Below are 56,616 nucleotides of genomic sequence, written 5' to 3' on the forward strand. Positions count from 1 at the left end.
CCAGCCCTCCGCCACCGATCAGCGAAATGATCACCACCATCGATAGGCACATTAGGATGGTCTGGTTCACCCCGGTCATGATCGACGGCAAGGCCAGAGGTATCTCGACATCCTTCAGCAACTGCCATTTCGAAGCCCCAAAGGCCACAGCAGCCTCTTTGATACTGTCGGGCACCCCGCGCATGCCCAGCGCGGTCAGTCGGATGACCGGCGGCATGCCAAAGATGATCGTGGCCAGAATGCCGGGCGGGTTGCCGGTGCCAAAGAAGGCGATAATCGGGATCAGATAGACGAAGGCCGGCAAAGTCTGCATCAAGTCCAGCACGGGCTCTGCCGCGCGGTAGGCACGCCTGGACTTGCCAAACCAAATGCCCAGTGGAATGCCAAAAACAACGCATAACAGCACCGCCGCACCGACCAGCGCCACGGTTTCCATCGCCACATCCCAATATCCCAGCAAGGCGATATAGGCCAATGAAGACGCCGTGAAGATCGCCACTCGGGGGCCTGCAGCCCGCCAAGCCGTCACACATATCACCAACATCACAACCGGCCAAGGCGACCCGATCAGCGCAATGGTCAGGGCATCCAGAACCGACCGAACCCCAGCGACGATCCCATCGAATACGTCCCCGCCAGCAAGAGCGGCCGCATCTATCTGCGCCTCCATCCAACTTGCAAGGTTTGAAAACAGGGTCCCGCCGCCCTCACCCAATATCAGTGCGGACACTTCTTTTTCGGGGAATGCATCCAACATGGCCATCGACGCATTGACCGTGAATTTGTAGACAATCAACGGCCCAATCGCCGCAACAAGCACAGCCCCCAGCACCATATTTCGCCTGGACTGACCACTTTCGGTACTGTCCGGATCGGTCCGCCATTTTGAATACTGTTTTTCATAGACGCGGTCGGCATAGAAGCCCTGTGCCAGTTTGAAGACCAGCAGCATCAGCAATCCGGTGATCATGATGCTCAGCGCTTCAGACTGCGCGGCCGCGGCTTTTCCAAAGCTGGTATCGGCGGCTTTCTGGATGTTCTCTGCCAGCTTGGTAAAGCGGTCGATATCGGCCTTTTCTGTCGCGTCAGCCGCCCGGGCCAACAGCTCGTCTGCGCGCGCTTGCTGACGTTCGGCACGTTCCGCCATATCAGCACCCGGGTTGCCCCAGGCACCGCGCCCGATCTGTACCCAGGCGATGATTTCAAGGATCAGGAAGGTCCAGAACATCCCCCATATCGCCCGCGATGCCGACCAAAATGGCCCCAGAACCGCAGCCCAGCGGTTGAACGTATTCGGAACCGCACTGGTTGCGTCATGGATCTTGTGAAACGCCCTGACGTAATAGTCCCCGTTCGGACCTGTGAATTCGTGGATCGAGCGATCCAGCGCCTCGTGGTCGACCTCGATATCCGAGGCGGCGGTGACTTTCACTTCGGTGGTTGCATCAGTCATTTTTGCCCCCCTGAATTCCGCGCAGCAGGCGCGGTTTGGTGACGACGCCTACGTCTTGCCCTGCATCGGTGATGATCACCGGCAGGTCCGTGTTGACGGCAAGGTCGATCAGCTGATCCAGATCGGCCCCCTCATCCGCGCGCGGCGCGCCGTCGGTCGGGCCGGAATAGCTGTCCAGCGGCTCCATGATCGAGTGTGCCTTGACCAGTTTCAGCTTGGATATGCCCTGAACAAACTCGCGCACATAGTCGTCAGCCGGATTCATCACGATGTCTTCCGGTGTGCCGATCTGAACGATGACACCATCTTTCATGATCGCAATCCGGTGGCCAATGCGGATAGCTTCGTCCAGATCATGGGTGATGAACAATGTGGTTTTCTGCAACTGGGCGACCAGCGCTTTGAACTGGTCCTGCAACTGCAGCCTGATCAGCGGATCGAGCGCAGAAAAGGGCTCGTCCATTAACAGGATTTCCGGATCAGAGGCCAGCGCGCGGGCAATTCCAACACGCTGCTGCATCCCGCCCGACAATTCTTTGGGCAGGCGATCTTCGTACCCGGTCAGGTCCACCAAACCCAGCGCATGGTCCGAGACGGCCCAGCGCTTGGATTTGGACACTTTTCGAATTTCCAAAGGATAGGCCACATTGTCTCTGACAGATCTGTGCGGCATCAGCGCCATATGCTGGAAAACCATCCCGATCTGCTGCGCGCGGATACGGCGCAGTTCAGCCTCGGATATTTTGGATACGTCTTGGCCCAGAATCTCGATCTTGCCTGAGGTCGGCTCGATCAAGCGGTTCACGTGGCGCACCAGCGTGGATTTCCCGGATCCCGAAAGACCCATAATGCAGAAGATTTCGCCGCGCGGAACTTCGAAAGACGCACCCTGTACGCCGACCACACAATTATACCTTTCAAGAACTTCAGGCTTTCCAATCCCTTCATCCCGTACTGCGGTCATGGCCTCCTCTGCCCGCGCACCGAAAATCTTCCAGACATCTGTCAGTTTAACGACTGTTTCGGTCATACTTGCCCCTTCAATGCAAAACAGGCCGCCAGGCATTCCCGGCGGCCTATCTGTAATTCAGTTCCGAGCGTTACCGATCACTCTGACATCCAGTTCAGAACCGCATCTTCGTTCGCACCGACCCATTCTTCGGCATATGCGAGCGGCTCTTTGCCATCTATGACAAGCGCATAAGTCATGGCCGAGACAGCGGCAGTATCCAGTTTCATGTTGGACAACAGCCGAGCAACCTCGGGGTACTCATCCTCAAGAGATTTGGCATAGTGAAGGTGCAGATAGGCCAAATCCCAGGCGACACCTGCTTCGGATTTCTCCAGCCAATCCGGATCATCCGTGGGCTGCAGGACATTCCATTTTGCCGCGTCATAGGCTGGCTCTTCCAGGATCTGAAGATCATGAAGTTCAAACACGTAATGCGGCGTATAGCAGAAACCCACCCAAGGCTCACCCGCTTTGATCGCGTTATCAAGGTTCGCATAGGCGACGGTTTCGTCTATCTCGGTCAGTTCCATGACCTGGTCATAGCCATATGATTTGGCCCGGATTTTCTCGACATTGGTCGACGCCCAACCGGGGGCACCGATCCATACTTCGCCCTGCCCGTCGCCATTGCTGTCGAACAGTGCCGCGATGTCGGGATTGGTCAGGTCGTCAATGGACCGGATATCATTGGCATCAGCGGTCGCCTTGTCGACACACATTCCTTGAAACGCCTCAACGCCATTGGAATTGAAGGTAACTGTACCCTTTTCGGTTACATAGGTGTCATGCAGGTTCTGCTGGTTCGGCATCCACACTTCGGGGTGTACGTGCATGGCGCCGGAATCCATCGCCTCGAACACGATCGGGTTGGTGCCATTCTGAAGCTCGACCTCTAGCCCCAGATTTTGTTCGATCGCAACCTTTAGAATGTGCGCTGTTGCATTTACCGATGGCCAGTTCGGCACACCGATCACAATGTCAGCAGCAAAAGCAGGCACAGCGACCATCATCGACGCGCCTCCCAGTAACATATTGAGTTTGTTCATATTATTTCTCCGTGTTGGACGTTCGAGGCGCTGTTCTTCTTACCCTAGGGGCAGCGGTGAGCCTGTCAAACGATATCGGGATGAGGTTCCATCCCCCTTTTCAGCCAATACCCGGGCGCGCCGGTGTGACATGAAAATTCAAACATGCCGACATATAGCCCATCAAGAGCAAGATGCCACAAATCGATTTATGCGGCTTTCTCGCAGGTTAGTTTCGGTTTATTCTGATCTTGATCGATATGACGCCTGAAACAGGTACAGCCGATTCTTGAGTGGGCTTGTCTGCCAGTAATATCTTCTACGCGGCGCCATCTCAGACGAGGGCAAAGGTTTTATCCAGTCAGTCCTCAGATCCCAGTACAAGATCCTGCTTCAGGATGAAGTCCCCAAACGCGTCCGTCAGCGTTTGAAAGCGCGAGCGTTGCGAGACATAAAGATACACCTGCCTTTGATCTTCGAGATCAGCGATAGGACGGAAGACGATAGCCTCAGGGAGAGACCGTGCAACGGTTTGCGGCAAAACCGTCACCCATTCCTCGGTGCGCACCAATGCGATCAGTGAATGGGTGTTCTGAATGGTCACACCGGCCTTCGAAATCGCCGCGTGAAACCGCGGGGACTGAACCAGATCGCACAGAGCATTGCGTATGAAGGGAACCGAAGCCACCTGTTCGATGGTTGGCATCTCCGATTGCTGTGCCAGCGGGTGAGCAGCCGTGCAAACCACCCCAAACCTGTCTTCGAACAATGGCGTGGCTGTGACCCCGTTTAGCGCAAGATACCCGGATGCAATACCGATATCCGCTTTTCCTTGCACAACCGCGTCCAGTACCTGCTGTGTATCGGTATCGCGGAGCTCGATCCTGATATCGGGGAAATGGCTATTCATGTGACTCAGCACCTTGGGAAAGGCAAGAGCCGCCACCGACGGCACAGACACGATCCGCAACAGGCCGTACTCTGCGCTGGCTATTGCCTCGATATCCTGAACTGTTTGATCGAACTGTCTGACCTGCTTCAAAGCCAAATCATGAACCTGCCGACCCACTTCTGACAGTCGATTTTTGCGCTCTCCCTCGAACAGCTTCTTACCCAGGTGCTCCTCAAGCTGCTTCAGCGTCATTGACACCGCCGATTGCGTTCGCCCAAGACGGTCGGCGGCCTCGGTCAGATTACCAGTCTGCACAACCGTGCAAAAACTGCGCAGTGTTTCAATCTTGATCGCCATACTTCAATTTTTCTGCAATTTGTTTCATTTAATTGAGTTTGACTGATGTTCGCCAAAAAATCCATCCTAGGTCAAATGAAATCGCACTGGGGCGTAACGTGACACAACTGAATCTGATTGCTGGCGAATGGCTGGCAGGTGAGTCTGAAATCGAAAACCGCAATCCTTCGGACCTGAGCGATCTGGTCGGCATGTTTGCACAGGCCAGCGCTGACCAGCTTGAGGCGACGCTGGATCAAGCCCGTGTCGCACAGGCTGAATGGGCCGCCTATGGCATCGAACGGAAGCAAGCTGTTCTGAACGCTATCGGCAATGAAATGATGGCCCGGGCCGAAGAACTGGGTACGCTCTTGGCGCGCGAAGAAGGCAAGCCGCTGGCCGAAGGCAAAGGCGAAGTGTTCCGCGCCGGGCAGTTCTTTACCTACTACGCAGCTGAATGCCTGCGTCAAATCGGTGAGAACGCGGATTCTGTGCGCCCCGATATCGAAGTAGACGTTCGCCGCGAAGCTGTCGGCGTTGTCGCCATCATCAGCCCATGGAACTTCCCTACCGCGACTGCCTCGTGGAAGATTGCTCCGGCGCTGTGTTATGGCAACGCGGTTGTGTGGAAACCCGCCAACATCACCCCGGCATCCGCTGTCGCACTGACCGAAATCATCGAACGTCAGGACATCCCCAAAGGTCTGTTCAGTCTGGTCATGGGTTCGGGGCGCAGCATCGGGCAACGCCTGGTCGAAAGCCCCAAGGTCAATGCAATTTCCTTTACCGGGTCAGTCCCGGTCGGCAAGGGTATCGCAGCAGCCGCCATCCAGAACCTGACCAAAGTTCAGATGGAAATGGGATCAAAAAACGCGCTGGCTGTGATGGACGATGCCGATCTGGATCTGGCCGTTACTCTGGCATTGGGAGGAGCGTTTGGCGGCACCGGACAGAAATGCACGGCGTCTTCGCGCCTTGTCGTGCATGCGGGTATCCATGACGCGTTTGTCGAAAAGCTGGTGGCCGGTGCGCAAGCGATGAAGGTCGGCCACGCGCTGGAGGAAGGCGTGCAGATGGGTCCCGTCGTCAGCCAACAGCAGCTGAGCGAAAACCTGGCCTATGTTGATCTGGGCAAATCCGAAGGAGCCGAGCTGGCCTGTGGTGGAACCCGGCTGGAGATGCCTCATGACGGGTTCTACATGTCGCCGGGCGTGTTTCTGAACACCAACAACGACATGCGCATCAACCGCGAAGAAATGTTCGCGCCCCTGACCTGTGTCATCAAGGTTGGCAGCTATGACGAAGCGCTGAGCGTCGTCAACGACACCAACTTTGGCCTGACCTCGGGCATCGTGACCAAATCGCTGGCCCGCGCCACGCATTTCCGTCGCAATGCGCGCACTGGTGTTGTGACTGTGAACCTGCCCACTGCAGGCACCGACTACCACGTGCCTTTTGGCGGCCGCGGCGACAGCTCTTACGGGCCACGCGAACAGGGTAAGGCTGCGGCCGAGTTCTATACCACGGTCAAAACCGCCTATATCAGCGCGGGCCCCGTGTGATGCGGATCGACGGGCTACAATATGCCAACTGGTCGGAAAAGATTTTCCGCCAACTGCGTGACGGGGGCGTGGACGCGATCCACGTCACCATCTCGTACCACGAGAACTTTCGCGAAACGGTTCTGAATTTCGAGAAATGGAACCGCTGGTTCGAACAATACCCGGACCTGATCATGAAAGGGCGCTGGGCCAGCGATATCGATACGGCTCGTAAAACGGGCCGGACGGCTGTGTTCTTTGGCTTTCAGAACCCCTCGCCCATCGAAGACGATATCGGGCTAGTCGAAATCCTGCACGATCTTGGCGCCCGTTTCATGCAGCTGACCTATAACAACCAGTCCTTGCTGGCGACCGGCTGTTATGAGGCCGAAGACACAGGCATCACCCGTATGGGCAAGCAGGTGATCAAAGAGATGAACCGCGTAGGTCTTGTAGTGGACATGAGCCATTCGGCGGACCGTTCCACCATCGAGGCCGCAGAATGGTCCGAGCGTCCCATAGCCATCACTCACGCGAACCCGTATGATTGGTCGCCCGCGCTGCGTAACAAGCGTGACGATGTCATTCGTGCTGTGACGGAAAATGGCGGGATGCTTGGCTTTTCGGTTTATCCCCACCATCTGAAAGATAAATCCGACTGCACGCTGGACAGTTTTTGCGAGATGATCGCACGCGCCGCCGACAAATACGGCGCGCAGCATCTGGGGATCGGTACAGACCTGTGTCAGGATCAACCCGACAGCATTGTGGAATGGATGCGGGTTGGCCGCTGGACCAAGGAAATCGACTATGGCGAGGGATCCGCTTCGGCACCAGGCTTTCCGCCCATGCCGGGCTGGTTTCAGGACAACCGAGATTTTGGGAACATCGAACAAGGGTTACGCGCGACCGGCCTGAACGATGACGAAGTGGCCGGGATCATGGGCAGGAACTGGTATCAGTTCTTTGCCGAGAACTTCGTCCCACAAGGGTAACACTATGAATACACGCGTGCAGACTGAAAATGTCAGACGTGATCCCGCGATGGTCATGCGGCTGTCGCGGCTGGGCTCGCTGCATCAATGCCGTCTCAGCTTCATGCGGCAACTGACCCGCCGTATGGCGCAGGAAAACTGGAGTTTTTCCCGCCCTGCGTTCGAGATTGACGAACACGGCGTTGGCCATGCGGTCTATACCGCGCAAGGCCCTGATCACGCATATTCTCTTGTGGCGTTTGCCCATGATCTGCCGCCCGAAAAACGCTCGGACCGGGTCATCGCCGAGGCCTGGGATGCCACCTTCGCGCTATTTGACGGCATTCCGACGGCGGATGATATTCACCGCCTGTCGCAAAACGTACCAGTGCAAGAGGCCGGTCGCGTCAGCGAGTCAGAACTGTCATTGTCGCGCGCCAACCGGTCAGTCCGCCTGTGGGCACATGTGGTCGACCGTCTGGCCGCTGGTCAACAACCCGATCTGGAACAGATTTATCAGGTTGGCTACCTGATGCGGACAACCGCCGTGTATGGTTCCGGCAAGTTTGGGGCTGCAGATCGCGAGAAAACAGCCAGTCGCCCCGAGGTCAACGGCCCGTTCCAGACCGAGATGTTGTCGGTCTACCTGACCCGGACCTTTGTGCGCGATCTGGTGCAGCATATGGCCCAAGTGAAGGGCGGCGATCAAACCGCGCAGTTAGATCCTCAGATCGCCAGTTGGCTCGGCATTGGCAATTCCACAGGTCTGGGCATGGCACCGTTCATCGTCAACCATCCGATCTTGTTCAACAACTGGATCATGGCGCGAGAGGAAGCCATCGCCCGCGTACGGTCGCTCTTGACCGCCTCGGAAGATGAGGCCCGTCAATTCCGTGGCATCTATGATCGTAGCAAACTCTCAATGTCCTGGTGGCAGTCTGAGCATCCGGTCCAGCGCGATAAGCTGGCGGCGCTCAACAACGATCTGCAGGCAATCTCTGGGTATCTGGACAGGGATGATCTGACGCAGAACCAACCCTGGGATCGGTTGATCCTGTGGTCGCAATCCGCGCTGAGCGAGGAGGGCCAGGAACTGCTCGCCTCGCTTATCCTTGAGCCCTATAGCGAATTGGTCGATGGGCTGAGCTGTTGTATGGCCGACAGCAATTCAAGTGCCCATGTGATTGATGGATCAATGTCGGTAGGCGCTGCGCGCGATCTGATCAGTAACAGTTTTGGCTGGGCCTTGGATCTGGATTGGAACGCAGCGGAAAACTGTGCGCGGGCCTGGTATGTCTCCGAGGAGAAGCTGGAGCCGCGACTGGGTGAGCGCTTTGAGGAACCGATAGCCGGTTACGAACAGCCCCTTGCCCCGGCCCGTGACGCCGCGATGGCGTATAAGGCGCTTGCCGAATGGGATACTCGCTCCTCCGTTGCAGAGTTTCTGCTGCGCCATCCTGAACATCGTCACACCCTGCGCCGCGCTCAAATGAGCCGAGTAGCCCCCTATGGTGAAATCCACGACAATACGATCAGCGCCACTGTCCTGCCTATCGACATGCTGCGGGCCAAGCTGTCGTTTTTTGGGGCAACGCATTTTGACCCCCGGTCGGACCGCTGGGTGCGGATCTGCATGTATTCCGGCGCACCATATCCTGATGAGCTAACGCCGGAAAATGCCGATCTGTGGGTTTATCCGGAGTTGCCGCAATGACCTATTCACTGAACGAGATCGAAGCCACCTCTAAACGCGCTGCCCGAGGGGCCGGGTATGCCTGGGGTCTGGCAGAAGAGGCCGCCAAGGCCACACGCTGGTTGTGCGGGCATGGGCTGGACGGGACGGCAGAGCTGGCCCACCTGCTGGACTTGGGTTTGGCTGCGGCGCCGGCAGATCACAGACCAGATGCGATGCAGGGCCCATGGCAGGGCAAGGGCGCTTTGTGCCCTCTGGCCACTGGCACCTTGCTGTCGGATTGTGCCGAACAGCTGCGCGCCGGACCGGTTGAGATGGCCAACATTGCAATCCCTGCCCTGTTACTGCCCTTTGCTGCCTATGCGGCACGTGAACTCAAGGGCTGTGTGGTGCTTGATTGTGATGGGCATCTGGCGGCATGTGATGGGTATTCGGTGTCGACCCCAGATACTTTACCCGCCCAGGCGCGCAGGGTGGTGGTTTCGCTGGGGGAACAGCGCACAGGCCCCCGCCCACATCAGACCCGCGCCGCCCCGACTGATCAGGCTTGGGCAACGCTGAATCGCTTTGCCCACCGCACCTATGCCCCCGCAACCGAGGAATCCCGCCTGCTGGGTGCAGGGGCCGGGCTTTCTGATAATGACTGATGAGGTACTGATTTGACCGAGACCCGGACCCTTACTCTGAACGAAATCGAAGACCTGTCGTTTCGCGCGCTTGTTGCTGCGGGGACTTCACCGGAAAACGCCCGCCCGCTGGCGGTTGCGACCGCGGCAACCGAGGCGGACGGCGTGGCAAGCCATGGGCTGGCCTATATCCCGATCTATTGTGAGCATGTCCAATGTGGCAAGGTCGACGGGCTTGCCAAACCGGTCATGACACGGCCCAAGCCAAGTGTAGTTACCGTAGATGCCGCAACCGGATTTGCCCATTCAGCCATCGATCTCGGGTATGAGACGCTGATCACCGCTGCGCGCGAACAGGGCGTTGCCGTGCTGAGCATCTGCAACAGCTATAACTGCGGCGTGCTGGGCTATCACACCTATCGTCTGGCACAGGCCGGGCTTGTCGGGCTTGGTTTTACCAACGCGCCAGCCTCGATCGCGCCATCGGGTGGCGCAAAGCCGGTTGTAGGGACCAACCCCTTTTCCGTTGCCGTACCCGGTACAGATGGGCAACCCGCCCTGCTGATCGATCAAAGCGCCAGTACAATCGCCAAGAGCGAGGTCATGAAACATGCCAGAGAAGGAAAGCCAATCCCCGTTGGGTGGGCATTGGACGCCGAGGGCAACCCGACCACTGATCCCAATGTGGGCCTCAAGGGCTCCATGGCACCTTCTGGTGGGTACAAGGGCGTCGGTGTGGCCCTTCTGACCGAAGTTATGGCGGCCGCTCTTACAGGGGCCACTCTGGGCATCAACGCCTCGCCCTTTTCCGGAACCGCTGGCGATCCGCCTAAGACCGGACAGTTTTTCATTGCGATCGACCCTGTGGCGACATCGTCGTCGGGTGGCTTTGCTCAGGGCATCGAGGAACTCGTCGGTGCCATTCGATCGCAAGACGATGCACATTTGCCTGGCGATGGCCGACGCGCAAAACGCGTCGCCTCGGCCACACAAGGCGTGGCTGTAAATATTGCGACCCTTGAAAAGATCGAGACCATCTTGGGATAAGCCGGTTTTCTTAGCCCGCAATCAGATTCTTTCTGGTTCGGGCACCCTTACCCAAACCTTCTGACCCAGCACCGAATTTCAGAACGGCTTCCAAGCCTTTAGCCAAAATTCAACCCGGACGCAGCAGGCTCATTTTTCGTATTTCATGCTTTAGCGCAGAAAAACGGGGTTGACTCAAATCGCACTCCATATTTAGTTCGGTAACAGAACGAATAAATGGAATCGACGTGGCAGCGCAGACGAAAATCTCTCGACGAATGTCTCAAAGTGCGGTCGTTCAGGCGATTGCGACCTATGGGCCCATTTCGCGCGCCAGCGTGTCGAAGCTGACCGGTCTTTCGAAACAGACAATCTCGGAAATTGTCGGAAACCTAGAAAGCGATGGCTGGGTGCGGACAGTCGGTCAGACCGAGGGGCATGTCGGACGCCGCGCTGTGGTATATGAAATCGCTCCGGATGCGGCAACGGTCGCCAGCGTCGATCTGGGTGGAACAAAGATCAGGGTCGCACTATGCGATCTGACCGGTCGCGTTCTGGCCGAGCGCGTAGAGCCGACAGAACAAAGCGGCGGCAGACAAGTGGTCGATCAGGTTGCCCGTATGGTTCGCGCAACCGCAGACGACCCCCAATGCCCGTCAGGCGAATTGAAAATAGCTGTCGTCGGTGTCCCAGGCGTGCCGGACAGCAGGACCGGCGCGGTCCTGATGGCGCCTAACATAACCGGGCTGGATCAGATTGATCTTGCTGGCACTTTGAACGAACGGCTTGGGATAGAAATCCTTGTCGAAAATGACGTGAACCTTGCCGCTCTGGGCGAGCATTGGATGGATCATCGAAGCGACCAGGATGACCTGGTCTTCGTTTCCGTCGGAACCGGAATTGGTGCAGGAATCGTCGTCGGAGGTATTTTGTTGCGCGGCGCATCTGGTGCAGCTGGCGAAATAGGTTTTCTTCCCTTTGGTGCCGATCCCATTGCAAAGGAAAGCCATAAAATAGGCGCGCTGGAACGCGTAACCGCCACTGATGCAATCATTGGCGGATACAGGACGCTCACGGGCAAAACTTGCTCAGTTCCTGCGATCTTTGAGGCTGCCAACAACGGCGACAAAGCAGCCGAGCAAACGCTGGACAATGTCGCTTATCAGATCGCGCGGGCTTCGGCGTCGATTGTAGCGGTCCTTGATCCGTCCCTTATCGTGATGGGGGGCTCTATCGGCGCGCGTGACGAGTTGATGCACCGGATCAGACGCTTTGCCGCCCAGTGCTACCCCCGTGAAATAGAGATCCAGCCCTCAAAGCTGGGTCCGCATGCTGCCCTTGCCGGAGGTGTGTCTATAGCCCTGTCGCACCTACATATTTCTCTTTTCGCCGAGGGTCAGAAAGGTGCCGAGATCAACGTACCACCTCCAGCGCTCGATACCTTCAAGGCAAGTATGTCATGACCGCTAAGGCTCTTTCAGAACGCTTGCGTCAAGAACAGGATGCTGATGCAGACCTGACTCTGTTGCGCGATGCCCTGTCCATCGAAAGCGTGACGGGCAATGAAACACGTTTTGCGCGTTTTCTGGACCAGCAACTTATGGCCCTGGGGCTGAATACCGGACGGGGCTGTTTCGCGGGTGAACGCGAAAATGTCTGGGGAATTGCTTCTGTGGAGGGACCCAACCTCATGATTTTGGGCCATACGGATACGGTGCATGTCCGGGGCTGGGAGGAATACTGGGAAGACGATGCACGCAAAAATCCATTCGGCGCGACCGAAAAGGACGGGCACATCTGGTCACGTGGGGCAAGCGACCTCAAGGGTGGGATTTGCGCTGCGATTGCCGGGTATCGCCTGCTGCAAAAACTTGGCGTTATGCCTTCAGCCAATCTGACCTTTGCCTTCATCGGTGACGAAGAAAGCGGTGAACCTGGCAGCGGCGTCAGCGCCGGGGCGAAAGATCTGGTTGGACGCATCAAGTCCGCCGAAATCCCCCGTCCTGATTTCGCGATCTATGTCGAGCCAACGAGTTTGGACATTTATTCCGCCCAGATCGGGTTCTTTATCGCCGAGATCACGATAACTGGAAAAACAGCTTATTTCGGCCGACCCGAATTGGGGGTCGATGCATTGAAAGCAACGCATACACTTCTGTCGAAAATCTGGGATCATGAAAAAGAACTGAACGCGGGCCCGCGTCATGACCTTGTCGGTGCCTCTTCTGTTCTGGTGACGCATATCAATGGCGGCGGGTTTATCGCAGTGCCCGGAGAATGCAGGCTCTCGCTAATCCGGAAACTTAGACCTGGCGAAATGCTTGATGATGCAGTAGCAGCATTGGAAATAGCGCTTGGCCTGGATCGCCTACCTACAGGTATAGAGGTGTGCATCGACTACCCAGCCGGTCGTGATCATCCCAAGGGCGGCTCACCAGTTGAAAACGACCCCGATACTGAGGCGGTTCGCCTGTTGCAGAACTGTGTACAGCAAACTCTGTCCCGAAAAGTAGAAATCGGCGGCGCGCCCTACTGGTCTGAGATGCCATTTTTAACAGAACAGATCGGCTGTCCAACCGTTTACTGCGCACCGGGTGATATCGCCGTGGCGCATACTTTTAAAGAACGAATTGAGGTCGAAGAATACCTCGCCGCCGTCCGGGCCTTTGCGCTTTTCATAGCGCAGTTCGGTGCGTCGGACACGCTCGTAATGCATCCAACCTGAGGAGGACAAACATGTCACTTGTTAGAAGCACATTTGCCGCTACCGCGATGTTCGCGCTGGCGGGCAGCTTATACGCCGAAACCATCGGTCCAGCGGGGGAAAGTGCCACCCCTTCATCAATGGTTGTTGTCGCTGATGATGATGTCGAAAAGGTGAAAGAGGCTGGATATTCAGCTGCTTTGCTGTGGCATGACCAATCCGACTTTGTGAATGCGGTAACAGCAGGTGCCAGCGATGAATTTGCGCGTCTGGGGATCGAGGTCGTTGCCGTGACAAGCGCAGGATTTGATGCTGCAAAACAACGTAGCGATATCGAGACGGTCATGGCCAAATCGCCCAATATCATTCTGTCGCTTCCTCTGGACCCGGTGACCTCTGCCGCAGCATTTGCAGAGGCAAAAGAGGCCGGAGTTGCCCTAAGTTTCCTCTCGAACCTGCCGGCCGGCTACAAGCACCCGGACGACTATGCGGCAATCGTGACGGATGACCTGTTTCAGATGGGCAAACAAGCGGCGGATGCGCTTGCGGCTGCCATGGGCAATGAAAGAACAGTTGGATGGATTTATCACGACGCAGATTATTACGTAACCAATCAGCGCGACAACGCTTTCAAGACCACGATTGAGAACGACTATCCGAACATCACAATCGTTGCAGAACAAGGCATATCTGATCCTGCGCGCGCCGAAGAGATTGCCAATGCGATGCTGCTGAAAAACCCAGACCTGGGTGGAATCTACGTAACCTGGGCTGGTCCGGCAGAGGGTATTCTTGCAGCGCTGCGGACGAACGGAAACACCTCGACCAAGATCGTGACATTGGATCTGTCAGAGCCGATTGCCCTTGATATGGTTCAGGGTGGCAATGTCGCGGCGATTGTTGCCGATGAAGCCTATGAACTGGGGCGTGCAATGGCCGCCAGTGCCGTGCTCGACCTTCTGGGCGAGGACGTACCATCCTTTGTTGTAGCCCCTGCATTGACAGTGACAGCGGACAACGTTGCCGATGGATGGCAAAACTCGCTGAATATTGATGCACCAGCCAGTCTGACATCGAAGTAGAGACCTGATGGGCAGGTCGCCTCTGGCGACCTGCCGCAACCGGATATTCCCAGAGGCATCCATGGAACAGGCTTTTCAACGTATGCGCGACTTGGATCTACAGCGCTGCGTCATTTATTTCGGCTTTCTTGCGATCTTTCTGTTTTTTGGGATCACTCTCTACGATGACGGGTTTCTGACCAGTCGGAATCTGACAAATATCGTCCTTCAGACAGCCCCGGCCACGATCATGGCCATCGGATTGGTCTTTGCCCTGTCAGCGGGAGAGATCGACCTGAGTTTTGGCTCTGTCGTTGCAGTTGCAGCCCTCTCGGCAGCTGTTGCGATGCAGAACGGCCCAATGATCCTGGGTGTCGCAGCGGGGCTTGGCGCAGGCATTCTGATCGGCGCGTTCAATGGTGCATTGGTGGCCTATCTGCGGTTGCCATCATTTCTGGTGACCTTGGCCACCATGGGTTTATTTGCCGGAATTGCGCGTTCGATGACCGATCTGCGATCCATTCCTGTCGTTAACGGGACTTTCACCGGGGTCTTCGGCTCGGGCAAGCTGTTTGGTGTACCTTCACTTGTCATCTGGACCGTGATTGCAGTGCTGATTGGCCATGTCATCTACCGACACACACGTTTTGGCGCACACGTTCTGGCCGTTGGAGACAATGCCCGCGCAGCCCAAGTCTCTGGCATCAGGGTTCCCCGTATCCGGCTGATGGTTCTAACCTTGTGCGGTGCAACCGCTGGGCTGGCTGGTTTGCTCTATGCCGGGCGTATTCAAGCCGCCAAATATACAATGGGCGAAAGCGATCTGATGACGGTCATTGCCGCTGTCATCGTAGGTGGCACTGCGCTTAATGGCGGCAAGGGATCCATAATAGGTGCGCTTTTGGGCTCGCTCATGATGGGAATGCTGAATAACGGGCTGATCCTGATGGGGCTTCAGGTCTCGGACCAGATGATCGTACGCGGGCTGATCATACTGATCGCCGTAGCAATTTCACTCCGCGAAATCCGCCGATAGACACCGGAGCAACCCAATGTTTCTTGATCTTCTCATACGCCGCAACCCCAAGTTCATCGAGGCCGCCATGGCCTTGCATCAACAAGGGAAGATCCCCGCAAACGCCTATGTGCTTGACCTGGATGCCGTCGAACGCAACGCGCGCCTTTTCTCTGATGTGGCCCGTGGGCATGGCCTTACAACTTTTGCCATGACCAAACAGGTGGGCCGCCATTCCGGCTTTTGTCAGGCGGTCATGCGCGGTGGCATCAGCCGGTCCGTCGCCGTGGATATGGCCTGTGCCTTGGCATGTGACCGCGCTGGCTTAAGGACAGGTCATTTGGGTCACCTTGTACAGGTGCCCCGCCAAGAAGCTTTCTTCGCCGCGGCCAAACTACGCCCGGACTATTGGACGGTATTCTCGGACAACAAGGCAAAAGAGGCGGCAGACGCCTCTGCTCAGGCCGAGAGAGAACAGGCACTGATGGCGCGCATCCAGACCGAAGGGGATACGTTTTATCGTGGCCACGAGGGGGGATTTGACGCGAATGATATCCTGGCGGTGGCCGACCGTTTGGATGCGCTGCAGGGCGGGCGCTTTGCAGGCATTACAACCTTTCCCGCCCTGCTTTTCGACCAGGATGCCCGCAAGGTTGTGCCGACCCCAAACCTCCACACGCTCAACATGGCTGCAGAAGCTCTGGCGCGTGCTGGGCGTACGGAGATCGAAATCAATGCCCCCGGAACGACATCTTCAGCTGTTCTTCCAGCATTAGCCGAAGCCGGGGCCACGCAGGTTGAACCGGGCAATGGCCTACATGGCACGACGCCTCTCCATGCGGTAGAAGACCTTCCTGAGGATCCCGCCGTACTTTACCTTTCCGAGGTCTCGCACCATCACGGCGGGAAAACCTATTGCTTTGGCGGCGGGCTCTATATCGATCCGGTTTTCCCGAAATACCAGGTTCGGGCGCTGGTCGGCAACAGCCCGACAATCCGCCGGTCAGCCCTGCGAAATGTCGAAATTCCTGATTATTCCGCAATAGATTACTACGCCATGATCGACAGCGACAGCGATCAAAACCCCGCACCAGGCGACACGGTTGTCTTCGGTTTTCGTGGGCAGGCCTTTGTGACCCGCGCTTTGGTTGCCGGGATAAAAGGCGTAGACAGCGGAATGCCAGAGCTTACCTCAATCGAAAACGGCTTTGGCGACCACGTCAGCTGGCCGGGAGCATTTGCGCAATGACTCCGGTTCTTTCCCTCAAGCAAATCCACAAATCTTTTGGCGGAGTGGTCGCGATCCAGAATTTTTCACTGGACCTCTACCCCGGTGAAATCGTGGCTTTGGTCGGTGATAATGGCGCGGGTAAATCCACGCTCGTCAAGATCATCTCTGGCGTGCATCGACCAACCAGCGGCGAGATCGCGCTCGACGGCGAAGAAGTCGGTTTTTCGGATGCAAGCGCGGCTCGATCACATGGTATTGAAGTGGTCTATCAGGACCTCGCATTGGCTGACGAACAGCCGGTTTATATGAACATGTTTCTGGGCCGCGAACTGACGCGCAAACCTTTTGGACTGCTCGATAAAGCACGCATGCGTGCCGAAACCCAAAGCCTTGTTGATCAGCTTGACGTGCGCATCCCCTCTGAGCGCGCAGCCATACGTGATTTGAGCGGAGGCCAAAGACAGGGCATTGCTATCGCGCGAGCAACCCATTGGGCCAGCAAATTGATCCTTCTGGATGAACCCACTGCAGCACTTGGCGTTGCAGAGACTGCGAAGGTTGAGGACCTCGTCGCGTCACTTAAGGATCGCAATCTGGCAATCTTGATCATCAGCCATTCCCTGGATCAGGTTTTTCGTCTTGCCGACCGCATCTGTATTTTACGCCGGGGTGAACAGATAGGCGTCAGGACAACTGCCGAGACCGACAAGAACGAAATTGTCGCCATGATCACCGGTGTTCATAGATGATGGCGCAAAGCGCAGCCGTGTCCCCATCTTTACGAAGGGGCCCTTTGGCTCGATCGGATATGACACCTATCGCTGCCCGATGATTTCGAAAGTATAATCTCGTCTCACCCCTGCCGGAGGTGGCGGGAAGGGTGCAGCCGCTTTCACCTGGGCAAGGGCGATCTGATCCAACCGCTTTGATCCCGAACTACGTACTATTCCAACCGTCTGCAATGTCCCGTTCTCAGCTATTCGAAAGGCCACCAACGCGGCACCTCGAATATTGGCGCTCTTTCTCCGGGCGCGGATAATCTTGCGTTTAATCTGTCCGGCATAGTTGCTGGCGTCAGCATTGCCGGATACGGTCAGCGCTGACGTGGATGTAGCAACATTTGCCGCGCCTTTCGTGGTTTTCCCGGTGGCGTCGCCTTTTTTCCCCGATTGTTTCGCGTTGCCATGCGCGGTGGCAGTTTGATTGCTTGCCTGTTTCTTCGGTTCCGGCGGCTTGGCATCCTCGGTCGGCGACACCGAAGCAGCATCACCCTGTCTGTTCGGTGTTTCAGCGTCCTGAGGCCTGAGAGGGCTTGGCGCAACAGCGGTCGCGGCCGTAGCGCTGCTCACAACCGGGCTGAGAGTTTGCGGCGACGTTGTGCGCTGCTGCTTGACAGGGCGGGCCTTGGGTTGCAACCGATGAGGTGCTGCCGGTTTCTTGCGCGTGCTGGCCGGTGCTGGTGCATTTGTTCCGGCGACGAAGTCCTTGAATACAGATCCCAGCGCGGCGGCCCTCTCCTCTCCGCCACCTTCGACCTGCACCTGTTCGGCGGTCGAAAAATCCAAAAGCGCAAGGCCATGTATCGCTACGGCCAATGCGACAGAAATCACAACCACCGCGCGGGATTTGGTTATCACCGTAATCCCCTTTCGGTCACGACATAAACCTGACTTGCACCCAACCCGCGCAAGTCATCGCTGATCTGTTTGAGCGCAACCGCAGGCAAGGATCGATCCGGCACGATCCGAACCGCATCAAGGGGCAGATCAACAGCCGCCCGCTCGACATAGGCCGCAGCATTGGTCAGCTCTGCCCCGCGATATTCAAGTGTGCCATCCGCACGGATAACCAATGCATCAGGTGGCTCGCGCCCCTCCAGATCCATCGTTTCGACAAGCTGAACCGATCCGTTGAGCGGCGGCGTAAGGGTGCCCGCGATCATGAAGAATATAAGCATCAGGAACACGACATTGATCAGCGCGATGGTTGGCTCTCGGCTTTGTCTGGGCTTCGATTTCAACTGCATCAGCCCAAAACCTGAGTGCGCAAGTTTTCGACAGGTGCCAGCACGATGAGCAGATCAATCAGCTGCTGAGAGGTCGCTTTTGGTCCGAGGCTGATGAGCGCGATTTGGGATTTGGCGTCGAGCAGCATTGGGGCCACCTGCGCCAATGGTACAGGCGCACCATCGACCAGAATTCGGTCTGCATCCAGTTTAATAAACCGGATGGCTTGGCCTGGCTCCGCGCCGCCGACTGAGGCCGTCGAAAACTGAATCTCGGAAAATTTTGAGAACGTGGATGTCAGCATGAAAAACAACAGCAGCAAAAAGATGACATCTATAAGCGACGTCATTGACAGGCGTTTGCGCCGCTTTCTTTGCACATTAAGCGCCATGTACCAGCGCCGTAATTGACGCCCCTGCCGTTTGCTCGGTCTCCTCGGCATGGCCTGGGGCAAAGATTGTTCTGAGCGCACGGTTGGTAAAGACGCGTTCTCGGTTCACGCGGGCCTCAAACCAGGTCAGGATCAGTGACGTCGGCATGGCCACAGCCAGCCCCGCCGCCGTTGTCATCAGTGCGACCCAGATCCCTCCGGCCAGCAGCGAGGGATCAACAGCGTTGCCTGCCCCCTGCAGGGTCTGGAAGGCTTCGATCATGCCCAGCACTGTGCCGAACAATCCAAGCAGGGGCGCAAGTTGCGAGACGATATCCAGCACGTTGAGACCCTGTTCCAGTTTTGCAAATCGCGTCTCAGCCTCGGCATCGACCCGTTCGGACAAGGTGCGATCATTCCCGGACAATGCCATTGCGATCACCGGCGCCAGGTAACTACGGCTTTTGTTCAGGTATATTCTGGCGGCCGTGGGGTCTTCTCGGTCCCATGCGTCGATCGCCCTGGACAATTCGACGTGACGGCCGACCCCCGCCGCTTTGTATTGCCAGATTTTGTAAAAGACCAAGGCGAGGGTCGCGATTGAGGCTGCAATCAGAATCGCCACCACCGGGCCCCCTAATTGCAGGATTTCCATCAGTTTTTGCAGCATTTCGGACATAGCTTTATCCTATCACCTCAGTTTCAAGGCGGCTTTTTAGACTGAGGCCATTCATACAGGCATCTTTGTTACCGCTCTGGGTCATGCATTCCTGCACGCCGTTGAACAGAATCCGGCTGATCTGGTCACAGGCCATGTCGGTGAATTGAAACTGCCTGACCCGTGGGCGGCCTGCGGGCAGTTCTTCGAAATCCAGCAGGGTAATTAACGCGACCGCACCGTTTTTGCCAAACAGGACGGTTTCATAGACCGCACCGTTGATGTCGACCTCATTCATATTTTCGGCGACAAAGCTGAGCAGACAGTTTTGCCCCCTTGCTTCGGCAGAGCTGAGTTCGATTGATACGCCGCCAGTCTTGGGCACGTCTTCTGCGCTGGCAATCCCTGCCCCCAAGACTGAGAGCAGGGTCGACAGGACAGCGCTGGCTTTGGTTGCTGCCGCACTTCGCATAACGGGTCCTTTCCTCGGGATCAGAAGGTTTTGGCCAGGCCGAGCTTGAAGGTCCGGCCCGTCGAATTGCGGGTCGACAGGTTCGGGCGGTAGTCCTTATCAAGGATGTTCTCGATACTGGCGCGCAGCTCAAAGCCTTCAAACACACCATCTTGCGGCATGTAGGTCGCACGCAGAGAGTTTACTCCGTATCCCGCGGTCGCTTCTCCGCTCGAGTCCGTACCGGCCCGGGCACCGAAGATTTCCCAGCTGACGTCCAACGTCTGACCGAACCGCTTGCCCAATGTCAGGCGCGCGGAATCCGACGGCTCATTCCGCCAACGCGAGTCATCGCCGGTGGCGCTGGTTTCCGTACCCGTCACGATGTTCGAGTTGAAATCGACGTATAACCCACCCGCATTGGCATAAGAGGCTTCGATCTCGGCGCCTCTTGTTTCCACTTCGGACAGGGGTTGAGACGGGGTGCCAGAAACGTAGGAGGTGATATCCCACAGGGTCGTTTGATAGAAATTGACCTTGGCGCGGATCACGTCGCCCTCGGCAAACACGTCACCGCGATCATAGGAAAAACCAGCTTCCCACGTGCGGGATCTCTCGGGTTGCGTCATGTAAAGCGGCGTGCCCAGATCATCGATGATCGGCAGGCTTTCCGTGTAGGCCGCACCACCAAAGATCGCGAAACCGCTGTTGAACGCGTACCGCGCCGACAACCCGCCCATAAGCGCGTTGTTGTCATAGCTTTCGTTGAACGGGGCCGCGGCGTCATCATCACCGTCGATGTCCTGCATCTCATATCGCACCGCGGGGGTAATCGTCAGATTGTCACCGATCTGCACATCGTCCACAGCAAACAGGGCAAATCGACGGTCAGTTCCACCCGGGGCCGAGGCCGCGTCCAACCGTTCGCGGTTGATAAACTCGATCCCGGCCCGCAGATCATGCGAGGCGATGCCGGTCTGGAAATACGACGTGTTCTTGATCGTCAGCTTTGTTGTTTCATAGTTATGCGTGGCATCCGCCAGGGCCTGAATGCCGGGGAAGAATGGCGTGCCTTCAAGGCTGGAAGACCCGGGAACATAGCTGCTTTCGATCGCCTGCTCAGAATAGCTGAGGTTCACATCCAGATCGACCAGATCATTTCCAACGGGTTGATATTGATACCGCAGGATTCCGATCTTTGTTTCGATATCACGGTCTACATTACCAAAGGCATCCGACGTGGTGCCAAACGAGTCATAAGGGACGTCGCGCTCTTCAGATGTGGACTGGTTGTAGGATGCGGTGAACGAATGTTCGAGATCGTTGCCGAAGCTGTATTTGCCCTTAGCCAGAAGCGACGGCAGCGTGAACGCGCTGTTGCCGATCGTATTGCCGTTTCCATCCTCCTGATCGTCCTGATCCCGATAGGCGTAGTTGAACAGAAATTCCGTTTGGGTATTCGGCTGCCAAGCCAGGATAGAGGACGAGGCAAATCCGTTACCGTTGGAATACCCTTCAAAGGTTTGACGGAAACGGAAACCCGGCTCTCCACCGGTGAAATCTGACGCGTCCTTGGTTTCCAGCTGAACGACACCACCAACAACCCCGGACCCATATTCGAATGACCCGACAGTGCCCCGAATGACCGAGACGCTTTTGTAAAGCTGGGGGTCAGTAAAAAGCTGGTTGCCGATCCGATACAGCTCTTCCGCGCCCGTTGTAGCGCCATCGACCAGGATCAGTACCTTCTGGTCGGTTCCGAACGTGCCGTTTGCACCATAGCCGCGAATATTGATGCCCGATCCCTGAGGGGTCGAGCCGTTCACCAGGCTTACCCCAGGAACCGAGTCGATCAGCTCTGCAACCGTATTGGCCTGCCGGTCGTTGATCTCTTCCTGATCAATATTTGTGACCGGCACGGCAGTGTCTGTCTGAATCTCTCGTTTGCTTTCCCCAAGTATCAGGGTGCCAAGGAAACCATCGTCTTGTTCTTGCGCCATAGCGCCAGCCGCAATCATGCTGAGGCACGAAGCCGTTCCCAGCAAAGCTATCTTCCGTATTTGCACACGCATCTCTGTCCCTTCGAAACAGTGGGAGGACCTGAAATGCTTGCGCCATGCTGGCTTTGGTCAGTCTGTTCTATTGTTTTTTGGAGCCGCCTTTTTTTGGCGACTTGTGCTCGTTAATAAAGGTTACTAAAACAGTCAACAATAAATCGTCGTCGCATCGCCGACTCTCGCCAGCGGGCACCCGAACAATTCGGCTGCCGGGCCAGCGCCTCTGAAAATCAACTCGAAGATGGGAAAACCCATGACGGAACAGGTGCCTAACACCCCGGCTCAAATTCGTGCAGCCTATGCGCAAAACAGCGGCAAACGTGACCGTGATCTGGCGGAATCGATCGGACTTACCGAAAGCCAGTTGGTCGCTGCCTTCGCCGGGAACGACGTTACACGGCTGACAGCAAAACTTGATGACCTTTTTCCAAGGCTTAACGGTTTGGGAGAGGTTATGGCTTTGACGCGCAATACCTCATGCGTGATCGAAAAGGTCGGACAATACGACAATTACCATTCGGGCGCGCATGCCTCGTTGGTTCTAACGGATGAGATTGATTTGCGCATGTTTCCCAGCCATTGGGTCCATGCCTTTGCGATCGAACGCAAAACCGACAGCGGCGTGAAAAGGTCCCTGCAGATTTTTGATGCCGCAGGCGACGCAGTGCATAAGATTTTCCTGCGCAAGGGTTCGGACCTGGATCATTGGAACCAGCTTGTCAGTACCCTGGCGTCTGAAGACCAATCGCAAACTCTTGATCTAGAACCGCGCCGACCGACCGAAGCGCCCAAAGCCAACCCCGAAAAGACGGAAATCCTACGTGCGGAATGGGCCAAGATGACGGACACCCACCAGTTCATGCGCTTGACCTCAAAGCTCAAGATGAACCGCTTGGGGGCCTATCGCATCGCCGGCCAACCGCTCGTCAGGGAACTGACGCCGTCGGTAATATCACCAATGTTCGAACAAGTGTGCGACAATGAAATTGAGGTGATGATCTTTGTTGGCAATCGTGGATGTATCGAAATTCACGGTGGCCGTATCGGAACGATCAAGCAGATGGGACCCTGGTTCAATGTGCTTGACCCGCGTTTCAATTTGCATCTGAGGACGGACCATATTGCAGAGGTTTGGGCTGTCACCAAACCGACTCAGCGCGGCCCTGCCGTCTCGGTTGAGGCCTTCGATGCCGAAGGTGGGCTGATCTTCCAGATTTTTGGCCGCCGCGCCGGCGAATCCGACCATCGCCCAATCTGGAATGAGTTAGTTGCCGCACTTGAACCCCAACCCGAGGCCGCGCTGACATGAACAGGATGCGAGTGATCTGGCCTGCCTTGGCTATGCTGCTAAGTACACAGGTCGCGCAGGCTGCGGACGACGAACCAAAGCGGATCATCGCGATCGGCAGTTCCATCACTGAAATCGTCTACGCTCTGGGTCAGCAAGACAGGCTTGTTGGTCGCGACCGAACATCAACCTACCCGACAGAAGCGATGAACCTGCCCGATATCGGATACCGACGCGCGCTGTCGCCCGAAGGCGTTTTGTCGGTAGAACCAGACTTGGTCCTGGCGCTTGAAGGTTCAGGACCACCAGAGGCGATTGCGGTTCTGCAGGAAGCGGGCGTGCAATACGTCACGATCAAGGATGAGTTCTCTCTGGAAGGCGTGGTCGAAAAAATCCAAACCGTTGGGGCCGTGCTGGGCGCTGACGTTGCTGCCGAGGGATTGGCAGCGCAAACCATACGCCAGATCAATCAGGCGGAATTGGCGGCTAGTAGTGCCGCAGGATCCAACCCGAAACGGGTTCTGTTTGTTCTGTCGGTGCAGGATAACCGGATCACAGTGGGAGGTGTGGATACCCAAGCAGACAGCATCATTCGATTGGCTGGCGGTGTAAATGCCGCCGCCAAAGTGTCAGGTTACAAGCCAATGACGCCCGAAGCGCTGGTGTCGGCTGCGCCTGATGTCATCCTTATGATGGATCGGCGGGGTGATCATAATACCGAGGATGCCGCGCTCTTTTCACTGCCCGCAGTCAAGCTGACCCCGGCGGGCCAGAACAAGATGCTGATCCGCATGCAGGGTGCATATCTGCTTGGGTTTGGCCCTCGAACCGCCAGTGCCATTTCTGATCTGTCAGCAGCCCTGCAGGATGAAGGTGGCTCATGACGCTGGCGTTGGATCATATGAGCGCCGAGGCACCCAGGTACAATCGGCGAGCAACCGCACGGCGGGTTACTTTGGCCTTACTGGTTTTGCTTGGCCTGACCAGCGCCGCAAGCATTTCAGTCGGTGCTTCGGATGCGTCGTTAAACATGGCGGTGATTGACCTAATCAATGGGCGGTCCCTGACTGACCTGAATCGGATTGTCCTTTGGGACATACGGTTGCCCCGGCTTGCAATGGGGATACTGGTCGGTGCCGCACTGGCTGTTTCAGGGGTGGTCATGCAAGGGCTTTTCCGAAATCCGTTGGCGGACCCCGGAATTGTCGGCGTCAGCGCGGGCGCAGGTCTGGGCGCAATTTCAGCCATCATCCTTGGCAGCCACTTGCCAGTGTCGATTTTGGTCTGGACCGGAAACGGGTTAGTGGCCATTGCTGCTTTTCTTGGTGGCTGGGTGTCTGTTCTGATCCTATACCGTGTCTCGACCAGCGGAGGGCAGACATCGGTCGCAACCATGCTACTGGCCGGCATTGCATTGGGTGCCTTATCCGGCGCCGCATCGGGTGTTCTGGTCTACATGGCCGATGATCAGCAATTACGCGACCTGACGTTCTGGGGAATGGGATCGTTAGCTGGGGCAACCTGGACCAAAATCGCCTCGGCTGCGCCAATCATTTTGGTTGCCCTTGCAAGCACACAATTTCTGGCTCGCGCGCTTAACGGTCTGGCGATGGGAGAGGCGGTGGCCCATCACATGGGCATCCCGGTTCAGCGCAGCAAGAACATCGCCATTCTTGCAGTTTCCGGTGCAACAGGGGCCGCTGTTGCCGTGTCCGGCGGCATCGGATTCATCGGAATTGTGGTCCCCCATTTGCTACGTCTGGCAACGGGGCCGGACCACCACAGGCTTTTGATGAATTCCGCCCTGCTGGGTGCCAGTCTGCTGCTATGCGCCGACATGATCAGCCGGGTCGTGGTGGCCCCGGCGGAACTGCCAATCGGGATCGTCACGGCAATTCTCGGCGCACCGGTCTTTCTTTGGATCCTCCTGCGCCGCCACGGCATTATGGGAATGTAAATCATGCAAGGTAAGAATATCTGCGTCAGTCTGGGCCGAAAGAACATCCTGCACGACGTGAATTTCAAGGCCGATCCCGGTCAGGTCACCGCAATCATCGGGCCCAACGGATCGGGCAAGTCGACCTTACTAAAGGCATTGGCCGGAGAGATTGCCTCGACCGGAACCGTCACCCTGAACGGCCACGACATCTCAGAGTTAAAGCCCTGGCAACTGGCCGCGAAACGGGGCGTGCTGCCACAATCGACCAGCGTGGCCTTTCCTTTCAAAGTGCACGAGATTGTCAGACTGGGGCTGGCAAACGGGTTGGCCGCGCAAGATGACAGTTCGGTCACTACCGCCCTGGCACATGTCGACTTAGCCGGGTTCGAGCAGAGGTCTTACCAGACCCTGTCCGGGGGTGAGCAGCAGCGCGTACAGTTAGCCCGTGTTTTGACGCAGGTCTGGCAGGCACAACGGGCCGATCATCCCAGTTGGCTTTTACTGGACGAACCGGTTGCCAGCCTGGATATCGCGCATCAATTTACGGTCCTTGGTATCGCAAGCGATTTTGCCGCCCAAGGTGGAGGTGTGGTGGTGGTGATGCACGATCTGAACCTCACCGCGCTATTTGCGGACTGTGTTTACGTGATGTCACAGGGCACTGTCTGGGGCTCTGGCACACCTTCAAATACCCTCACCGATGACCTGATGCAGCAAGTTTACGGCATCAACCTACCGATCGGCATGGTGCCGACCGGCCCGCTTCCTTTTGTACTGCCTCAGGCAATGCACAAATGCATTGAGGCTTGATGTAGTGCAAACAGATACGTTGCCTCAGACAGCGCGGGTCAATCCCCCGTCAACGCGCAAGTTTTGACCCGTCATATAGCCACCGCCTTCAGACGCCAGCCATGAGACAAGCGAAGAGACCTCCGCAGCATGACCGTAACGCCCCATCGGAATCCGGGCTTTCCGGTCTTCTGTTTCGGGCAGGCTGTCGATGAAACCCGGCAGGATGTTATTCATGCGAATATTCTCTGCGGCATATTTATCGGAATAGAGTTTGGTAAAGGCGGCCAATCCTGCCCGGAAGACGCCTGATGTTGGAAACAGCGGATCGGGCTCGAACGCCGCGAAAGTAGAGATGTTGATAATCACCCCCCTGCCCTGTTGCTGCATCAAGGGTGTCACCAGCCGTGTTGGGCGGATCACATTCATCAGATAGACCTCCATCCCTTGATGCCAGTCATCGTCACCGATCTCTAATACGGGCCCTTTCGGGCCATGACCGGCGGAATTGACCAAGACATCGACGCGGCCCCAACGCTCCGTCGCGCCCCTGACCAAAGCAGTCAGATCGTCACCACTGAGGTTAGAACCAGTGACGCCAAAACCACCCAGCTCGGCGCCGAGTGCTTCGCCTTTACCCGAAGAAGAGAGAATGCCGACTTTGAAGCCATCTTTGGCAAGCCGGCGCGCCGCGTCAGCCCCCATGCCACTCCCGCCCGCGGTAATCAAAGCTACTTTTTCTACTGCCATCTGACGATTCCCCTTATGTATTCTGCGAAAATATCCTGTTTCGATGCGTCGTTCGATTGAGATTTGATGTTTCATTACAGTAGAAATACTATTGTCTCATGGCTGATCTTCCTCCCCTCAACGGTTTACGGGCATTCGAAGTCGCTGGGCGCCGCCTCAGTTTCCGCGCTGCTGCCGATGAGTTGGGCGTAACACAAGGGGCGGTGGCGCAGCAGGTGCGACTCCTGGAAGCTCACCTAGAAGTCACATTGTTCGAAAGGGTGCCCAAAGGATTGGAGTTCACCTCGGTTGGCCGTAGCTATCACGCACGTATATCGGTTGCCTTTGCGAGCCTTAGATCTGCAACCGCCGAGCTAATGCCGGAACCGGACAAGGTTATAATAAGCGTCACCCCGACTTTTGCTGCCAGATGGTTGATCCCGAATCTGCCGGACTTTGCAGAGAGCCATCCGGAAATCGACTTGCGGATCATGGCCACTGAAAAAGTCTCCAGCTTTCACAGCGACGGGATCGACCTTGCCGTCCGGCAGGGATCGCCGCCGTTTGGCGCCGCGCTTCGGGCGGCGCTTATTTTCAGACAAGAGGTGATTGCCGTAGCCGCACCCGAGTTTATCAGCGAAGCATTCGGTTCGTTAACACCAGATGACCTTGCACGCCTGCCCAAAATTCATGACACGCATGACCTTTGGCCGCGATACCTTGCAGACCTAGGGGTTCGTGACAAATCGCAACGCGGCCTTCGATTAAGCCAGACAGCGCTTGCGGTTGACGCTGCGATCGCGCGGCAGGGTGTGGCCCTTGTCAGCCGTTTCATGGTTTCCCGAGATCTTAAGGCAGGACGCCTGGTAGAGGTTGGTGCGGCAAGAGACATCGGTGGTAGCGATTTTTACCTCCTCATAGAGCGTTCGGCCGCAAACCAACACGCGGTGATGCAAGTCGTAAACTGGCTAAAATCGCGGTCGGCGAAAGAAACGTGATCGGCTTTCGATTCCTGCAAAGCGCACGCATGCGCGTCTGAAATGAATGGTTGCTTAGGTTTCCCAACGCTTCCCAATTCAGGGTCTTAGTACTCTCGAACCGGCGGGCAAACACCTCGGGCCGCTGGCGTAGTCGAACACAGCGTCCGGGGCAAAATAATTCGTATCGGCATCCGGATCGTGTGCGTTAGAGGCGTTACCGACGGCATTCACATTTGTTCAGTTGCTTCAGGTCAGTTTCGTCCGACCAACCTGAGCAAGTGCACTGGACAACTCTTCGCTGAGGATATTCCACAGTCTATGCAAACCTTCTTCGCCGGCCGCGGCGATGGCAAATTGCAATATGCGGCCAAAAAACACGTAATTTGCACTCTGATCGAGGGCTTTCAGAACGTCTTCGCCAGATCGTAAGCCACTGTCGTAAAATAGCGGAAAATCCGCACCAACGCTGTCTCGTATCCGGCCCAGCGCGTGAACGGCAGCGGGTGCGCTTTCAAGTTGCCGTGCGCCATGATTTGACACTTGAATGGCGTCAACACCTTCGGATTTCAGCTGCAGCGCATCCTCGGCGTTGGTCACGCCTTTTACTACCAGGTTGCCTTTCCACAAATCGCGCAGAGCCTTCAATGTTGTCCAAGTCGCCCTCGCGCGGCTTTCAGTGCGGTCGAACTCAAAGCCCGGCATCTCGAAATTTGCCATCTGCGGACGACCTGCGGCAAGTGACATAAGCGACCATTGCGGGTGCAGGGCAAAGTCCAGAAATTGGCGGGGTCCGATACGGAATGGCATGGTAAAACCATGGCGCAACTCACGCGGTCGGCGACCAACCTCGGGCACGTCAACCGTGACGATCAGGGTGTCGTAACCGGCATCTTGCGCACGCTTTGCCAGTTTGAACGACCCCGTCCCGTCTCCGCTGAAATAGAGCTGGAACCACGCGTGCCCTTCGGCAACCTCGATCATTTTTTCCAGCGGGGTTGAGGCCACGGTCGAGACCCCCAAAGGCACGGATTCGCGCGCGGCCAACCGCGCTAGCATCAGATCGGCACCAGGTCTGGACAGGTTGCACATCCCCATCGGCGCAATGCCAAAGGGCCGCTTGGCAATCTTGCCAAACAGCGGCATGTCCAAAGACCGATGGCTGACATCTTTCAGTATCCGGGGTTCAAGGCAAATGTCATCCAGAGCAGCGTGGTTACGCGCAGCCCCCGTTTCTGACCCTGCCGCCCCATCGATATAGTCAAACACCATCCAAGGCAGACGTGCCTTGGCCAAACGCCGCGCATCCTCACTGGAATGAATTCGCGCGGCGCGGTTCATCAACCAGCCACCGCTTTCATAAAGCGATCCTTGATGATCACCGGGTCCATCGTGATGACCGGCATCTTGGCATTTCCACTGTCGCACTTCACGATCATGACGGTGCCAACCTGCGCGTCCATCGCCTCTTGCAATGCTTTGCCGGTATCAACATCCTGCACTTCAACGACATTGTCACATCCGGCCGCGCGCGCCATGCCCGCCAGATCGGTCTTGCGCCCGGTATAAGTCGGCTGATCACCGGTTGATCCATATGATCCGTTGTCGATAACCATCAGGATGAAATTCGGGGGCATATTGTTCCCAATGGTTGGCAAGGTGCCCAGATTGGTCAACACCGACCCGTCCCCATCGATAGAGATCACGGTTTTTGGCTGCGCCAGCGCCAGACCCAAGCCGATAGACGAAGCGAGGCCCATCGTGCCGAGCATGTAGAAATTCGTTGGTTGATCGTCGATGGCATGCAGTTCTTGGCTGGGGATGCCAATGTTGCAGACCACCAGCTGAACGCGGAGTTGAGGTGCAATTTCCTTGAGAATTTCGGAACGGATCATTGGTCGCCATAGCCTCCCCAGAAATTGGCATCGGTCAGGATTGCCACGGGTTTGTTGCACATAAAGGTATACTTCAGGATCATATCCAGCTCTTCCACATCCTTCTGGTGATGGAAGTGGTAGGTGGGGATATTCATCTGTGCCAACAGCGCCTTGGTATGCACAGCCATTTCCACCTGGCACGCCACGGGCTCACGCAGCTCTCCGCGGTAGCTGATCAACATCGGCAGCGGCATCCGGTAATACTGGATCAACGTCGCAAGAGTGTTGATCGTCACCCCAATGGCTGTGTTCTGCATGATGATCGCAGGGCGTTTTCCACCCATCCACGCACCGGCACACAGGCCCATGCCCTCGTCTTCCTTGTTCGACGGAATATGGAAGATATCGGGGTGTTGGTCTATTTCCTCGATAACGCCCGCAAGCTGTTTGCAGGGCACCGTGGTCACGAATGAGATGTCATTCGCGACAAGATCATCGGTGATCTTCTTGTCTATGTTCATGTTGCAGAAGGGCCTTTCTTGAAAGAGGTGGAGAGCGTCATCAAGCGGACGCGCGATGCACATGGACGGCACAGCCAGCGTGCCGCACAACGCGGGCAGCTGTGGAGCCAAGGAAATAGTCTCTGAGGCCGGGCTTGTGGGATCCAATCACGATGCAGTCGATGCCATGCGCCTCGGAATAGTCGATGATAGTGCGGGCCGAATGTCCTTTTACAATCACAGGCGTGACACCGGGATGTCCAGACAATTTGCCCTCAAGATCAGCACGCGCTTTTTCAAACCCGGCGGCAACCATCTCTTCGTCCAGATACGCACTGACAGAGCCTTGGGGCGCCTCATGAACGTGAAGGGCGAAGATCTGGGCATCCTTTGCACGCAGCGCGTTGGCTATCTCAAGTGTATGAGTCGACACGCCATGGTCCAGCGCCATGGGGACGAGGATTTTATGGTACATGAAGTGTCTCCATTTGGTTGGTGATCATAAGTGTCAGGCCCACGGGTCGAGGATGATCTTGGGGGCTGCAACCACTCCCGATCGTAGATCGGCAAATGCCTGCGGTCCATCATTCAGGCTGCGATGTTCTGCCCAGTCTAGCGGGCCAAGCGCACCATCGAAAAGCGCGGTGCAGGTATCCCGGAAGTCCTCCGGTGTGTAGGTATAGGTTCCGATGAACGTCACCTCTTGCAAGGTCATCCGCCGGATATCGAGGCCACCCGTGTCTTCGCCCAGGCCGATGTGGACAATGACACCCCCCGGTTCAGCCATGGCAGAAGCTGCCGCGCGTGTTGCCGCGTATCCGACGGCGTCGACCACGATGCCGTACTGCCCTGCCCCTGCGGGTACAGATTTCACTAGGCATTGATCTTCCAGGAATGTGCGTCGCTTGTCGCTTGGTTCAGCAACGGTTACGTCATCGACCCCTTGTGCCTTGAGGGCAAGGGCCGCGGCAAGACCAATAGCCCCGCCACCCAGCACAAGCGCCGTGCGGCTGGCACCCGGATCAAGCGCCATCAGCCCCAACCGTATGGAATGCCAACTGACGGCCAGAGGTTCGGCCAGCGCAGCCTTTTGCAACGAAACATGATCCGGCACCGCGATAAGATTGCTGCCTTGCATTGCCACATATTGGGCAAAAGCCCCTTCGCGCGGCGGCATGGAAATGATCATACGGTCCGGGCACAGATTATCGCGGCCCGACTGACACGCGGGACAGGTGCCACAACTGACCAGCGGGTTGATCGTGACCCGTTCGCCGTCACGGGCGCCGCCTTCAATCACACCTGCGGCCTCATGGCCAAGGATCAGGGGCGCAGGGCGCCTGTCGTCATGCCCGAGATACGCGTGCATGTCCGACCCGCAGATGCCCGAGGCTTCGATACGAACCAGCGACTGGCCCTGACCGACTGTCGGGTTGGGTACTTCGCGCACACCAAGCGTTTCGACGCCTTCATAGACCAACGCTTTCATTTTGCTGTGAACCCTCCGTCGACCATCAAGGTTTGTCCGGTCACGTAACCGGACGCGTCCGAGCAGAGAAACAGCATGGGGCCGTCCATGTCATCCAAACGGCCATTGCGTCCGATGCAGGTCTGGGCGGCATTGCGCGTGGCTCGGTTCGGATCGGCAAAGACGGCCTCGGTCAGCTCTGTCGGAAAAAACCCAGGCCCAATCGCATTGGCTGTGATGCCATAGGTCGACCAGGCCTCGGCCATAGCGCGGGTCAGTTGGGCAATGCCCGCCTTGGTCGTCCCATAGGCGATGCCACCGGGAAAAGCGCGCGTGGTTTGGAGCGATGCAAAATTTACGATCCGCCCCCACCCCTTGGCCTTCATCGCGGGCACCAACGCCTGGCTCAGGAAAAACGGAGCCGAGATGTTTAGTGCCACGGTCTGATCCCAACCTTCTGGTGTCACGTCATCCGCCGTCTGACGGATGTTGATGCCAGCGGCGTGCACAATGATGTCTGGCGCTCCGAACGGTGCGCTGACCGCTTCTACCAAGTGTGAGAGTGCATCACGGTCGGCGACATCCGCTGCAACGTAGTCCACATCTTTGCCGACCTCGTTTTGCAAGCGCTGCAGTGCGTCTTCGCGACGGGCTACGCCCACCACGCGGGCCCCGGCGCTTGCCAGTGCGATGACCGCACGCCGCCCGAGGCCGGAGCTGGCGCCGGTTACACAGGCCACACGGCCAGTCAGGTCAAACAGAGATCGTGGATCAGCCATTTGCAGTCAGGTCGAACGCTTCATCCGGGAAATACTTGGCCAGACGAACATCCGCAGCACGGGCGTGCCCTTCCATCCCCTCAAGGCGGGAAATGCGCGCTGTGGCTTCGGCCACCTGCTTGGCACCTTCGCGTGTGGCGCGCTGCCAAGTGACGATCTTCATGTATTTATGGACCGACAAACCGCCGGTATAATTCGCGGCCCCTGACGTTGGCAGCACATGGTTGGTGCCCGTTGCCTTGTCGCCATAGGAAACGGTTGTCTCTTCCCCAAGGAACAGCGAGCCGTAACAGGTGAGCCGATCAAGCCACCAATCCAGATCTTCGGCCTGTACCGTCAGATGTTCGGGCGCGTAATCATCGGAGCACGCGGCCATTTCCTCGCGGTCTGGACATACGATCACTTCGGCATAGTCGCGCCAGGCGGCAAAGGCGTTGTCGCGGTTCACTTCGGGCAGATCATCGATCAGGGCAGGCACAAGCTCCATCACCTTTTCGGCCAACACCCGGTCATCTGTGACCAGCCAAACAGGTGAGTTATAGCCATGCTCGGCCTGGCTGACCAAATCCGTTGCCACGATATGTGGATCAGCGGTCGCATCTGCCAGGATCAAACTGTCCGTTGGGCCCGCGATCATGTCGATCCCTACGCGGCCAAAGAGAATACGCTTGGCTTCTGCGACAAACTGATTGCCCGGCCCCACAAGGATGTTGGCCTTGGGCAGGCCAAACAGTCCGAACGTCATTGCGGCCACGCCCTGAACGCCACCCAGCGCCATGATCTTGTCCGCACCACACAGGTGCGCCGCATAGATGATGGCCGGGGCAACACCCACACCCGGACGGGGGGGCGAGCAAGCGGTGATGTGACCACAGCCTGCAACTTTGGCCGTTGTCACCGTCATGATGGCTGACGCAATGTGGCTATAGCGACCACCGGGCACATAACAGCCCGCCGCATCAACCGGGATCGCCTTTTGCCCCGCAACCATGCCCGGTACGATCTCAACCTCGACATCGGATACCGTGGCCTTTTGCGCCTCGGCAAACCGTTTGACGTTGTCATGTGCAAACCGGATGTCCGCTTTCAGCTTTTCCGGCACGAGCGCGGCTGCAGCCTCGATTTCCTCGGCGGTCAATAGGACATTGCCATCGTAACGGTCGAACTTGGCTGCGTATTCCAGAGCCTTTGCATCTCCGCCCGTTTCGATATCGGCCAGAATTGTCCTGACCGTCTCGTGGACTTCGGAAGCATCCGATTTAGCGGTTAGGGTCGCTTTTTTCAGGTATTCACGTTTCATCTTAGCGAGGTCCTACTTGTAGATTTCGGGCAAGAACGTAGTCGAAATCGCTGGCATATAAGCAATCAGCAACACAACCAAGAACATACAAAGAACAAAGGGAACGGCACGGGCGGCAATCTTGAGGATGGATTCCCCGGTTATGCCAGACACCACGAACAGGTTGAGCCCCAATGGCGGCGTGATGAAGCCTACGCCAAGAGCTGTGATCATCATGATGCAGAACTGTATCTCGTTCATGCCGATGTTGTCCGCGAGTGGTTTCAGGATAGGCGCAAGGATCACGATATTCGGCGTGGTTTCCATAACGCAACCGGCGGCGATCAGGATTCCGATCATCAGCAGGATCAGTAACCATGGTTCATCCGTCAGCCCGGTCACCGATGTCACAAAACCTTGCGGAACGCCCATGATGGCCAGCGCTTCGGCCAGCGGAGCCGAGAAAGCGATTATGGGAAGGATGACGCCGTTCACCTTTGCCGAACTGACCAGCATGGCGGGAAAATCCGCAAGGGACAGCGTCCGCAGAATAAAGCCCATGATGATTGTCACGACGACGGCCGTTGCACCCGCTTCTGTTGGTGTCAGGCGGCCCGAGAATATGCCGTAAAAGATGATGCCCGGCACGATAAACGCATACCAACCGGATTTTAGAGCACGGCCCAAATTACCCAACCATTCGGCCATCGTCATCTGTCCACCACCTTCATAGGCGTAGATGCGGTTCACGATCAGGTTCGTGATCAGGATCGACAACAGGATCGCGATCCCCGGGATCAAGGCCGCAAGGAACAAGGTCGATGCGGATATCCCCAGAACAAGGCCGATGATGATATAGGCGATCGACGGTGGGATCAAAATGCCGGTACAGGCGCCCGCCGCCACCAGAGCGCAGGCATAGGGGCGCGGATAGCCGCTTTCGACCAAGCGTGCGATAGTCATACGTCCGACCGCGGCCGCACCAGCTGCGTCCGATCCCGAAATGGCCGCAAACATGCCACAGACAAGAACCGTGGCAGACCCGAAACCACCCTTGGTGAAACACGTCAATGCCTCGGCAACATCAAGGAATTTTCGACTGAGCCCGGTTCGGACCAGCACGTCCCCTGTCAGGATAAACAGCGGCACCGCGGTCAGCGCAAAGGCATCAATGCCGGTGAACAGCTTTTCACCAACAAGGCTCAGGGGAAGGTCGCCGGACATGACCAACATCAGGATCGCCGAGGTCCCGATGGCGGCCCAAACCGGAACAGCCAGTGCAATCAGCGAGACGAATATGATAACGGGCAGATAGAAATCCCAACCCAGCTCGACGGTTTGATCAAAGGTTTGCCAAAGCATTCAAATCATCCCTCAATCAAAGAGTGTGTCGCCCTCAAAAACGGGTTTGCCCGTTCTGAGAGAATGGATGTCGCGCAGTAGTGATTGAATCAGCCGCAATATGATCAGGCCGAACCCCAATGGAACCGCCATCAGGAACCATACTTTGGAAATACGCAGCCCGTCCGTGACCGACCCGAATTTGGCAGACACATGCACGGCTTCGTAGGACCAATAGAGGGCAATCACAGCAACACCGAACATCACCAGGTCGCCAAAGATATACAGCAAAGCCTTCGGACGCGGCCCAAGGTAGTGCATCAGCACGTCAATGCGGATATGCGCGCGCTCTTTCACTGCAGCCGCAGCACCAATCCATGCGAGATAGATGAAGGAGTACCGCACAATTTCTTCGCCCCAGATCGAGGAAAAAGAGAATATTTCCCGGCGCAGCACCTCGATCGCCATGGTGATGACAAGCATCACGTAGAAGACCAGAAGCAACCAGCGCTCGGCGTCTCTATCAATTCGGCGCAAAAAGCTCATGTGAGAACCTGCTGATTTGCCTAGCAAAACGCACCGCGCTGACGCGTTTGGAATTTACTGAGGCGGGAAAGATTGGTGATCGGGCGCGCGTGGAGGCACGCCCGACCCGACAGTTAAGCGTCATGCACGTAGTACTTGCCTTGGGTACCTGCGGCTTCTTCCATCTTGGCGAAGTTGTCCATGGACCCGGCCAGATCGATCTTGAACTCGTCCCATTCGGACCGTTGGTAGCCACCAGCGGCTTTCCATTCGGCCAGTTGCTCTTCGCTGAGCGAGTGGAATTCGACACCTGCTTTGATCAGTTCGGCCATAGCGTAGGCGCGGGCCGATGGCACTTTGGCAAGGTTCTGGTGCGAGGTCATCTCGGACCCCCACATGATCCCTTCCTGCACGTCGGCGGGCATTGAGTTAAACCATTCCAGGTTGCACGAATAAACTTGGCTGTCTGGCACGGCCTGGGTGAAAGTCACATGGCTCAGGATATCTTTGAAACCAAAGACTTCGAGCGCACCCACGGACGGGTCAAGCGCGTCAGCGACGCCCTGTTTGATCGCAGACGGGGTTTCTCCCCAGGCCACAGGCGTCGGATTTGCACCAACCATGCGGTAGTATTGCTGCAGCATCTTCGAGCCGGGAACGCGGAACTTGACGCCGGACAGGTCGCCAGGTGTCAGGACCGGTCCGGGGCCACCCTTGCGGATGGCAACGACACGGGGGTCGATGTTGATATAAAACAACGCCTTGAAGCCGTTCTCCTCAACCTTCGGCTCGACCGTGTCCTTCCAGAACTGCGAGTTGACGAGGTTTGTGAAACGCTGGTTTGACCCGCACAGATACGGCATGTTGATCAGGTCAACGGTCGACGCAAACGGCGCGAAATTCGAAAGCGAATGCTGTGCTGCCTGAATTGTGCCACCCTGCACCGCCTGCACCAGCGCGCCGCCTGCACCCAGCTGCCCGCCAGGCGCGAGTTTGACATAGACCTTGCCGTTGGTCGCGTTCTGGATGTTTTCCTTCAGGTCCAGCTGCATGATTGGATAACCACGCGACGCACCGACCGGATAGGCAGTTGCCAGAACCATGATATGGTCCGCTGCAGCCTCGCGGTCGCGCTCTTCGCTGGCACTTTGCGCTGCAGCTTCAGTTGACCACAACGTCCCCGCAGCACCAGCTACCATGGCCGCTGTGAAGCCGCCTGTTGCCGTCAATTTCAGAAAATTTCGGCGTGCTGCCGACGCAAGGTCCTTGCGATCTTTGTCCATTATGTTTCCTCCCAGAAATCCTTAGCTGCCGTTCTTTTTGTTTCGGTCAGCCTCTTTTTGAAGAATGGCGACGACAAACAATATCGACGCGGCAAACAGAACCAGCATTTCGCCCACGTCCCCAAGGAATGCGCTTGCTGCAAAGGCCCCCAGAGCGACGTTGGCGAAGTAGATGACAAAGACGATCAGCGAGGCGGTAAGGAACATAAAACAGGATCCGAAAAGGTTGCAGTTCTGAGCGACACTGTAAGCGCTTACATTTGATTCGTGCAAGCGCTTACATTCGAGGCGCATTTTTTGGCGCTCTCGGCGATTGCGGACAGGAAGACCCCAAGCAGCGACCAAAGTAATACTATTTTGGTCGGATACATTCTGAAAATTCATCGTGTTAGCCAAGTCGCCGTACAACAAGAACGGTAGGCCGGGTTCCACACCGCTGCGTCAGCCGATGCGCGGGATATCAAAAGCCCCGACCGTGAACTTATGGAGAAAATCAATAAATGAGATGACCAATCTGCAGGCGGTAACGAGTATCTCGCCCCCTGCATCCCGTTATGACAATTTGATCGGAGGCGGCTTTTGCAAGCCAAAGGCAGGCCGGTATTTTGACAATCTAAGCCCGATTCCCGTCCAGCCCATTGGCCAGATCGCACGGTCTGATGCTTCAGTCGTTGAGGCCGCGCTGGACCCAGCGCATTCGGTTGCCGATACCTGAGGTTCGACCAGCGTGACCGAGCGTGCGAATGTTCTCATGCGGATAGAGCAAAAGCTGGCAGACAATCTGGAGCTGCTAGCTATTGCGTGGTTCTGAATCCGGCCAAGCAACGCCAGCGACAATCATGGTGATCTGTGAACTGATCGCGGATATCCTGCCTGCTGGCGTGTTGAATGTTGTTAACGGATTTGGCCTTGAGGCGGGTATAGGGCCCTGCGGCGTTCATTTCGCATATAATACGTTTTCTTCAATTCTGATTGAATTCTCTCAAGACACGGAAGCCTGACAGTTTTGACCGCCAATCAATGCCTAACCTGGTTACGAACCATGACGAACTCAAAGCCAAACTATATGGCAGAGCGGTTGGAGAAGGCTCATGCCATCGCCGAATTCACTGAACTGTATATGACAGAAATTGCATTGGCCTGTGGATTTGTTTCCTGTACGACGCTTTCGCAGCGATACAAGCAAAGATTTGGTAGAACGCCAGTCGATCAGCGCATGAAGCAGAGCGCATAGAGGTGCAAAATCATATGTGTCTACAAGGCGTTTTCGCTGATTGCGACGAGCAATGACAGTACATGCGATCCTCATCGTACTGTTTGCGGCTTTCCTTCATGCGCTTTGGAATGCGGTCGTAAAGGGCGCGCCTGACAAGGCCATTATGTTGGGATTAATCTCGATCGGGCATGCCATACCTGCGCTTGCCGTGCTTCCTTTTACGGGCTTTCCAGTAATGGCTGCAATTCCATACATTATTGGTTCCACCTTGATTCATTGGGGATACTACTGGTTTCTCAACACCGCCTACCGTTACGGCGATTTATCGGTGGTGTACCCCATCTCGCGCGGGATAACGCCCATATTAGTGGCGTTGGGAGCGGTCTTTCTTGCCGGTGAATTCCTTCCTCCGGGCGCGTGGATCGGTATTGTCTGCATTTCAGCCGGCATTGGTTGCCTGTCTTTTGGCGGACTTGGAAAGGGCACGAACTGGGTAGGCATCGCGGCGGCATTCGGAACTGGTTTGATGATTGCTTCCTACTCTTTGGTTGACGGTATTGGTGTGAGACTGTCAGGGAATACACTTGGATACATCACGGTATTGTTCGTGGCTGAGATCTTCGTGGCGGGGTTCATCTTCTCGACCCGATGGGAGCGCCTCATCGCACTTCCAAAGAGATATGTCTGGTCAGGTTTAGCAGGAGGAATCATTTCCGGCTTAGCCTATGGTCTGGTGCTCTATGTTAAGAGTTTCGCACCGTTGGGTGTCGTATCGGCGCTCCGAGAAAGTTCGGTCATCTTCGCTTCAGTAATAGGTGTGATGTGGTTTGGAGAGGGTCCAAAATCCAACAGGCTCCTGGCGGCGATAATCGTGGCAGTTGGAATTGTGGTCCTGGCCCTAACAAGATGACGTACAAGTTGGACTAAGACGAAGGAAGTTGCGCGATAACGAGTCCAAGGCGCAGGTCTTTAGCTTCGGATAAGGTCGCCGCACGTGTCTTATAGCCCGCGAGGCGCTTCTTGCCTGCTTCAGGGAGTTCTTTTTGGACCAGCTATAGTACAGACTCTGAGCTGTGCCTGCCCGGCAGCACAGCTCCGCAATGCTGCCTTCGCCCTTGAGCTTGTCCAGAACGATCCTGATCTTCTCCTCTGCTGAATAGCGCTTGCGGGTAGCACGACGGATATCCTTGACGATCTTTTCGCCGTGGCTCTTACGTGTTATGGATTTCTATCTCACCTCCACTCCTTGACGGGTACGATGTGCCAGAAAATCTCTCTTATCAAATCGACCTGTACTGTCCCGCAAGTGCTGACGTCAGACACTTGCGAAGGTATTTGCGAGCACTATGACCGTCATGTTCGATTGGCGGCTGTCCAGTCGACAGGTAGCAGTATGTAGCCTCGGATTTCGTAGCCCACCGCCAGTTCGATAGGCCAATGCCAAAGCGCACTGATTTGAACGGAACTCTTGGGTGACTGGCGCAGGGAGAGTTCCTATCTCATATCAATGGGGTATGACACTCAATTCCGAACGCTAGGGCAGATTGCCTTACATAGGTTTTGCTTATGATGTGGAAGGTATAATCGATTTTTCTTGATCTATTTATCTGTCACACTGCCGGGGCATGGAACTGCAAATAAGCGCTGCTCAAGAATGGCGTTCCCGAGAATAATCAACCGACAGAGGATCACGATGAAACATAAGACCAAATTTCTTGCAGCCCTGGCCGTAAGCTCCTTGACTGCTACAGTTGCGTTATCTGAAACCGAATTGACAGTTTACACAGCCGTCGAAGCTGAAGACCTGGCGCGCTACGCTGAGACGTTCAATGCGAGCAATCCGGACATCAAAATCAACTGGGTGCGGGATTCGACCGGGATCATCACCGCCAAACTGTTGGCCGAGAGGGACAACCCTCAGGCAGACGTCGTGTGGGGTCTCGCAGCCACTTCGCTGTTGTTGCTCAAGTCGGAAGGTATGCTGGAGCCTTACGCGCCTGCGGGTGTTGGCGACCTAGACGCGAAATTTGTCGATGGCGACAATCCTCCGGCGTGGGTTGGCATGGACGCTTGGGTTGCCGCAGTTTGCTACAACACCGTCGAGGCCGAGAAAGCGGGATTGACGCCGCCGACATCGTGGAAGGATCTTACAGACCCCATGTATAAGGATCAGGTGATCATGCCAAATCCGAACTCGTCGGGCACCGGTTTCCTTGATGTGTCAAGCTGGCTGCAGATGTTCGGCGAAGAAGGCGGCTGGGAGTACATGGACGGATTGCACGAGAACATCGCGCGATATACCCACTCTGGTTCAAAGCCGTGCAAACTGGCTGCTGCAGGTGAGATCCCGATTGGCATCTCTTTTGCTTTCCGTGGTGCTAAGTCGAAAGCTGATGGTGCGCCGCTTGAGATCATTGTCCCGTCAGAAGGTGTCGGCTGGGACATGGAAGCGACCGCTATTGTTGCCGGTACTGCAAATCTCGAAGCCGCGCAGAAACTGGTTGATTTCACCGTCACCAAGGAAGCCAACGAGATGTACAACACAGGGTACGCCGTTGTCGCCTATCCTGGCGTCGCAAAACCGGTCGAGCACTTCCCTGAAGGTCTTCTGGATGCGATGATCGACAACGACTTTGAATTTGCCGCCAACAACCGCGCGGCGATACTGAAAGAATGGCAGTCTCGCTATGACGGGAAGTCTGAAGCGAAGTAAACCAACCTGCAGAAGAGGTGTAAGCACCTCTTCTGCACACCACTCTATTTTTCCAAACAACGCGACCAGCGCGCCCGGCTTCAACCGGCCCAGATCGGCCGTTCCCGAGGTGCAGATATGAGGACCGCTCCCGTGCTTCAGAAAACCCCACCCGGTGAACTGTATCTAAGCATCCAGAATTTGTGGAAGGCGTTCGGCAGCTTTCTTGCACTCAAGGACATATCCCTCGAAATCAACGAAGGCGAATTTGTCTGCTTTCTGGGGCCGTCGGGTTGCGGCAAAACAACCTTGCTCCGGGCGATTGCGGGTCTCGATCTGCAAACCAAGGGCACTGTCATGCAAGACGGCAAGGATGTGTCAAATCTGCCGCCGTCAGAGCGTGATTTCGGGATTGTTTTCCAGTCCTACGCCTTGTTCCCGAACTTGACGATCGAAAAGAACATTGCTTTCGGCCTGGAAAACACTGGTCGCAGCAAATCGGATATTGCCGTTCGTGTCAGCGAACTGCTTCATTTGGTCGGGCTGCCTGAACAGGGTAAAAAGTATCCTGCACAATTGTCCGGTGGCCAGCAGCAGCGAATTGCGCTGGCCCGCGCCATTGCGACCAACCCCGGTCTCTTGTTGCTGGATGAGCCGCTTTCGGCATTGGACGCAAAGGTGCGGGTCCATCTACGTCACGAAATCAAAGAGCTGCAGCGCAAACTGGGTGTGACTACTGTGATGGTTACGCATGATCAGGAAGAAGCGCTGGCGATGGCGGACCGGATCGTGGTCATGAATCATGGGGTTATCGAGCAGGTGGGGTCACCTACAGAAATTTACCGAGAACCCGCAAACTTGTTCGTGGCAGACTTCATCGGAGAAATGAACCAGATCCAGTCTCAGGTCACCAAGGGTGGTCGACTGAGCGTCGGCGAAAAGACCTTTGCGTGCCTCAACCACACGTTCAACGACGGAATGCCAGCGATTGCGGCGATCCGACCCGAGGATATCATCCCGCATGAGGCTGGTTATCTCGATACCGGCGGCAACAGGAATTGCATCGACGTCACTCTCGATGAAATGGAATTCCTCGGTTCATTCTGGCGATGCCGCTTGAGCAACGAGCGATTTGGATCTTCGGAACTGATCGCAGATTTTTCGATCAATGCCGTGCGCCGCCTAGAACTGGAAGAGGGTAGGACCATGGTGATTGAACTGCCCGAAAACCGGCTAATGGCCTTTGATGTTCCGGAGACGGCAGCATGAGCGAGATTTCGACCAACCCGGGGACTCTTCCAGCCGGGCCTGACATCAAACCCAAGCTCAGCAGGGATGACATCCTGATGCGCGGCAGCATGTTCGTGATCGCACTCTATCTGGTCGCGACGTTGGTCCTGCCGCTTTACACGATGCTTTCCAAGTCATTCTCCACCTATCGGATGGAGTTGTCGCAATACGAGTTTCAGGTCAGTGACGAGGCGGGGCAATTTGACGGAACCATCCTGTCAGCCGACACACTGAACGAACAAATCGGGGCTTTTTCAGGCACCGATCTGTCTACCGGCTCAGACGGGCGACTATCGGTAACCGAGCTTTTTCCCGATTTCAGCTTTCGCAGTCCGGTCATGTACCAAATCCGTAACACGAGCGACACCGGGCGGTTTCTTGTCGGTTCTACGCTGCAAGACAATACGGATTGGGTCACGCTCGATTCCAATCAGTTCCGGCGGGTTCAGCTGAGGCCAGTTCAATCGCGAGGCTTGGAAAATTTCGTCAACTACTTCTCAACCCCGGCACTGTTCAATTCTATCAAGAACTCCCTTTGGATTTCTGTAATTAGCACCATTGTCACAGTAACTTTGGCGTTCTGGTTCGCTTATGCGCTGAACCGGAGTTGCATGCGGTTCAAGGGTGTGTTTCGTCTGATTGCGATGGCTCCGATCCTGGTGCCTTCGCTGTTGCCCGGGATCGCGCTGGTCTATCTGTTCGGCAATCAGGGCATGATAAAAGAGTTGCTGTTCGGCGCCAGTATCTATGGTCCGATTGGCATCGTGATAGGCTCGGTGTTCTTCACCTTCCCGCACGCCTTCCTGATCATTTCAACGGCGCTGGCGATCTCTGATGCACGACTATACGAAGCTGCAGTCAGCCTGCGTTCAACGCCGTGGCGTACTTTTTGGACGGTCACCGTTCCCGGCGCGCGATATGGTCTGATCTCGGCCGCTTTCGTTGTATTTAATCTGGTCATAACCGATTTTGGTCTGCCAAAAGTGATTGGAGGTCAGTTCAACGTTCTGGCGGTTGATATCTACAAGCAGGTGATCGGCCAGCAGAACTTTGAAATGGGTGCCGTAGTCTCGGTCGTTCTGGTGATCCCGGCAATCCTGGCGTTCGCGATCGACCGCATGGTGCAATCAAAGCAGGTTGCCTTATTGTCGGCCCGGTCGGTCCCTTACCAGCCAACCCCAAATCGAAAGGCAGATCGGTTCTTTCTAGTCTATTGCTGTCTGATCGGTTTGTTCATCGTTGGGCTGCTGGCTGTGTGCCAATTCGCAGCGCTAATCAAGTTTTGGCCCTACGACCTGAGCCTGAGCCTGAAGAACTACGATTTCAACAAGATGGATGGTGGCGGTTGGGGCTCTTACATTAACTCGATCAAGCTGGCGCTTTTGACAGCGGTGATCGGTACTTCAGTCGTCTTCTTTGGTGCATATCTGGTTGAAAAGTCGAACGGGTTCAGAACAGGTCGATCGATCTTTCAGATGTTCGCGATGCTGCCAATGGCGATCCCGGGCATGGTACTGGGCCTGTCATACATCTTCTTCTTCAATAGCCCGTCTAATCCGCTGAACGGTATCTACGGAACAATGGCAATTTTGGTGATCTGTACGGTGACACACTTCTATACTGTGTCGCACCTGACGGCAGTGACAGCGCTCAAGCAGATGGACAGAGAATTCGAGTCGGTATCAGCCTCGCTCAAGCAACCGACGATGAAGTTGTTTGCCCGTGTCACGGTCCCTGTTTGCCTGCCAGCCGTGCTGGACATATCAATCTATCTGTTCGTAAACGCAATGACGACGGTATCTGCGGTTGTGTTCCTATACTCGCCCAAAACCACGTTGGCATCTATTGCAGTGCTAAACATGGACGATGCGGGCGATATTGCGCCAGCTGCCGCAATGGGGATGATGATCTTCTACACAAACGCCGCAGCGCGGATCATCCACCTGATTGCTTCCAAAGGCGTCCTTGGCCGCACGCAAGCCTGGCGAACTCGCTAACAAGAAGGCCCATTTAGGCATCTCCCCACCGATCACTGATTGGTGGGGTTTTGTTTTTCTTCTAGAACAGAATTGGCGAATTTCATGAAGGCGCGAATGGTCTTCACCTCACGCCGTTGGGAGAGATAGATCATACTTTCTCCCATTTGCAGGTCGACGTCTTGCAGCTTGATTTGTCTGAGACGGTCGTCGTGACCGTATTCTGCCTGGGACACGAACCCGATACCTGCACCTGATGCCACCAACTCTCTGACGGCCTCTCTTCCTTCGGCCACAATTGCCGGTTTCAGCGACACCCCCCGTTTACTGGCTTCATCTTCGAGCTTTTGACGTGTTTTTGATCCCTGTTCCCTGAAGATGAGAGGCAACTCCGCCAGCTCTGCGAGGGACAATGTAGGTTTTGAGGCGAGAAGCAAACTGCGGGCCGTGAATGCCACGATCTCGGTCGAACCGAGGCTAAGAACGCTCATGTCCTTGCCGGGAGACACGCTGCCAACAACACCAATTTCTGCATTGTAAGATCTGAGCTCCTCCAAAATGTCCTCGGTGTTGCCAGCGCGAACGGTAATCGTAATGTTTGAATATTTTTCTCGGAACGGCCCCAGAAAGTCGGTCAAGTGGTGCGCGGAATCGGCAAGGATCCGCAGCTCGCCGTCGATCGCAGCCCTCGTTTCAGACAGATAGTCCTCGATCTGATCCTCGATCTCAAAATACTGCTTGGTGTACCGGTAAAGCTGCGTCCCCTCCGGGGTTAGGTTCACTCTTTTTCGCTCACGCTTGAACAACAACAAATCATGATCCTGCTCAAGTTTGCGAACCTGCTCTGAGATTGCTGGCTGCGTCAAAAAAAGCGCCTCTGCAGCACGCGAAAACCCACCATATTTGGCCACGAAATGAAAGGCTTTGAGCTGGCTATGTCGCATTTCAAACTCCTGAAGGTTCGAGCATAGGCTGAGCTTATAATTAGATTGATATTTGCAATTTCACATATAGCTGCGGTTGCTGCAACTGTGTCTTTGAAACGTTGATCTGGAGCTTGGTTATGACGTCTTCTTTTCCTCAAATTGAACAACCGCGTCTCGGCGAGCCCTATCTACTAACTCCTGGCCCCTTGACCACGTCATACGCCGTGAAAGAAGCCATGTTGAGGGATTGGGGAAGCTGGGATGATGACTTCCGGGGTATGACCCAGGAGTTGCGCTCCAGTCTTTTGGCATTGCTTGGCGAGGGCGCCGATGAGTTTGACTGTGTACCGATGCAGGGGAGCGGATCGTTTTCAGTAGAGGCGATGCTGGCTTCGTTCATTCCGCGCGATGGCAAGGCATTGGTGCTGGCCAATGGCGCTTACGGTCAACGCTCGGCGCAAACGCTCGAGTATCTGGAACGCGATCATGTTGTCTTGGACAAGGGCGACTATCTGCCGCCGCGTGGTTCAGAAGTTGCCGAGATTCTGGCGAATGATTCCGCGATCACCCATGTCGTTGCTATCCACTGCGAAACAAGCTCGGGCATTCTGAATCCGGTAGAGGAAATATCGGAGGCGGTTTACGCCGCTGGTCGCAAGCTTCTTGTCGACTCAATGTCAGCCTTTGGTGCGATCGAGTTGAAGCCTACGGAAGTCCGCTATGAGGCAATGGTTTCGTCCGCCAACAAGTGTATTGAGGGTGTTCCGGGGTTTGGGTTCATAATCGCGCGCAAGAACGAGCTTGAGGATGCCAAGGGTAACAGTCATTCGCTGTCTCTGGACGTTCACGCGCAGTGGGCGCATATGAACAAAACCGGTCAATGGCGATTTACGCCACCCACCCATGTGGTTGCCGCTTTCATCGAAGCCCTCAGGGCACATGCGGCTGAGGGCGGCGTTTCCGGTCGCGGAGCCCGATACACCAGCAACAGGGATGTTGTGGTCGCCGGCATGCGTGAGCTGGGTTTCGAAACTCTGCTCGACAATCGCTGGCTGAGCCCAATCATCGTAACATTCTTCTGCCCGGCCGATGAAAACTTTGTCTTTGATCAGTTCTACAATCTGATGAAAGAAAAAGGGTTCATCATTTACCCGGGCAAGTTGACCGTCGTCGACAGCTTCCGCGTTGGGTGCATCGGTCAGATGGACGACAAGGTTATGCGGAAAGTTGTAATTGCCGCCAAGGAAACTTTGGAAAAAATGGGTGTGTCGAGTGCCACACCTCCTCTCCAAGCTTTAGAAGAACGCGCCAAACTGGCCGCTTAAGGATCAAGGAACAAACCAAATGACCATCCACACCCCTGTTGAAGCCAACGAGCGTGTCTACCCGATGCCCAAAGTGCCCGCCATTGCCATCTGCCTTGACGGCTGTGAGCCAGAATACCTGGACAAAGCTATTGCTGACGGTCTGATGCCGACGCTCAAGCGGATGCGCGAAACCGGCACTGACCGGCTGGCTCATTCGGTGATCCCGTCGTTTACTAACCCTAACAACCTCAGCATTGCGACAGGCCGTCCGCCTATCGTGCACGGCATCTGTGGAAACTATCTGATTGATCCGGACAGTGGTGAAGAAGTGATGATGAACGATGTGCGTTTTTTGCGTGCACCGACCGTGTTCAAGCAGTTCTATGACGCTGGCGCCAAGGTGGCCATAGTCACCGCGAAGGACAAGCTGCGCGCGTTGTTGGGGGCGGGTCTGAAGTTCGACGACGACCGGGCCAAATGCTTCTCTGCGGAAAAGTCCGACACGTCGACCCAGGCTGAGCATGGTCAGGAGAAAGCAAGCGCATGGTTGGGCATGGCCCAACCCGAGGTCTATTCGGCAGAGTTGTCCGAGTTTGTCTTTGCTGCGGGTGTCAAGTTGCTGAAAGAGTGGAAACCAGATGTGATGTATCTGACCACCACTGACTACGTGCAGCACAAATACGCACCCGATCAGGCCGAGGCCAAGGCATTCTATGAGATGTTTGACAAATATCTGACCGAACTGGACGCCATGGGCGCTGCCATCGTGGTCACCGCCGACCACGGCATGAAGCCCAAGCACCACGCCGATGGCTCGCCCAGCGTAGTATATGTGCAGGATCTGGTGGATGAATGGCTGGGCAAGGACGCGGCCCGTGTCATCTTGCCGATCACGGACCCCTATGTGGTGCACCACGGCGCACTCGGGTCGTTTGCCACCTGCTATCTGCCCGAAGACGCGGATCGCAGCGACATCATCGGCAAACTGAAAGCCACAGCCGGCATCACCCACGTGTTGACCAAGGAAGAAGCGATCAAGCGTTTTGAACTGCCCGGTGACCGCATTGGTGATATTGTGATGGTCTCGGGTGAGAACATCTGTATCGGTACCTCTGAAGACCGCCACGATCTGGCCGCTCTCAACGAGCCGCTGCGCAGCCACGGCGGACTGACCGAGCAGGAAGTTCCTTTCATCGTAAACCGGGTTATCGACTTGGGGACTGCGCCCGAGTTGCGCAATTTTGATGCGTTTTTCTATGCAACCACAGCGGCGGCGCAGTAATCCATGAAAGATCAAACCATGTCGAAAATCGAAATCCGCAATGAAGGAATGCGCATCGGGGGCGAGATCGTCTTTACCGACGAAACGGTGCCGGTTCTGTACCCATACACAAACGAGATTGTCGGGCATGTACCCGCCGGCAAGGCAGAACATGCGCGCAAAGCGTTCGAAGTCGCGGCGAATTACACTCCAAAGCTCACACGGTATGAGCGCAGCCAGATCCTGCAGCGTGCGGGCGAGTTGATTGGTGAACGTCGTGAATACCTTGCCAAATGGCTGACGTTGGAACTGGGTATCTGTCACCAGCATGCGATTTATGAGACCAAGCGTGCGCAAGATGTCTATCAGTTCGCCGCCGCTGAGGCGATGAAGGATGATGGCGAGATCTTTTCATGCGACCTGACCCATAATGGCAAAGATCGAAAAATATTCACCATGCGCGAGCCGGTGAATGCGATTTCGGCAATCACACCATTCAATCATCCACTTAACATGGTCAGCCACAAGATCGCGCCATCAATCGCGACCAACAACTGCATGGTGTGTAAGCCGACGGAGCTGACGCCACTGACGGCGCTGACATTAGCTGACATCCTCTACGACGCGGGTCTACCACCCGAGATGTTCCAAGTGGTTACCGGCTGGCCAGGTGACATTGGCGATGAGATGATCACCAATGACAACATCGACATCATCACATTCACCGGCGGCGTGCCGGTGGGTAAGATGATCGCCGAAAAAGGCGTTTACAAGCGGCAAGCTCTGGAACTGGGGGGCAATGACCCTCTGATCGTTTTGAACGATCTTTCTGACGCGGACCTTGAGAAGGCCGCGACCATTGCTGTGGCAGGCGCCACCGGCAATTCGGGTCAGCGCTGCACTGCGATCAAACGTATTCTGGTGCAAGAAAGCGTGGCCGACAAGTTTGTGCCATTGGTTCTGGAAAAGGCGAAGAAGATCAAGTTCGGCGACCCACAAGACCCCGAGACCGAACTGGGCTGTGTCATCCATGACAAGGCAGCTGAACTGTTCGAAAAACGCGTTTACATGGCCGAGGCCGACGGCGCAGAAATCCTCTATCATCCGGGCCGTCAGGGTGCACTACTGCCGCCCATCGTGGTCGATAAGGTCCCCCATGACAGCGAGCTGGTGATGGAAGAAACCTTTGGCCCCATTGTGCCCATCGTTCGGGTTCCGGACAATGACGACGAGGTGATGCGTATTTCGAACGGTACCGAATTCGGCCTCAGCTCAGGCGTCTGTACGAACGACTTGAACCGTGCGATTGCCTTTATCAACGGTCTAAACGTGGGCACCTGCAACATTTGGGAACAACCCGGATACCGTATCGAGATGTCCCCCTTCGGAGGCATCAAGGACAGCGGTAATGGGGTTAAAGAAGGTGTCATCGAGGCAATGAAGTTTTTTACTAACGTAAAAACTTACTCGCTGCCCTGGCCACGCTAGTTTTTGTGCCCCGACCCGGGTCGGGGCACCACAAGTTCCTCCCTGGTACTGGCGGACTTTGCGAGGTCCGCATTTTTTCACAAGCGGCGTTGAGGAAAAAGCATGTCACAAATCGTCCACACGGAAGGCGAATCCAATACTTCCAGCGCGCGAAAAGCATGGATGAAGGAATCTATAGGGCCTAAATCTTCACCCTTGCTGAAACGCGACGCTAACGCGTTTCTCCACCAGTCACTGTCCTCGCCATGCGTTAGCACCATTGCCAAGGCTGAGGGGATTTGGGTCGAAGACCTGGACGGCCGCCGTTACATGGATTTCCATGGCAATTCAGTGCATCATATCGGTTACGGACATCCCCGTTTGATCACCGCGATCAAGGCGCAACTGGATGACCTGTCTTTCGCACCCCGTCGCTTCACCAATGATCCCGCGGTTGAATTGGCCGAAAAGCTCGCCGAAATCGCGCCAGACGACCTTGGGAAGATGCTGTTTACGACCGGCGGCTCTGATGCAAACGAGGTTGCTCTCAAGATAGCGCGCGCTGCCACCGGTCGGTTCAAAACAATTAGCTTCTGGGATGCCTTCCACGGTGCCGGTTTTGGCGCCGCAAGCGTCGGCGGCGAGGCGACATTTCGCAGCCATATAGCCGGCCCGCTTCTGCCGGGTGCAGAGCACGTGGCACCTTTTGCCTGTTACCGATGCCCGTACAATCACGCCGGCCCAGATACCTGTGGGTTGGCTTGTGCAAAAATGGTCGAGTTCGTTCTAGAACGCGAGGGAGACGTGGCTGCGGTCATCGCTGAGCCTATGCGCGCGGTGCCTTATGTGCCGCCACCGGGCTTCTGGAAAGCTGTGCGGGAGGCATGTAATCGTCACGGGGCTCTCTTGATCATGGACGAGATTCCCACGGGGCTTGGAAAGACCGGCAAGATGTTTGCCTTTGAGCATGACGAGATTATCCCTGACATCGTCACCTTGGGTAAGGCACTTGGCGGAGGCATCCTGCCGATTGCAGCTTGTATCGCGCGAACCAAACTGGACGTCTGCGGAGACTTTGCCATTGGACATTATACACACGAAAAAAACCCCGTGACTGCACGCGCCGCGCTTACCACAATACAAATCATCGAAGATGAGGGGTTGGTTGACCGGGCGGCTGAGTTGGGCGAGCACGCTATGGATCGTCTGATGGGCGAGCTTCAGAATATCCCGATCGTCGGTGACATTCGCGGCCGTGGTCTGATGTTTGGTGTCGAAATTGTCGATGACCGTGCCGACAAGACACCTGGAAATGCACGAGCCGAGCGGATCTATTATGCTTGTTTGGAAGCTGGCCTAAGCTACAAAATCAGTCAGGGATGTGTGCTTACATTGTCACCGCCGCTAACGATCACGCGCAAGGATCTCGACTGTGCAATCGACATTGTTGTCAACGCGATTAAGGACGAATGTTGATCTTTGTGGCCATACCTTTAGAGCAAAACACGCCGTTGCTCTCTCTGCTTCCAGGAAAACAGTGGTCAATGGACGTGGAGATCAATTCTCAATTATGGCGCCAAGGGCCACTGCCTACCACCAAGAAAGTGAATGCGTTTTCCCGGTGGAACAGGCGCGTCCGATTTATTTCAGAAAACTCGGGCGCTGAGCGTTTTATCGAAATTACTCGGCCGCAAAATCACCGGGTCGGTCTCCGGTCGTTGGTTGGCAAGATTGCAGCGCACCCTGTTATTCCAAGCAAACCGTGGGAGTGAGGTAGAGCATGGCGATAGTCAGCTTTTTAATCAGCCTTGCTGGCGCGACGATGTTGCTGCTTTTTGCAGTTCGAATGGTACGCACTGGAATTGAGCGCAGCTATGGAGCGTCGTTCCAGCGCGTTTTGACGCGACAGCACAGTTACCTGCAGGCCTCACTTGTGGGTCTGATGATGGCGGTTGTACTGCAAAGTTCGGCGGCAGTGGCGCTGTTGACCTCTGGGTTTGCTGCCAGTGGAATGTTGAGTTTTCCTGCCGGTCTGGCGATTGTGCTCGGAGGCGATCTGGGTTCAGCACTGATCATCCAGATTCTTACGTTCCGGTTGGACTGGCTTATTCCAATGCTGCTGGCGATTGGAGGCTATCTATTCGTCAAGACCGAAACCAAAAAAGCCCGACAACTAGGGCGCATTCTGATGGGCGTTGCCTTTATCCTGATCTCACTTCGGTTCCTTCGTGAGGCGATGGACCCAATTCGGGACAGTGCATTTTTACCCGCAGTGGCGGATTACTTGTCGCGCGACTATATCACTGCATTTCTTGTCGGGAGTGCCTTAGCCTTCGTCATGCATTCCTCGGTAGCGGCCATCCTTATGTGTGTGACACTTGTGCAAATTGGAGCGATCCCATTTGCCGCCGGAATGTCTTTGGTTTTTGGCGCGAACTTTGGCTCGGCCTTCATTCCGGTATGGCTAACCCGAGGAATGCCAGTGACTGCCCGACGAATACCCTATGCAAATTTGGCGCTGCGAGGCAGTTGGGCGTTGGCTAGTTTGTTTGCAGCAAATTTTGCCCTACGAACCGGGCTTTTGGGCGACCCGCAAGGGGGGCAAATGCTAGTCAATGTGCATCTTGCTTTCAACCTGTCGCTTTTGGTTTTAGCCCTTCCGTTTTGTGGAAACTGGCAGAACTTGTTTGAAAGGCTCTTGCCAGACCAGCAGAAAGTACAGAAGTCGCAACCCGCACAACCGGTCAGCGCATTGGACATGGAAGACGTGGCAAATCCCAATCAGGCCTTGCCGAGCCTCAAGCGTGAGCTGCTGCGGATGAGCGATCTTCTCGAAACCATGTTCCGTCCTGCTCTTGAACTTTACCGCAGCGGAGACAAAGAACAGATCCGGTCAGTTCAGGCCATTGACGAGGACGTAAACCGGTGCCTCTCGGGTATTCGAGCCTTTGTCGCCGCGATACCGCCTGAGCTATATGAAAAACACGATGCTAAAACCGCGCGCAACCTAATGGAGTTTGCGATCAGGCTTGAAACGGCGGGTGACGTTGTCGCCAAACGCCTGACTGTATTGGCCGGTGAAATGCGGGCCAAAGGCTCAAGTTTTTCGCAAGATGGCTGGTCTGAACTTGTTCAGATGCATGAAGGTATTCTTGCAAACATGAAACTGGCATCAAATGTACTTGTTTCAGACGATCTGGAAAGCGCCCGGCTTCTCAGCCTTGAGAAAACCGAAATCAAACGCGTGGAACGTGAAAGCCGCAAGCGTCACCTGCGCCGGTTGCAGCACGGAACAACGGAAAGCTTCGAAACCAGTGATATTCATCTAGAGACTTTGCGGGCTTTCCGGGAGTTCAACAGTCATATTGCATCGATTGCTTACCCGGTCCTTTACCAGAACGGTCAACTTCTCGAGACACGATTGATCAACGAAATTGCTGAATAGGCCCGGGCCGGTCTCAATGCGAAGACAAGAAAAGCGCGAGAACAAAGGCGACTGGAAACACCGAAGTGATTTCGTTCTCGAAATCAAATTTTGAAATTGTTCAGTGTCTTCAAAATCCTGAGCCCAGCACTGCGCAAAGAAATCTATTTCAGATCAGAAGAACCGGTTTCTCCTACGCTGAAAATTGCTGGCTCTGGCGGACGGTAGATGCAGACGGCGTTTTACTCGATATTCTGGTGCAAACCAACGGAACGCCAAAGTGGCCAAGCCCTTTCTGAGGCGATTGATAGACCGATTTGGTCAGCCGCGCGTTGTCATTACCGACATACTACGTAGCCATATCAAATCAATCTGCGATTTGGCTCCGAATGCCAACCTCCAGGTGCACAAGGGTCTAAGTAACCGGATTGAAGGATCCCACCAATCAACCCGAAAACGCGAAAAGATCATCGGTCCCGACAAGTCACTCTGGCAGACTCAGAGATTTCTGGTTGCCCATGACCAGATCACCATCAGCTCCCGTCTCCCCGCTATCAACTTACTTCAGCTTTATACCACCATGCCCGATCAGATGCCTTCCAGTTTTGGATCAGCTATGCCCGCGAAATGTCCTCCTGACGACATAGGCGCCGACGTTCTTCAATCTTGCTCAAGCAAGTTGGCAATCCCGGCAGAGTTCTTGGGTATTGGGTATTCGGTTCTAGTACCATTCATCCGGCATTCGCGCTTTGCGCTCTGACACGAAGTCTTCAAGCGCGGCTTGTATGCCGGGTTTCATTTCAGGACGCTGGTAATCGTTCAACATCTGATGCCACCGCGCGGTGGCGCGTTGGTCTGACGTGAGAGCACCATTTTCAGACCAGGTCTCGAATGGCCCTGCGTCAGAAATTTGTGGCTCATAATTTGCTGCCGCATAGTGGCGCAGCGTGTGTTTGGTCGATAGGAAATTTTCGCCCGGGCCCGTTTCAAAATAGGCATCACGGCCAAAGGCCTCTTCATCCGTTTCGAAGCCCTGCAACAGTTTCAGCATCGCGCCACAGTGGTCTAGATCCATGATGAATTTCTCGTAGGACATCACAAGCCCACCTTCGAGCCAGCCTGCCGCATGCCAGACCTGATGGGCTCCGGACAAAAGCGTGGACCACATGGCACCTGTGCTGTCCTGCATAGCGTGCCCGTCTGGCGCATTGGAGGCGGTGATCTGCCCACCGCCAGAGCGCACAGGTACGCCAAGCCTTCGTCCCAATTGTGTCAGCGCCATCGTGGTCATGTTCGCTTCGGGCGATCCAAAGGTCAGAGCGCCCGTGCGCAAGTTCATTGTGGAGTGGAACGAGCCGAACACCACCGGACAACCGGGGCGCACCAGTTGCGCAAGCGCAATGCCAACCATCGCTTCTGCCAGAGTTTGCGCCGCCACCGCCGCCGGCGAAAGCGGCCCCATGGCACCCGCGAAAATCGCAGGGGAGACGCAGACACATTGGCCTGCCTCCGCATAGATACGCAGAGCCGACGACATGGTATCATCATAAACCAGCGGCGAATTGACGTTGATATTTGCCTGCATCACCGCGTGGCGCTCCATGAAGTCGCGTCCAAAGACGAGGCGTGCCATCTCGATACTGTCACGCACGCGCTCGGGTGCCGTAACAGAGCCCATAAAGGGCTTGGTTGAGAGTGTCAGATGCGCCAGCATCATGTCCAAATGCCGTTTATTCACCGGCACATCTGTCGGCTCGACAACCGTGCCGCCGGAATGATGCAAGGCAGCCGCACTGTAGGCCAGTTTGACGAAATTGCGGAAATCCTTCAGCGTCGAATATCGTCGGCCCTTCACCAGATCGCTGACAAAGGGAGAGCCGTATCCCGGCATCAGCACAACGTTGTCACCGCCAAGTGTCACCGTTCTGACCGGGTCTCGGCCATGCAACTGAAATTCACCTGGGGCCGTAGCACAAAGCGCACGGACATGACCCGGTTCAAACCGCACGCGTTCGCCATCGAGGCGGGCACCCGTTTGGGCGAAGTGATCCAGTGCCGTTCGATCCCCCCGAAATTCGACGCCAATATTGCTTAGAATCCAGTCGGCTTGATCTTCGATCCGGGCCAATACCGTTTCACTTAGTAGATTGTATGCAGGTATCCTGCGACCCGTGAACGGTGTGCTCTCAGAAGGGGCAATACTACGGGCCAAGCGGCGTCTGCGCGCGCGGCCGCGGTGCCCCGCCGGTGTCGGTGTTTCTGCTATTGCGTTCAACGAGTCCAACGTCATTTCATCGCTCCACGAGCTTGAATGCTGTTTTCGACCTTAAAAACATGTTTGAAAATCGAAAAAAACTACTCTTAGCGTTTGGAAAATTTGTACACTAAGAATATGAGTACCCGATTTCATCACCATGACTTACTCAGGCTATTTGCTGAGATTGCTCGTTATTCCAGCTTCTCGACGGCAGCATCGGCGCTCAACATGACAAAGGGCGCCATCAGCTATCAGATCAAAACGCTTGAAGCCGATCTTGGAATGATCCTGTTCCAGCGCACATCGCGTGGTGTCACACTCACTGGTGAAGGATTAAAACTGCTCGCGATCTGTCAGACCCGATACGAAGAAATCGAAGCTGAAATTCATGCGTTAAAGGGGATTTCAACGCGTTCTCTAACCGTTGGGGTCTCGACCTATTTCGCTGCGCGCTGGCTGTCGCCACGCCTGATGTCATTCATGCAAAGCCACCCGGACGTACAGATTCGCATTCAACCGATGATCGAGTTTTCACAAGCTGAGATGCAGGATGTGGATCTTGCAATCAGGTGGGGTAACGGGAATTGGATCGGCGGCACCGTTACTCCGTTCATGCCCATGCCGCCCTATCCTGTGGGTGACCGGGCGGCAGCTGACCTAGTGATAGAGTTAGGAATGAAAGAGGCAATATCGCATCTTACGCTACTGAGAGATCGTGATGACAGCAACGCCTGGTCTGATTGGCTGAACGTCGCAAAGCTTCCCCGACAATCAAGGAGAGATGCGCTAATCGTTCCTGACCCAAATGTCCGGGTGCAAGCAGTCATCGACGGACAGGGAATAGCTTTGATGGATGATCTGGTTCGGGACGATCTAAATGCTGAAAGACTGTTTCGGTTGTCGGAAACCGATCTGCCCGACTATGGGTATTTTTTGGTTCAACCGTATAGCTCCGCTCCAACCGGCGCAGTACAGTCCTTCTCGGACTGGATTCTGGGTCAATCGTAGCAGTCATTCCCCTTGAGTATCCTCAGAGCCGTTATTATACGGCATATAAATAAAATACAGGGACCCAGAGGATGCCCACAGGACATATCATGATGGCAATGAGCCTAGACGGTTTTGTCGCAAGGCCAGATCACAGGCTGGACTGGTTGGAAAAGCAACCCACTGCAGACGAAGATCACGGGTTTGTCGCGTTTCAGAGTAGCGTCGACGTGATCGTGATGGGGTCCGGATCGTACCGGACAGTTCTGGGATTCGGGGAGTGGCCTTACAAGAAACCGGTGGTGGTTCTCAGTCGCTCAATGAAGCCCTCAGGCATTCCAGATGAGCTGCGCGAAAGAGTTGAAGTTTCAGACAAAACACCCACCGATTTGATGGAGGACTTTGGCGCGCGTGGTTACAATCGAGTTTATGTGGATGGCGGTGCAATCATCCAATCCTTCCTCAAAGCCGGGCTGATTGAGGACATGCGGATTACCTTGGTTCCCATTCTGATTGGTGAAGGCATTCGGATCTTTGGTGAAACAGAAGGTGACGTTGATCTGGAATTGGTTTCGGCTAGCAGCTTTTCCTCCGGTCTGGTAGATCTCGATTACAGACTGAAAACCAGGTGACGAAAGCTTCTCCACCAGGGCGACCGTCAAAGGCTGCACAGCGCCTTTCGAAGCAAGTGATCCTGCAGGCCGCATTGCCGATCGTCCAAAGCAAAGGTGTTGATGCGCTATCGTTTCGCATACTTGCCGATCAGCTTGACGTCACTCCGATGGCCGTGACCTATCACGCAGGTAGCAAGAAGCAACTATTGTCCGATCTGGTGGAACTTGCCTTTGCAGGCGTCTTGGATGGAGTGAATGGTGGCAACCCGGTCAAACGCGCCCGCTGCATTCTGG

At 55.7% G+C, this 56,616-nt stretch carries 54 protein-coding genes and 2 pseudogenes (2 of these 56 running past the window's edge); 31 read left to right on the top strand and 25 right to left on the bottom strand.

Annotation, left to right across the window (positions count from 1 at the left end):
- From AC2FJW_RS04120 to AC2FJW_RS04135, 4 genes are all read right to left on the bottom strand, one after another.
- On the bottom strand, positions 1 to 1,453 hold the 5' portion of the coding sequence (locus AC2FJW_RS04120; RefSeq protein ID WP_496749291.1) for an ABC transporter permease. Its footprint begins 137 nt before the window's first position; 1,453 of the gene's 1,590 nt are visible here — the first part of the coding sequence; its start codon is at positions 1,451 to 1,453; the stop codon falls past the left edge of the window.
- Positions 1,446 to 2,483, bottom strand: coding sequence for a quaternary amine ABC transporter ATP-binding protein (locus AC2FJW_RS04125; RefSeq protein WP_496705557.1), 1,038 nt, complete (start codon positions 2,481 to 2,483; stop codon positions 1,446 to 1,448). Before AC2FJW_RS04125 ends, AC2FJW_RS04120 begins: the two co-directional genes overlap by 8 nt.
- Before the next feature lie 77 nt (positions 2,484 to 2,560).
- Complete coding sequence (locus AC2FJW_RS04130) at positions 2,561 to 3,511, bottom strand: ABC transporter substrate-binding protein (RefSeq protein WP_496705558.1); 951 nt, start codon at positions 3,509 to 3,511, stop codon at positions 2,561 to 2,563.
- Between the two features lie 340 nt (positions 3,512 to 3,851).
- Positions 3,852 to 4,739, bottom strand: coding sequence for a LysR family transcriptional regulator (locus AC2FJW_RS04135; protein WP_142637763.1), 888 nt, complete (start codon positions 4,737 to 4,739; stop codon positions 3,852 to 3,854).
- Positions 4,740 to 4,837: 98 nt separating this feature from the next.
- On the opposite strand from AC2FJW_RS04135, the gene AC2FJW_RS04140 reads away from it, so the two are divergent.
- From AC2FJW_RS04140 to AC2FJW_RS04190, 11 genes are all read left to right on the top strand, one after another.
- Positions 4,838 to 6,280 carry an aldehyde dehydrogenase family protein gene (locus tag AC2FJW_RS04140; protein ID WP_142637761.1) on the top strand — a complete coding sequence of 481 codons (1,443 nt, stop codon included), beginning with the start codon at positions 4,838 to 4,840 and terminating at the stop codon, positions 6,278 to 6,280.
- Complete coding sequence (locus AC2FJW_RS04145) at positions 6,280 to 7,254, top strand: membrane dipeptidase (protein WP_496749292.1); 975 nt, start codon at positions 6,280 to 6,282, stop codon at positions 7,252 to 7,254. Before AC2FJW_RS04140 ends, AC2FJW_RS04145 begins: the two co-directional genes overlap by 1 nt.
- Positions 7,255 to 7,258: 4 nt before the next feature.
- On the top strand, positions 7,259 to 8,947 hold the full coding sequence (locus tag AC2FJW_RS04150; protein WP_496749293.1) for a hypothetical protein: 1,689 nt from the start codon (positions 7,259 to 7,261) through the stop codon (positions 8,945 to 8,947).
- Positions 8,944 to 9,573 (top strand): DUF3726 domain-containing protein, encoded by a 630-nt coding sequence (locus AC2FJW_RS04155; protein WP_496678016.1) that lies wholly within the window; start codon positions 8,944 to 8,946, stop codon positions 9,571 to 9,573. Before AC2FJW_RS04150 ends, AC2FJW_RS04155 begins: the two co-directional genes overlap by 4 nt.
- Before the next feature lie 12 nt (positions 9,574 to 9,585).
- Positions 9,586 to 10,599 (top strand): Ldh family oxidoreductase, encoded by a 1,014-nt coding sequence (locus AC2FJW_RS04160; protein WP_496749294.1) that lies wholly within the window; start codon positions 9,586 to 9,588, stop codon positions 10,597 to 10,599.
- A gap of 257 nt (positions 10,600 to 10,856) precedes the next feature.
- Complete coding sequence (locus AC2FJW_RS04165; protein WP_496749295.1) at positions 10,857 to 12,041, top strand: ROK family transcriptional regulator; 1,185 nt, start codon at positions 10,857 to 10,859, stop codon at positions 12,039 to 12,041.
- The gene (locus AC2FJW_RS04170; protein ID WP_496749296.1) at positions 12,038 to 13,303 is read left to right on the top strand and encodes a M20 family metallopeptidase; all 1,266 of its coding nucleotides are present in this window, start codon (positions 12,038 to 12,040) and stop codon (positions 13,301 to 13,303) included. Before AC2FJW_RS04165 ends, AC2FJW_RS04170 begins: the two co-directional genes overlap by 4 nt.
- Positions 13,304 to 13,314: 11 nt before the next feature.
- The gene (locus tag AC2FJW_RS04175) at positions 13,315 to 14,364 is read left to right on the top strand and encodes a substrate-binding domain-containing protein (RefSeq protein ID WP_496749297.1); all 1,050 of its coding nucleotides are present in this window, start codon (positions 13,315 to 13,317) and stop codon (positions 14,362 to 14,364) included.
- Positions 14,365 to 14,371: 7 nt separating this feature from the next.
- The gene (locus tag AC2FJW_RS04180; protein ID WP_271949969.1) at positions 14,372 to 15,379 is read left to right on the top strand and encodes an ABC transporter permease; all 1,008 of its coding nucleotides are present in this window, start codon (positions 14,372 to 14,374) and stop codon (positions 15,377 to 15,379) included.
- A gap of 16 nt (positions 15,380 to 15,395) precedes the next feature.
- The gene (locus tag AC2FJW_RS04185) at positions 15,396 to 16,607 is read left to right on the top strand and encodes an alanine racemase (RefSeq protein WP_496749298.1); all 1,212 of its coding nucleotides are present in this window, start codon (positions 15,396 to 15,398) and stop codon (positions 16,605 to 16,607) included.
- A complete protein-coding gene (locus AC2FJW_RS04190) occupies positions 16,604 to 17,338 on the top strand; it encodes an ATP-binding cassette domain-containing protein (protein ID WP_496696699.1) in 735 nt (244 codons plus the stop codon). Before AC2FJW_RS04185 ends, AC2FJW_RS04190 begins: the two co-directional genes overlap by 4 nt.
- A gap of 66 nt (positions 17,339 to 17,404) precedes the next feature.
- On the opposite strand, the gene AC2FJW_RS04195 is transcribed toward AC2FJW_RS04190, so the two are convergent.
- Genes AC2FJW_RS04195 through AC2FJW_RS04220 form a run of 6 tightly spaced genes read right to left on the bottom strand, consistent with a single transcriptional unit; the run spans position 17,405 to position 22,146 of the window.
- Positions 17,405 to 18,226 carry an energy transducer TonB gene (locus tag AC2FJW_RS04195; protein ID WP_496749299.1) on the bottom strand — a complete coding sequence of 274 codons (822 nt, stop codon included), beginning with the start codon at positions 18,224 to 18,226 and terminating at the stop codon, positions 17,405 to 17,407.
- The gene (locus tag AC2FJW_RS04200) at positions 18,223 to 18,615 is read right to left on the bottom strand and encodes an ExbD/TolR family protein (protein ID WP_142637739.1); all 393 of its coding nucleotides are present in this window, start codon (positions 18,613 to 18,615) and stop codon (positions 18,223 to 18,225) included. Before AC2FJW_RS04200 ends, AC2FJW_RS04195 begins: the two co-directional genes overlap by 4 nt.
- A complete protein-coding gene (locus tag AC2FJW_RS04205) occupies positions 18,615 to 18,944 on the bottom strand; it encodes a biopolymer transporter ExbD (protein WP_496749300.1) in 330 nt (109 codons plus the stop codon). Before AC2FJW_RS04205 ends, AC2FJW_RS04200 begins: the two co-directional genes overlap by 1 nt.
- Before the next feature lie 31 nt (positions 18,945 to 18,975).
- Entirely contained in the window at positions 18,976 to 19,644 is a 669-nt protein-coding gene (locus tag AC2FJW_RS04210) for a MotA/TolQ/ExbB proton channel family protein (protein WP_496749301.1), read from the bottom strand.
- 4 nt (positions 19,645 to 19,648) lie between these two features.
- Positions 19,649 to 20,095, bottom strand: a complete 447-nt coding sequence (locus AC2FJW_RS04215; protein ID WP_496749302.1) for a hypothetical protein — start codon at positions 20,093 to 20,095, stop codon at positions 19,649 to 19,651.
- A 20-nt stretch (positions 20,096 to 20,115) separates the two neighbouring features.
- Entirely contained in the window at positions 20,116 to 22,146 is a 2,031-nt protein-coding gene (locus AC2FJW_RS04220) for a TonB-dependent receptor domain-containing protein (protein WP_496749303.1), read from the bottom strand.
- Between the two features lie 238 nt (positions 22,147 to 22,384).
- Between AC2FJW_RS04220 and AC2FJW_RS04225 the strand changes: the two genes are divergently transcribed.
- The 4 genes from AC2FJW_RS04225 to AC2FJW_RS04240 are packed head-to-tail and all read left to right on the top strand — an operon-like array spanning position 22,385 to position 26,168.
- Entirely contained in the window at positions 22,385 to 23,440 is a 1,056-nt protein-coding gene (locus AC2FJW_RS04225) for a hemin-degrading factor (RefSeq protein WP_496749304.1), read from the top strand.
- A gap of 32 nt (positions 23,441 to 23,472) precedes the next feature.
- Positions 23,473 to 24,303: a heme/hemin ABC transporter substrate-binding protein gene (locus AC2FJW_RS04230; RefSeq protein ID WP_496749305.1), complete on the top strand. Its 831-nt coding sequence runs from the start codon at positions 23,473 to 23,475 to the stop codon at positions 24,301 to 24,303.
- Positions 24,300 to 25,376, top strand: a complete 1,077-nt coding sequence (locus AC2FJW_RS04235; protein WP_496749306.1) for a FecCD family ABC transporter permease — start codon at positions 24,300 to 24,302, stop codon at positions 25,374 to 25,376. The genes AC2FJW_RS04230 and AC2FJW_RS04235 overlap by 4 nt, the downstream gene beginning before the upstream one ends.
- A gap of 3 nt (positions 25,377 to 25,379) precedes the next feature.
- Positions 25,380 to 26,168, top strand: a complete 789-nt coding sequence (locus AC2FJW_RS04240; protein ID WP_496749307.1) for a heme ABC transporter ATP-binding protein — start codon at positions 25,380 to 25,382, stop codon at positions 26,166 to 26,168.
- 24 nt (positions 26,169 to 26,192) lie between these two features.
- Here the strand turns inward: AC2FJW_RS04240 and AC2FJW_RS04245 are convergent, their stop codons facing one another.
- The gene (locus AC2FJW_RS04245) at positions 26,193 to 26,897 is read right to left on the bottom strand and encodes an SDR family oxidoreductase (protein ID WP_496749308.1); all 705 of its coding nucleotides are present in this window, start codon (positions 26,895 to 26,897) and stop codon (positions 26,193 to 26,195) included.
- Positions 26,898 to 26,995: 98 nt separating this feature from the next.
- Between AC2FJW_RS04245 and AC2FJW_RS04250 the strand changes: the two genes are divergently transcribed.
- A complete protein-coding gene (locus AC2FJW_RS04250; protein WP_496749309.1) occupies positions 26,996 to 27,874 on the top strand; it encodes a LysR substrate-binding domain-containing protein in 879 nt (292 codons plus the stop codon).
- A gap of 228 nt (positions 27,875 to 28,102) precedes the next feature.
- On the opposite strand, the gene AC2FJW_RS04255 is transcribed toward AC2FJW_RS04250, so the two are convergent.
- The 11 genes from AC2FJW_RS04255 to AC2FJW_RS04305 all read right to left on the bottom strand — a co-directional run bounded on the left by AC2FJW_RS04255 (position 28,103) and on the right by AC2FJW_RS04305 (position 37,112).
- Positions 28,103 to 29,194 carry an alpha-hydroxy acid oxidase gene (locus AC2FJW_RS04255; RefSeq protein WP_496749310.1) on the bottom strand — a complete coding sequence of 364 codons (1,092 nt, stop codon included), beginning with the start codon at positions 29,192 to 29,194 and terminating at the stop codon, positions 28,103 to 28,105.
- Positions 29,194 to 29,748, bottom strand: coding sequence for a sulfopyruvate decarboxylase subunit beta (gene comE / locus AC2FJW_RS04260; RefSeq protein ID WP_496749311.1), 555 nt, complete (start codon positions 29,746 to 29,748; stop codon positions 29,194 to 29,196). Before comE ends, AC2FJW_RS04255 begins: the two co-directional genes overlap by 1 nt.
- Positions 29,745 to 30,251, bottom strand: a complete 507-nt coding sequence (gene comD, locus AC2FJW_RS04265; protein WP_142637714.1) for a sulfopyruvate decarboxylase subunit alpha — start codon at positions 30,249 to 30,251, stop codon at positions 29,745 to 29,747. The genes comE and comD overlap by 4 nt, the downstream gene beginning before the upstream one ends.
- A 40-nt stretch (positions 30,252 to 30,291) precedes the next feature.
- Positions 30,292 to 30,705 carry a universal stress protein gene (locus AC2FJW_RS04270; RefSeq protein WP_496749312.1) on the bottom strand — a complete coding sequence of 138 codons (414 nt, stop codon included), beginning with the start codon at positions 30,703 to 30,705 and terminating at the stop codon, positions 30,292 to 30,294.
- Between the two features lie 33 nt (positions 30,706 to 30,738).
- On the bottom strand, positions 30,739 to 31,719 hold the full coding sequence (locus tag AC2FJW_RS04275) for a zinc-dependent alcohol dehydrogenase (protein ID WP_496749313.1): 981 nt from the start codon (positions 31,717 to 31,719) through the stop codon (positions 30,739 to 30,741).
- Positions 31,716 to 32,477, bottom strand: coding sequence for an SDR family NAD(P)-dependent oxidoreductase (locus AC2FJW_RS04280; RefSeq protein WP_496692060.1), 762 nt, complete (start codon positions 32,475 to 32,477; stop codon positions 31,716 to 31,718). The genes AC2FJW_RS04275 and AC2FJW_RS04280 overlap by 4 nt, the downstream gene beginning before the upstream one ends.
- Entirely contained in the window at positions 32,470 to 33,777 is a 1,308-nt protein-coding gene (gene hisD / locus AC2FJW_RS04285) for a histidinol dehydrogenase (protein WP_271949931.1), read from the bottom strand. Before hisD ends, AC2FJW_RS04280 begins: the two co-directional genes overlap by 8 nt.
- A gap of 12 nt (positions 33,778 to 33,789) precedes the next feature.
- A complete protein-coding gene (locus AC2FJW_RS04290) occupies positions 33,790 to 35,118 on the bottom strand; it encodes a TRAP transporter large permease (protein WP_142637703.1) in 1,329 nt (442 codons plus the stop codon).
- A gap of 12 nt (positions 35,119 to 35,130) precedes the next feature.
- Entirely contained in the window at positions 35,131 to 35,643 is a 513-nt protein-coding gene (locus AC2FJW_RS04295) for a TRAP transporter small permease (RefSeq protein WP_281973202.1), read from the bottom strand.
- A 113-nt stretch (positions 35,644 to 35,756) separates the two neighbouring features.
- Positions 35,757 to 36,905 carry a TRAP transporter substrate-binding protein gene (locus AC2FJW_RS04300; protein ID WP_142637699.1) on the bottom strand — a complete coding sequence of 383 codons (1,149 nt, stop codon included), beginning with the start codon at positions 36,903 to 36,905 and terminating at the stop codon, positions 35,757 to 35,759.
- A gap of 21 nt (positions 36,906 to 36,926) precedes the next feature.
- Positions 36,927 to 37,112: a hypothetical protein gene (locus tag AC2FJW_RS04305; protein ID WP_142637697.1), complete on the bottom strand. Its 186-nt coding sequence runs from the start codon at positions 37,110 to 37,112 to the stop codon at positions 36,927 to 36,929.
- Positions 37,113 to 37,410: 298 nt separating this feature from the next.
- Between AC2FJW_RS04305 and AC2FJW_RS04310 the strand changes: the two genes are divergently transcribed.
- The 3 genes from AC2FJW_RS04310 (at position 37,411) to AC2FJW_RS04320 (ending at position 39,031) form a co-directional block, all read left to right on the top strand.
- Complete coding sequence (locus tag AC2FJW_RS04310) at positions 37,411 to 37,620, top strand: hypothetical protein (RefSeq protein ID WP_496749314.1); 210 nt, start codon at positions 37,411 to 37,413, stop codon at positions 37,618 to 37,620.
- A gap of 327 nt (positions 37,621 to 37,947) precedes the next feature.
- Positions 37,948 to 38,139 (top strand): helix-turn-helix domain-containing protein, encoded by a 192-nt coding sequence (locus AC2FJW_RS04315; RefSeq protein WP_496749315.1) that lies wholly within the window; start codon positions 37,948 to 37,950, stop codon positions 38,137 to 38,139.
- A 52-nt stretch (positions 38,140 to 38,191) separates the two neighbouring features.
- A complete protein-coding gene (locus AC2FJW_RS04320) occupies positions 38,192 to 39,031 on the top strand; it encodes a DMT family transporter (RefSeq protein ID WP_496749316.1) in 840 nt (279 codons plus the stop codon).
- Positions 39,032 to 39,080: 49 nt separating this feature from the next.
- Here the strand turns inward: AC2FJW_RS04320 and AC2FJW_RS04325 are convergent.
- A pseudogene (locus tag AC2FJW_RS04325) lies at positions 39,081 to 39,343 on the bottom strand (transposase); the annotation flags it as partial.
- A gap of 471 nt (positions 39,344 to 39,814) precedes the next feature.
- Here AC2FJW_RS04325 and AC2FJW_RS04330 point away from each other — a divergent pair.
- The 3 genes from AC2FJW_RS04330 to AC2FJW_RS04340 all read left to right on the top strand — a co-directional run bounded on the left by AC2FJW_RS04330 (position 39,815) and on the right by AC2FJW_RS04340 (position 44,100).
- Complete coding sequence (locus tag AC2FJW_RS04330; RefSeq protein ID WP_281973206.1) at positions 39,815 to 40,834, top strand: putative 2-aminoethylphosphonate ABC transporter substrate-binding protein; 1,020 nt, start codon at positions 39,815 to 39,817, stop codon at positions 40,832 to 40,834.
- A 132-nt stretch (positions 40,835 to 40,966) separates the two neighbouring features.
- Positions 40,967 to 42,082 carry a putative 2-aminoethylphosphonate ABC transporter ATP-binding protein gene (locus AC2FJW_RS04335; RefSeq protein WP_496749317.1) on the top strand — a complete coding sequence of 372 codons (1,116 nt, stop codon included), beginning with the start codon at positions 40,967 to 40,969 and terminating at the stop codon, positions 42,080 to 42,082.
- Entirely contained in the window at positions 42,079 to 44,100 is a 2,022-nt protein-coding gene (locus AC2FJW_RS04340) for a putative 2-aminoethylphosphonate ABC transporter permease subunit (protein WP_281973208.1), read from the top strand. The genes AC2FJW_RS04335 and AC2FJW_RS04340 overlap by 4 nt, the downstream gene beginning before the upstream one ends.
- A gap of 32 nt (positions 44,101 to 44,132) precedes the next feature.
- On the opposite strand, the gene AC2FJW_RS04345 is transcribed toward AC2FJW_RS04340, so the two are convergent.
- On the bottom strand, positions 44,133 to 45,023 hold the full coding sequence (locus tag AC2FJW_RS04345; RefSeq protein WP_496749318.1) for a LysR substrate-binding domain-containing protein: 891 nt from the start codon (positions 45,021 to 45,023) through the stop codon (positions 44,133 to 44,135).
- Between the two features lie 119 nt (positions 45,024 to 45,142).
- Between AC2FJW_RS04345 and AC2FJW_RS04350 the strand changes: the two genes are divergently transcribed.
- The 6 genes and pseudogenes from AC2FJW_RS04350 to AC2FJW_RS04375 all read left to right on the top strand — a co-directional run.
- Entirely contained in the window at positions 45,143 to 46,330 is a 1,188-nt protein-coding gene (locus AC2FJW_RS04350) for a 2-aminoethylphosphonate--pyruvate transaminase (RefSeq protein WP_281995490.1), read from the top strand.
- A 19-nt stretch (positions 46,331 to 46,349) separates the two neighbouring features.
- Positions 46,350 to 47,594, top strand: a complete 1,245-nt coding sequence (gene phnA, locus AC2FJW_RS04355) for a phosphonoacetate hydrolase (RefSeq protein WP_142637684.1) — start codon at positions 46,350 to 46,352, stop codon at positions 47,592 to 47,594.
- 3 nt (positions 47,595 to 47,597) lie between these two features.
- Positions 47,598 to 49,061 (top strand): phosphonoacetaldehyde dehydrogenase, encoded by a 1,464-nt coding sequence (gene phnY, locus AC2FJW_RS04360; RefSeq protein ID WP_496749319.1) that lies wholly within the window; start codon positions 47,598 to 47,600, stop codon positions 49,059 to 49,061.
- A gap of 102 nt (positions 49,062 to 49,163) precedes the next feature.
- On the top strand, positions 49,164 to 50,516 hold the full coding sequence (gene pbfA, locus AC2FJW_RS04365) for a (R)-1-hydroxy-2-aminoethylphosphonate ammonia-lyase (protein ID WP_281973209.1): 1,353 nt from the start codon (positions 49,164 to 49,166) through the stop codon (positions 50,514 to 50,516).
- 304 nt (positions 50,517 to 50,820) lie between these two features.
- Positions 50,821 to 52,485: a Na/Pi cotransporter family protein gene (locus tag AC2FJW_RS04370; protein ID WP_496749320.1), complete on the top strand. Its 1,665-nt coding sequence runs from the start codon at positions 50,821 to 50,823 to the stop codon at positions 52,483 to 52,485.
- Positions 52,486 to 52,673: 188 nt separating this feature from the next.
- Positions 52,674 to 53,103 (top strand): annotated as a pseudogene (locus tag AC2FJW_RS04375) (DDE-type integrase/transposase/recombinase); the annotation flags it as partial.
- Positions 53,104 to 53,185: 82 nt separating this feature from the next.
- On the opposite strand, the gene AC2FJW_RS04380 reads toward AC2FJW_RS04375, so the two are convergent.
- Positions 53,186 to 54,754 (bottom strand): trimethylamine methyltransferase family protein, encoded by a 1,569-nt coding sequence (locus tag AC2FJW_RS04380; protein WP_496749321.1) that lies wholly within the window; start codon positions 54,752 to 54,754, stop codon positions 53,186 to 53,188.
- A gap of 102 nt (positions 54,755 to 54,856) precedes the next feature.
- Here AC2FJW_RS04380 and AC2FJW_RS04385 point away from each other — a divergent pair, with 102 nt between their 5' ends.
- The 3 genes from AC2FJW_RS04385 to AC2FJW_RS04395 form a co-directional block, all read left to right on the top strand.
- Positions 54,857 to 55,729, top strand: a complete 873-nt coding sequence (locus tag AC2FJW_RS04385) for a LysR substrate-binding domain-containing protein (protein WP_496749322.1) — start codon at positions 54,857 to 54,859, stop codon at positions 55,727 to 55,729.
- 92 nt (positions 55,730 to 55,821) lie between these two features.
- On the top strand, positions 55,822 to 56,340 hold the full coding sequence (locus tag AC2FJW_RS04390) for a dihydrofolate reductase family protein (RefSeq protein WP_496749323.1): 519 nt from the start codon (positions 55,822 to 55,824) through the stop codon (positions 56,338 to 56,340).
- Positions 56,337 to 56,616, top strand: partial view of a TetR/AcrR family transcriptional regulator gene (locus AC2FJW_RS04395; RefSeq protein ID WP_496749324.1) — the start only. It continues 293 nt past the right edge of the window; only the first 280 of its 573 coding nucleotides appear in the window; it begins with the start codon at positions 56,337 to 56,339; its stop codon lies off the right edge, out of view. Before AC2FJW_RS04390 ends, AC2FJW_RS04395 begins: the two co-directional genes overlap by 4 nt.

The organism is Ruegeria sp. CDSA020, assembly GCF_059612345.1.

What these genes read in the sequence shown, in the direction of transcription:
- AC2FJW_RS04125 (WP_496705557.1), bottom strand. Translation starts at nt 2,483, where the DNA reads ATGACCGAAACAGTCGTTAAACTGACAGATGTCTGGAAGATTTTCGGT.
- AC2FJW_RS04130 (WP_496705558.1), bottom strand. Translation starts at nt 3,511, where the DNA reads ATGAACAAACTCAATATGTTACTGGGAGGCGCGTCGATGATGGTCGCT.
- AC2FJW_RS04135 (WP_142637763.1), bottom strand. Translation starts at nt 4,739, where the DNA reads ATGGCGATCAAGATTGAAACACTGCGCAGTTTTTGCACGGTTGTGCAG.
- AC2FJW_RS04145 (WP_496749292.1), top strand. Translation starts at nt 6,280, where the DNA reads ATGCGGATCGACGGGCTACAATATGCCAACTGGTCGGAAAAGATTTTC.
- AC2FJW_RS04150 (WP_496749293.1), top strand. Translation starts at nt 7,259, where the DNA reads ATGAATACACGCGTGCAGACTGAAAATGTCAGACGTGATCCCGCGATG.
- AC2FJW_RS04155 (WP_496678016.1), top strand. Translation starts at nt 8,944, where the DNA reads ATGACCTATTCACTGAACGAGATCGAAGCCACCTCTAAACGCGCTGCC.
- AC2FJW_RS04165 (WP_496749295.1), top strand. Translation starts at nt 10,857, where the DNA reads ATGTCTCAAAGTGCGGTCGTTCAGGCGATTGCGACCTATGGGCCCATT.
- AC2FJW_RS04170 (WP_496749296.1), top strand. Translation starts at nt 12,038, where the DNA reads ATGACCGCTAAGGCTCTTTCAGAACGCTTGCGTCAAGAACAGGATGCT.
- AC2FJW_RS04175 (WP_496749297.1), top strand. Translation starts at nt 13,315, where the DNA reads ATGTCACTTGTTAGAAGCACATTTGCCGCTACCGCGATGTTCGCGCTG.
- AC2FJW_RS04180 (WP_271949969.1), top strand. Translation starts at nt 14,372, where the DNA reads ATGGGCAGGTCGCCTCTGGCGACCTGCCGCAACCGGATATTCCCAGAG.
- AC2FJW_RS04185 (WP_496749298.1), top strand. Translation starts at nt 15,396, where the DNA reads ATGTTTCTTGATCTTCTCATACGCCGCAACCCCAAGTTCATCGAGGCC.
- AC2FJW_RS04190 (WP_496696699.1), top strand. Translation starts at nt 16,604, where the DNA reads ATGACTCCGGTTCTTTCCCTCAAGCAAATCCACAAATCTTTTGGCGGA.
- AC2FJW_RS04200 (WP_142637739.1), bottom strand. Translation starts at nt 18,615, where the DNA reads ATGCAGTTGAAATCGAAGCCCAGACAAAGCCGAGAGCCAACCATCGCG.
- AC2FJW_RS04205 (WP_496749300.1), bottom strand. Translation starts at nt 18,944, where the DNA reads ATGACGTCGCTTATAGATGTCATCTTTTTGCTGCTGTTGTTTTTCATG.
- AC2FJW_RS04210 (WP_496749301.1), bottom strand. Translation starts at nt 19,644, where the DNA reads ATGTCCGAAATGCTGCAAAAACTGATGGAAATCCTGCAATTAGGGGGC.
- AC2FJW_RS04215 (WP_496749302.1), bottom strand. Translation starts at nt 20,095, where the DNA reads ATGCGAAGTGCGGCAGCAACCAAAGCCAGCGCTGTCCTGTCGACCCTG.
- AC2FJW_RS04220 (WP_496749303.1), bottom strand. Translation starts at nt 22,146, where the DNA reads ATGCGTGTGCAAATACGGAAGATAGCTTTGCTGGGAACGGCTTCGTGC.
- AC2FJW_RS04225 (WP_496749304.1), top strand. Translation starts at nt 22,385, where the DNA reads ATGACGGAACAGGTGCCTAACACCCCGGCTCAAATTCGTGCAGCCTAT.
- AC2FJW_RS04230 (WP_496749305.1), top strand. Translation starts at nt 23,473, where the DNA reads ATGCTGCTAAGTACACAGGTCGCGCAGGCTGCGGACGACGAACCAAAG.
- AC2FJW_RS04235 (WP_496749306.1), top strand. Translation starts at nt 24,300, where the DNA reads ATGACGCTGGCGTTGGATCATATGAGCGCCGAGGCACCCAGGTACAAT.
- AC2FJW_RS04240 (WP_496749307.1), top strand. Translation starts at nt 25,380, where the DNA reads ATGCAAGGTAAGAATATCTGCGTCAGTCTGGGCCGAAAGAACATCCTG.
- AC2FJW_RS04245 (WP_496749308.1), bottom strand. Translation starts at nt 26,897, where the DNA reads ATGGCAGTAGAAAAAGTAGCTTTGATTACCGCGGGCGGGAGTGGCATG.
- AC2FJW_RS04250 (WP_496749309.1), top strand. Translation starts at nt 26,996, where the DNA reads ATGGCTGATCTTCCTCCCCTCAACGGTTTACGGGCATTCGAAGTCGCT.
- AC2FJW_RS04255 (WP_496749310.1), bottom strand. Translation starts at nt 29,194, where the DNA reads ATGAACCGCGCCGCGCGAATTCATTCCAGTGAGGATGCGCGGCGTTTG.
- comE (WP_496749311.1), bottom strand. Translation starts at nt 29,748, where the DNA reads ATGATCCGTTCCGAAATTCTCAAGGAAATTGCACCTCAACTCCGCGTT.
- comD (WP_142637714.1), bottom strand. Translation starts at nt 30,251, where the DNA reads ATGAACATAGACAAGAAGATCACCGATGATCTTGTCGCGAATGACATC.
- AC2FJW_RS04270 (WP_496749312.1), bottom strand. Translation starts at nt 30,705, where the DNA reads ATGTACCATAAAATCCTCGTCCCCATGGCGCTGGACCATGGCGTGTCG.
- AC2FJW_RS04275 (WP_496749313.1), bottom strand. Translation starts at nt 31,719, where the DNA reads ATGAAAGCGTTGGTCTATGAAGGCGTCGAAACGCTTGGTGTGCGCGAA.
- AC2FJW_RS04280 (WP_496692060.1), bottom strand. Translation starts at nt 32,477, where the DNA reads ATGGCTGATCCACGATCTCTGTTTGACCTGACTGGCCGTGTGGCCTGT.
- hisD (WP_271949931.1), bottom strand. Translation starts at nt 33,777, where the DNA reads ATGAAACGTGAATACCTGAAAAAAGCGACCCTAACCGCTAAATCGGAT.
- AC2FJW_RS04290 (WP_142637703.1), bottom strand. Translation starts at nt 35,118, where the DNA reads ATGCTTTGGCAAACCTTTGATCAAACCGTCGAGCTGGGTTGGGATTTC.
- AC2FJW_RS04295 (WP_281973202.1), bottom strand. Translation starts at nt 35,643, where the DNA reads ATGAGCTTTTTGCGCCGAATTGATAGAGACGCCGAGCGCTGGTTGCTT.
- AC2FJW_RS04300 (WP_142637699.1), bottom strand. Translation starts at nt 36,905, where the DNA reads ATGGACAAAGATCGCAAGGACCTTGCGTCGGCAGCACGCCGAAATTTT.
- AC2FJW_RS04305 (WP_142637697.1), bottom strand. Translation starts at nt 37,112, where the DNA reads ATGTTCCTTACCGCCTCGCTGATCGTCTTTGTCATCTACTTCGCCAAC.
- AC2FJW_RS04310 (WP_496749314.1), top strand. Translation starts at nt 37,411, where the DNA reads ATGACCAATCTGCAGGCGGTAACGAGTATCTCGCCCCCTGCATCCCGT.
- AC2FJW_RS04315 (WP_496749315.1), top strand. Translation starts at nt 37,948, where the DNA reads ATGACGAACTCAAAGCCAAACTATATGGCAGAGCGGTTGGAGAAGGCT.
- AC2FJW_RS04320 (WP_496749316.1), top strand. Translation starts at nt 38,192, where the DNA reads ATGACAGTACATGCGATCCTCATCGTACTGTTTGCGGCTTTCCTTCAT.
- AC2FJW_RS04330 (WP_281973206.1), top strand. Translation starts at nt 39,815, where the DNA reads ATGAAACATAAGACCAAATTTCTTGCAGCCCTGGCCGTAAGCTCCTTG.
- AC2FJW_RS04340 (WP_281973208.1), top strand. Translation starts at nt 42,079, where the DNA reads ATGAGCGAGATTTCGACCAACCCGGGGACTCTTCCAGCCGGGCCTGAC.
- AC2FJW_RS04345 (WP_496749318.1), bottom strand. Translation starts at nt 45,023, where the DNA reads ATGCGACATAGCCAGCTCAAAGCCTTTCATTTCGTGGCCAAATATGGT.
- AC2FJW_RS04350 (WP_281995490.1), top strand. Translation starts at nt 45,143, where the DNA reads ATGACGTCTTCTTTTCCTCAAATTGAACAACCGCGTCTCGGCGAGCCC.
- phnA (WP_142637684.1), top strand. Translation starts at nt 46,350, where the DNA reads ATGACCATCCACACCCCTGTTGAAGCCAACGAGCGTGTCTACCCGATG.
- phnY (WP_496749319.1), top strand. Translation starts at nt 47,598, where the DNA reads ATGAAAGATCAAACCATGTCGAAAATCGAAATCCGCAATGAAGGAATG.
- pbfA (WP_281973209.1), top strand. Translation starts at nt 49,164, where the DNA reads ATGTCACAAATCGTCCACACGGAAGGCGAATCCAATACTTCCAGCGCG.
- AC2FJW_RS04370 (WP_496749320.1), top strand. Translation starts at nt 50,821, where the DNA reads ATGGCGATAGTCAGCTTTTTAATCAGCCTTGCTGGCGCGACGATGTTG.
- AC2FJW_RS04380 (WP_496749321.1), bottom strand. Translation starts at nt 54,754, where the DNA reads ATGACGTTGGACTCGTTGAACGCAATAGCAGAAACACCGACACCGGCG.
- AC2FJW_RS04385 (WP_496749322.1), top strand. Translation starts at nt 54,857, where the DNA reads ATGAGTACCCGATTTCATCACCATGACTTACTCAGGCTATTTGCTGAG.
- AC2FJW_RS04390 (WP_496749323.1), top strand. Translation starts at nt 55,822, where the DNA reads ATGGCAATGAGCCTAGACGGTTTTGTCGCAAGGCCAGATCACAGGCTG.